The 57,671-nt window shown below is 52.2% G+C and carries 51 protein-coding genes, 1 other RNA gene and 1 riboswitch (1 of these 53 only partly in view); of the genes, 20 read left to right on the top strand and 32 right to left on the bottom strand.

Annotation, left to right across the window (positions count from 1 at the left end; translation table 11 throughout):
• Window positions 1-35: 35 nt before the first annotated feature.
• Genes LJ739_RS10555 through LJ739_RS10535 form a run of 5 tightly spaced genes read right to left on the bottom strand, consistent with a single transcriptional unit; the run spans window position 36 to window position 4,530 of the window.
• Window positions 36-821: a phosphotransferase gene (locus LJ739_RS10555; RefSeq protein WP_229160267.1), complete on the bottom strand. Its 786-nt coding sequence runs from the start codon at window positions 819-821 to the stop codon at window positions 36-38.
• On the bottom strand, window positions 811-1,443 hold the full coding sequence (gene pnuC / locus LJ739_RS10550; protein WP_229160262.1) for a nicotinamide riboside transporter PnuC: 633 nt from the start codon (window positions 1,441-1,443) through the stop codon (window positions 811-813). The genes LJ739_RS10555 and pnuC (LJ739_RS10550) overlap by 11 nt, the downstream gene beginning before the upstream one ends.
• A gap of 13 nt (window positions 1,444-1,456) precedes the next feature.
• Window positions 1,457-2,083 (bottom strand): nicotinamide riboside transporter PnuC, encoded by a 627-nt coding sequence (pnuC, locus tag LJ739_RS10545; protein WP_229160260.1) that lies wholly within the window; start codon window positions 2,081-2,083, stop codon window positions 1,457-1,459.
• Window positions 2,076-2,339, bottom strand: coding sequence for a hypothetical protein (locus tag LJ739_RS10540; RefSeq protein WP_229160258.1), 264 nt, complete (start codon window positions 2,337-2,339; stop codon window positions 2,076-2,078). The genes pnuC (LJ739_RS10545) and LJ739_RS10540 overlap by 8 nt, the downstream gene beginning before the upstream one ends.
• A gap of 52 nt (window positions 2,340-2,391) precedes the next feature.
• Window positions 2,392-4,530 (bottom strand): TonB-dependent receptor, encoded by a 2,139-nt coding sequence (locus LJ739_RS10535; RefSeq protein WP_229160257.1) that lies wholly within the window; start codon window positions 4,528-4,530, stop codon window positions 2,392-2,394.
• 75 nt (window positions 4,531-4,605) lie between these two features.
• Window positions 4,606-4,710, bottom strand: a riboswitch (TPP riboswitch).
• A gap of 134 nt (window positions 4,711-4,844) precedes the next feature.
• Between LJ739_RS10535 and LJ739_RS10530 the strand changes: the two genes are divergently transcribed.
• A complete protein-coding gene (locus tag LJ739_RS10530) occupies window positions 4,845-5,996 on the top strand; it encodes an iron-containing alcohol dehydrogenase (protein ID WP_229160255.1) in 1,152 nt (383 codons plus the stop codon).
• Window positions 5,997-6,035: 39 nt separating this feature from the next.
• Here the strand turns inward: LJ739_RS10530 and LJ739_RS10525 are convergent, their stop codons facing one another.
• Complete coding sequence (locus LJ739_RS10525) at window positions 6,036-6,452, bottom strand: acyl-CoA thioesterase (RefSeq protein ID WP_229160253.1); 417 nt, start codon at window positions 6,450-6,452, stop codon at window positions 6,036-6,038.
• 58 nt (window positions 6,453-6,510) lie between these two features.
• On the opposite strand from LJ739_RS10525, the gene LJ739_RS10520 reads away from it, so the two are divergent.
• Complete coding sequence (locus LJ739_RS10520) at window positions 6,511-8,619, top strand: GNAT family N-acetyltransferase (protein ID WP_229160251.1); 2,109 nt, start codon at window positions 6,511-6,513, stop codon at window positions 8,617-8,619.
• Between the two features lie 51 nt (window positions 8,620-8,670).
• Here the strand turns inward: LJ739_RS10520 and LJ739_RS10515 are convergent, their stop codons facing one another.
• From LJ739_RS10515 to LJ739_RS10475, 9 genes are all read right to left on the bottom strand, one after another.
• Window positions 8,671-9,933, bottom strand: coding sequence for a tetratricopeptide repeat protein (locus tag LJ739_RS10515; protein ID WP_229160248.1), 1,263 nt, complete (start codon window positions 9,931-9,933; stop codon window positions 8,671-8,673).
• Window positions 9,933-10,547, bottom strand: a complete 615-nt coding sequence (locus LJ739_RS10510) for an energy transducer TonB (protein ID WP_229160246.1) — start codon at window positions 10,545-10,547, stop codon at window positions 9,933-9,935. Before LJ739_RS10510 ends, LJ739_RS10515 begins: the two co-directional genes overlap by 1 nt.
• 4 nt (window positions 10,548-10,551) lie before the next feature.
• A complete protein-coding gene (locus tag LJ739_RS10505) occupies window positions 10,552-10,953 on the bottom strand; it encodes an ExbD/TolR family protein (RefSeq protein ID WP_229160244.1) in 402 nt (133 codons plus the stop codon).
• 12 nt (window positions 10,954-10,965) lie between these two features.
• A complete protein-coding gene (locus LJ739_RS10500; protein ID WP_229160242.1) occupies window positions 10,966-11,490 on the bottom strand; it encodes a MotA/TolQ/ExbB proton channel family protein in 525 nt (174 codons plus the stop codon).
• 1 nt (window position 11,491) lies between these two features.
• Window positions 11,492-12,850 (bottom strand): MotA/TolQ/ExbB proton channel family protein, encoded by a 1,359-nt coding sequence (locus LJ739_RS10495; RefSeq protein ID WP_229160240.1) that lies wholly within the window; start codon window positions 12,848-12,850, stop codon window positions 11,492-11,494.
• Between the two features lie 6 nt (window positions 12,851-12,856).
• Complete coding sequence (locus tag LJ739_RS10490) at window positions 12,857-13,618, bottom strand: DUF3450 domain-containing protein (protein WP_229160238.1); 762 nt, start codon at window positions 13,616-13,618, stop codon at window positions 12,857-12,859.
• Between the two features lie 472 nt (window positions 13,619-14,090).
• Window positions 14,091-15,911, bottom strand: a complete 1,821-nt coding sequence (locus LJ739_RS10485; RefSeq protein WP_229160237.1) for a 2OG-Fe(II) oxygenase family protein — start codon at window positions 15,909-15,911, stop codon at window positions 14,091-14,093.
• A gap of 229 nt (window positions 15,912-16,140) precedes the next feature.
• A complete protein-coding gene (locus LJ739_RS10480; RefSeq protein WP_229160235.1) occupies window positions 16,141-17,052 on the bottom strand; it encodes a class I SAM-dependent methyltransferase in 912 nt (303 codons plus the stop codon).
• Window positions 17,053-17,140: 88 nt separating this feature from the next.
• Entirely contained in the window at window positions 17,141-19,759 is a 2,619-nt protein-coding gene (locus LJ739_RS10475) for a TonB-dependent receptor domain-containing protein (RefSeq protein WP_229160233.1), read from the bottom strand.
• A gap of 575 nt (window positions 19,760-20,334) precedes the next feature.
• Between LJ739_RS10475 and LJ739_RS10470 the strand changes: the two genes are divergently transcribed.
• Window positions 20,335-20,604 (top strand): late competence development ComFB family protein, encoded by a 270-nt coding sequence (locus tag LJ739_RS10470; protein ID WP_229160231.1) that lies wholly within the window; start codon window positions 20,335-20,337, stop codon window positions 20,602-20,604.
• A gap of 19 nt (window positions 20,605-20,623) precedes the next feature.
• Here LJ739_RS10470 and ffs read toward each other — a convergent pair.
• Both ffs and LJ739_RS10460 read right to left on the bottom strand, forming a co-directional pair.
• An RNA gene (gene ffs / locus LJ739_RS10465) (signal recognition particle sRNA small type) lies at window positions 20,624-20,720 on the bottom strand.
• A 102-nt stretch (window positions 20,721-20,822) separates the two neighbouring features.
• The gene (locus tag LJ739_RS10460; protein ID WP_229160229.1) at window positions 20,823-21,887 is read right to left on the bottom strand and encodes a Leu/Phe/Val dehydrogenase; all 1,065 of its coding nucleotides are present in this window, start codon (window positions 21,885-21,887) and stop codon (window positions 20,823-20,825) included.
• 211 nt (window positions 21,888-22,098) lie between these two features.
• Between LJ739_RS10460 and LJ739_RS10455 the strand changes: the two genes are divergently transcribed.
• Window positions 22,099-22,566 (top strand): Lrp/AsnC family transcriptional regulator, encoded by a 468-nt coding sequence (locus LJ739_RS10455; protein WP_229160227.1) that lies wholly within the window; start codon window positions 22,099-22,101, stop codon window positions 22,564-22,566.
• A 41-nt stretch (window positions 22,567-22,607) separates the two neighbouring features.
• On the opposite strand, the gene maiA is transcribed toward LJ739_RS10455, so the two are convergent.
• From maiA to pspA, 8 genes are all read right to left on the bottom strand, one after another.
• Window positions 22,608-23,261: a maleylacetoacetate isomerase gene (gene maiA / locus LJ739_RS10450; RefSeq protein ID WP_229160225.1), complete on the bottom strand. Its 654-nt coding sequence runs from the start codon at window positions 23,259-23,261 to the stop codon at window positions 22,608-22,610.
• Between the two features lie 99 nt (window positions 23,262-23,360).
• Complete coding sequence (gene tyrR, locus LJ739_RS10445; protein WP_229160223.1) at window positions 23,361-24,893, bottom strand: transcriptional regulator TyrR; 1,533 nt, start codon at window positions 24,891-24,893, stop codon at window positions 23,361-23,363.
• Between the two features lie 141 nt (window positions 24,894-25,034).
• Window positions 25,035-25,835: a phenylalanine 4-monooxygenase gene (phhA, locus tag LJ739_RS10440; protein ID WP_229160219.1), complete on the bottom strand. Its 801-nt coding sequence runs from the start codon at window positions 25,833-25,835 to the stop codon at window positions 25,035-25,037.
• 161 nt (window positions 25,836-25,996) lie between these two features.
• Window positions 25,997-27,013, bottom strand: a complete 1,017-nt coding sequence (locus LJ739_RS10435; RefSeq protein WP_229160218.1) for a YcjF family protein — start codon at window positions 27,011-27,013, stop codon at window positions 25,997-25,999.
• A 2-nt stretch (window positions 27,014-27,015) separates the two neighbouring features.
• Entirely contained in the window at window positions 27,016-28,422 is a 1,407-nt protein-coding gene (locus tag LJ739_RS10430) for a YcjX family GTP-binding protein (RefSeq protein WP_229160217.1), read from the bottom strand.
• 102 nt (window positions 28,423-28,524) lie between these two features.
• Window positions 28,525-28,980, bottom strand: a complete 456-nt coding sequence (pspC, locus tag LJ739_RS10425; RefSeq protein ID WP_229160215.1) for an envelope stress response membrane protein PspC — start codon at window positions 28,978-28,980, stop codon at window positions 28,525-28,527.
• Window positions 28,977-29,216, bottom strand: coding sequence for an envelope stress response membrane protein PspB (gene pspB / locus LJ739_RS10420; protein ID WP_229160213.1), 240 nt, complete (start codon window positions 29,214-29,216; stop codon window positions 28,977-28,979). The genes pspC and pspB overlap by 4 nt, the downstream gene beginning before the upstream one ends.
• Window positions 29,217-29,244: 28 nt before the next feature.
• Entirely contained in the window at window positions 29,245-29,940 is a 696-nt protein-coding gene (gene pspA / locus LJ739_RS10415; RefSeq protein ID WP_229160211.1) for a phage shock protein PspA, read from the bottom strand.
• Window positions 29,941-30,158: 218 nt separating this feature from the next.
• On the opposite strand from pspA, the gene pspF reads away from it, so the two are divergent.
• The 7 genes from pspF to LJ739_RS10380 all read left to right on the top strand — a co-directional run bounded on the left by pspF (window position 30,159) and on the right by LJ739_RS10380 (window position 38,509).
• Complete coding sequence (gene pspF / locus LJ739_RS10410) at window positions 30,159-31,262, top strand: phage shock protein operon transcriptional activator (RefSeq protein WP_229160209.1); 1,104 nt, start codon at window positions 30,159-30,161, stop codon at window positions 31,260-31,262.
• Between the two features lie 71 nt (window positions 31,263-31,333).
• A complete protein-coding gene (locus LJ739_RS10405) occupies window positions 31,334-32,881 on the top strand; it encodes an ABC transporter substrate-binding protein (RefSeq protein ID WP_229160685.1) in 1,548 nt (515 codons plus the stop codon).
• Window positions 32,881-33,912, top strand: a complete 1,032-nt coding sequence (locus LJ739_RS10400) for an ABC transporter permease (RefSeq protein WP_229160207.1) — start codon at window positions 32,881-32,883, stop codon at window positions 33,910-33,912. The genes LJ739_RS10405 and LJ739_RS10400 overlap by 1 nt, the downstream gene beginning before the upstream one ends.
• Window positions 33,899-34,792: an ABC transporter permease subunit gene (locus LJ739_RS10395; RefSeq protein WP_229160205.1), complete on the top strand. Its 894-nt coding sequence runs from the start codon at window positions 33,899-33,901 to the stop codon at window positions 34,790-34,792. Before LJ739_RS10400 ends, LJ739_RS10395 begins: the two co-directional genes overlap by 14 nt.
• The gene (locus LJ739_RS10390; RefSeq protein WP_229160203.1) at window positions 34,792-35,787 is read left to right on the top strand and encodes a peptide ABC transporter ATP-binding protein; all 996 of its coding nucleotides are present in this window, start codon (window positions 34,792-34,794) and stop codon (window positions 35,785-35,787) included. Before LJ739_RS10395 ends, LJ739_RS10390 begins: the two co-directional genes overlap by 1 nt.
• Window positions 35,784-36,563, top strand: coding sequence for a peptide ABC transporter ATP-binding protein (locus LJ739_RS10385; RefSeq protein ID WP_229160201.1), 780 nt, complete (start codon window positions 35,784-35,786; stop codon window positions 36,561-36,563). The genes LJ739_RS10390 and LJ739_RS10385 overlap by 4 nt, the downstream gene beginning before the upstream one ends.
• A gap of 101 nt (window positions 36,564-36,664) precedes the next feature.
• Window positions 36,665-38,509, top strand: a complete 1,845-nt coding sequence (locus LJ739_RS10380) for a methyl-accepting chemotaxis protein (protein ID WP_229160199.1) — start codon at window positions 36,665-36,667, stop codon at window positions 38,507-38,509.
• 57 nt (window positions 38,510-38,566) lie between these two features.
• Here LJ739_RS10380 and LJ739_RS10375 read toward each other — a convergent pair whose 3' ends face one another.
• The 5 genes from LJ739_RS10375 to LJ739_RS10355 form a co-directional block, all read right to left on the bottom strand.
• Window positions 38,567-39,697 (bottom strand): sodium ion-translocating decarboxylase subunit beta, encoded by a 1,131-nt coding sequence (locus tag LJ739_RS10375; protein ID WP_229160197.1) that lies wholly within the window; start codon window positions 39,695-39,697, stop codon window positions 38,567-38,569.
• A gap of 3 nt (window positions 39,698-39,700) precedes the next feature.
• The gene (gene oadA / locus LJ739_RS10370; RefSeq protein ID WP_229160195.1) at window positions 39,701-41,479 is read right to left on the bottom strand and encodes a sodium-extruding oxaloacetate decarboxylase subunit alpha; all 1,779 of its coding nucleotides are present in this window, start codon (window positions 41,477-41,479) and stop codon (window positions 39,701-39,703) included.
• 25 nt (window positions 41,480-41,504) lie between these two features.
• On the bottom strand, window positions 41,505-41,759 hold the full coding sequence (locus tag LJ739_RS10365; RefSeq protein ID WP_229160193.1) for an OadG family protein: 255 nt from the start codon (window positions 41,757-41,759) through the stop codon (window positions 41,505-41,507).
• Between the two features lie 327 nt (window positions 41,760-42,086).
• On the bottom strand, window positions 42,087-43,121 hold the full coding sequence (gene recA, locus LJ739_RS10360; protein ID WP_229160191.1) for a recombinase RecA: 1,035 nt from the start codon (window positions 43,119-43,121) through the stop codon (window positions 42,087-42,089).
• 143 nt (window positions 43,122-43,264) lie between these two features.
• Entirely contained in the window at window positions 43,265-43,750 is a 486-nt protein-coding gene (locus LJ739_RS10355; RefSeq protein ID WP_229160189.1) for a CinA family protein, read from the bottom strand.
• 36 nt (window positions 43,751-43,786) lie between these two features.
• On the opposite strand from LJ739_RS10355, the gene mutS reads away from it, so the two are divergent.
• The 9 genes from mutS to LJ739_RS10310 all read left to right on the top strand — a co-directional run bounded on the left by mutS (window position 43,787) and on the right by LJ739_RS10310 (window position 56,537).
• Window positions 43,787-46,390 (top strand): DNA mismatch repair protein MutS, encoded by a 2,604-nt coding sequence (mutS, locus tag LJ739_RS10350; RefSeq protein WP_229160187.1) that lies wholly within the window; start codon window positions 43,787-43,789, stop codon window positions 46,388-46,390.
• Window positions 46,391-46,544: 154 nt separating this feature from the next.
• Window positions 46,545-48,176 carry a CTP synthase gene (locus LJ739_RS10345; protein WP_229160185.1) on the top strand — a complete coding sequence of 544 codons (1,632 nt, stop codon included), beginning with the start codon at window positions 46,545-46,547 and terminating at the stop codon, window positions 48,174-48,176.
• A 72-nt stretch (window positions 48,177-48,248) separates the two neighbouring features.
• On the top strand, window positions 48,249-49,541 hold the full coding sequence (gene eno / locus LJ739_RS10340) for a phosphopyruvate hydratase (protein WP_229160183.1): 1,293 nt from the start codon (window positions 48,249-48,251) through the stop codon (window positions 49,539-49,541).
• A 109-nt stretch (window positions 49,542-49,650) separates the two neighbouring features.
• Window positions 49,651-50,283: a hypothetical protein gene (locus tag LJ739_RS10335; RefSeq protein WP_229160181.1), complete on the top strand. Its 633-nt coding sequence runs from the start codon at window positions 49,651-49,653 to the stop codon at window positions 50,281-50,283.
• Between the two features lie 278 nt (window positions 50,284-50,561).
• Window positions 50,562-52,124 (top strand): 2-isopropylmalate synthase, encoded by a 1,563-nt coding sequence (gene leuA / locus LJ739_RS10330; RefSeq protein ID WP_229160179.1) that lies wholly within the window; start codon window positions 50,562-50,564, stop codon window positions 52,122-52,124.
• Entirely contained in the window at window positions 52,125-53,222 is a 1,098-nt protein-coding gene (leuB, locus tag LJ739_RS10325; RefSeq protein WP_229160177.1) for a 3-isopropylmalate dehydrogenase, read from the top strand. It abuts the gene before it with no gap.
• 9 nt (window positions 53,223-53,231) lie between these two features.
• Entirely contained in the window at window positions 53,232-54,632 is a 1,401-nt protein-coding gene (gene leuC / locus LJ739_RS10320) for a 3-isopropylmalate dehydratase large subunit (protein WP_229160175.1), read from the top strand.
• A gap of 3 nt (window positions 54,633-54,635) precedes the next feature.
• Window positions 54,636-55,238 carry a 3-isopropylmalate dehydratase small subunit gene (gene leuD / locus LJ739_RS10315; RefSeq protein ID WP_229160173.1) on the top strand — a complete coding sequence of 201 codons (603 nt, stop codon included), beginning with the start codon at window positions 54,636-54,638 and terminating at the stop codon, window positions 55,236-55,238.
• Window positions 55,239-55,343: 105 nt separating this feature from the next.
• Window positions 55,344-56,537 carry an HD-GYP domain-containing protein gene (locus LJ739_RS10310; protein ID WP_229160171.1) on the top strand — a complete coding sequence of 398 codons (1,194 nt, stop codon included), beginning with the start codon at window positions 55,344-55,346 and terminating at the stop codon, window positions 56,535-56,537.
• On the opposite strand, the gene LJ739_RS10305 is transcribed toward LJ739_RS10310, so the two are convergent.
• Window positions 56,534-57,358, bottom strand: coding sequence for a substrate-binding periplasmic protein (locus LJ739_RS10305; protein ID WP_229160170.1), 825 nt, complete (start codon window positions 57,356-57,358; stop codon window positions 56,534-56,536). The two genes, LJ739_RS10310 and LJ739_RS10305, sit on opposite strands and share 4 nt — an antisense overlap.
• Window positions 57,359-57,363: 5 nt before the next feature.
• Window positions 57,364-57,671: the 3' end of a general secretion pathway protein GspB gene (locus tag LJ739_RS10300; protein WP_229160168.1), read on the bottom strand. The gene runs 742 nt beyond the window's last position; 308 of the gene's 1,050 nt are visible here — the last part of the coding sequence; the start codon falls outside the window, past its right edge; it ends in the stop codon at window positions 57,364-57,366.

Genomic DNA, 57,671 nt, shown 5'->3' with positions numbered 1-57,671 from the left:
TTTTTTGTGTGCTTTTAGATTCAATTGGCGGAGATTTAATCACTCTCGCGCAAGCTATCCGCAGCCGCAAACCACAATTGGTTGGTCAAGGTTACCAACGGCGCTTGCTGCTGGTAACCGCGGGCAACATCATCGCCATGTATGCCACTGGCGTCGGCATAAGCATTCAGCAAGGTTCGCGTCTGAGGCACCGTTAGCTGATTGATCGCAACGCAACTGGCGACATCGAAATACCGGTTGCCGGTGGCCGCGTACTCCCAGTCAAATACGCAGGAAATATCGGCACACACATGCTCAAATTGCAGATCATGATGACACAACACCTGATCAACGCCGTGGCTGTCGTACCACACCGGTGCCAGTTTGGCCATTTGCTGACGCCAGTCACCATTGAGATGCTCGACACGCGCCAGGTAGGCCTCCCAATCAGCCATTAAGTCCAGTGACAGGGCAAACACCGGCAACTGATGGATCCAAGCCAGCCGCTGTGCCAGAGCGAGGATATTGTCTTCCTGACTGCGGTTGGCCTGAGCCAGGGTGCTGTGCGGGACCCAATGCTCAACCTGCACATCATGACGTTGGGACAAAAACACCGGCTCAGGTGCTGCGCCATGTTGCGCCAATTGATGTTGTAAGGAGTATTGAGCCTGTCGATCCACAGACGTCAGGCGGTTGGTTTGAAACCGTTTGACGAAAAAAGCATGTTCCGTCGTTTGCAATTTAAAGCTGTGATTGATCACGCCACCGTCCACCGGGGTCAGGGTGAAATGTTCGCCAAACAAATGGGTGCTGCGCAATGCGTCATACAGATTACTCGACATTCAAGTGCTCCAACTCGCCACGCCAGCCCCGGCGCCAGTAATACGCACCGTAAACACAAATCGGTAAGAAGGCGATAAACAGTGCAGCCGCAAACCACTCGCCATTGGTGCCATAGTGAAAGGCGCTAAGTGCGTTGACGACCAACCAATACCACCAGCTCTCCAAGATGCGGTACACCGTCATGATCGCCGCTACCAGGCTCCCCCACATCAGTAGGCTCTCAGTAAAGGTCAGAAGCCCGGGTTCAATGGCATGAAACAGCGAGGCCAACACCTGGGTCAGTACGACCCAAACCGTAATGACGCTGGCATGCTGACGCCACGTCATTGACCAAAGCCCCTCCGCACTTGGCTGGGAGCTGGATGTGCGCTGTGTCCAGACCGTCCATCCCCATACCGCAACCAACATGTAAATGCTGTTCAAGACCACCTGCAAGGTCAGGTCCATGGCAAAAAACATGATGGTGTAAAGCATCGCGCTGAGAAACCCTGCCAACCAGCACCACATGCTCAGACGGCTGGCCAACACAGCGTGCATCATGGCAGTCAGAATACCGAGTGCATGCACGGTGTCACTGCCAGCAAAATGGAGGAAATAAGCGGGGGTATCTGTCGGCGTCACTGCACAACCCTAGTCATTCGAGGGCTTCACCCTCGACCAAAACGGCGTTTGTATCAGCGTGATCCTTACGCCAGCGCCAATACCCATATATTGCCACTACAGTATAGATGAAGAACAATACGCTGGTCAGGTATAGACCCGTCACGCCATACAGGTACGCCGCAGCGAGATCGATAACCACCCAGTACAGCCAGCTTTCAATCACTTTGTGCGCCACCAACACGGTAGTAAACACACTGAACACAGTAATTGCCGCATCAAGGTGATTGTATTGGCCGTTAAACCAATGAGACGCCAGCTCTCCCAGGCCTAAAGACACACCCGTCAGTACCACACACCACAGCGCATGCCATTGCAGCGGTTTGTGCTTCACATCCTGGCGCTTCGGCGCCTTACGCCAGGCCCGCCAGCCATACACTGCCATGACCAGATAATAGGCGTTCAGCACCACCTGAAACGGTAGGCTCACTTCCCAGAATATCCAGATATACAACGCGGTACTGACAAGGGCTGCAGGCCAACACGCAATATGCTGACGTGTCGCCAGGGCAACATACGCCAGTGCCAGCACAACGGCGATGATTTCCAACAGCGACTGGCTGGCCCATTGGGCCGCCAGCGTGTTAAGCCACTCACTCACCGGCCCGTTTTCCCATTTTGTCACCATTGAGGAATTTGCAGACAAAAATACTCTGACCAATTTCCTCATGGATCCGCTGCATTTCCTGCCCCAGGATCTGCATCACCTCGGCATACTCTCCACTGACATGGGTAGCGGTAGCGTTGGTCGCCACATCCAGCGACGGGTGGCTGTTCAGCCGATCAATAAAGGTCTGAATCGGACCGATGTACGCCTCTTTTAACGGGTACATGGAAATTTCGACAAACAATAGCATTGGACATCTCCTGTCGTAGCCTGGAACGCCAGGCTACGCGCTTAAGCTTAGATCAATATTGGTAACGCACAGTAATACCAACGCGGCGTGGCTCACCCCATTGCTCGTAAAGATGGGTGGTGTAACCGTCGCGTGGATCGTTGCCAAAATAAAATCCGCGGTTGGCCACGTCGCGATCAAACAGGTTGCGGGCATACAGGCTGACTGCCCAACCGTCATGACGATAGGTCACACTGGCATGGGTCAGGGTTTGAATATCGCTGATCTGATCATGGGAATAGGAATAGAAGAACGCGTCTTTGCGATCGACTTCCAGCAAGGCTTCCCAAGCCGGAGAAATTGTCCAGCGTAACCCCACGTTCGCCTGATATTGCGGCGCGTGTGCTTGTTCCCGACCATCGAGGACTTCGCCGCTGTCCTGGCGCGTGATGCCATTAATTTCAGTGCGCAAGTAGCCAAGATTAGCAAACCAGCTCAACGCCTCATTGAGGGTATGGCGAAGCTCAATTTCGACACCATAATTGTGCCCATCTGCAGCGTTGTTATAAAAACCAACAAATGTCTGGTCCTGCAAAATCCAGTTCTTGTACTGAATATCGTCCCGCCACTGGTAAAAAGCGGTTGCGTTAAGTTGCAACGTACCTGAAGGATTTTCACCTTTAACCCCAAATTCCAGGCCACGCATGGATTCACCCTCAAACGTGGCATTGTCCAACAAGATCTCGCGGAATACTGCCAGCTCAGGATCTTCAGCCTTGCCCAGCGCCTCGCCATTGGCACCGCCCATCTTGTAGCTGCGTAACAGGCTCGCATACAACATGGTCGAGTCGGAAGTCTTCAGGTGATAGCTGATCTCTGCGCCCCAGTCGGATTCATCCAGATCGGCTTCAATGCCCCGTACATCGGCATAGTCCAGTTGCTGCCTGGCCAGTCTCAGGCTGGTAGAAATCCAGCTGTTGGCATCCAGATGCCACTGGTATGAGCCGAACACTGCCTGCTCTTTGCGGCGCACATCACTGTTAAAGGTCGCCGGCCCCCAGATATCCCAATCAAAATAATTGCGCAACAGATGCTCGTCCTCATCACTGGCGTAAATCCCCAACGACCAGACTGAATCACTGCCCGGCAGACTGTGCAGCTTCATGCTGAAGGTATGGTCAGTGCGATCCCGAAAGTAATGGTCAGTGGAAGAGTACTCGGCAAAGTAACCGTCAGGATCGTTGATTGGGTCGTAAGGCGCGATGCCGACATAGCTCCAATCCTCGTCATAGCCATAGCCGAGATCCGCATCCAACCGGGTGATGCGCGTTTCCAGTTGCATGTTGTCCCAGCCAGCATAGTGGGCACTTAGCGCGTAGGCATCGCTGTCCTGACGATCGAAGCCCGGCTCGTCAGACAGGGTCGTGCGATCTCTGTCGAGAGAAAAGGCGTCGTAGCCGTTGTCCACATCAATGGCGTGCATCACCGCGTTAAAGGTCCAGTTTTGACTGGCTTGCCAGGCCAGCTTCAATCGAGCGGTGCGCTCATCCACGTTGTTGGTATCGTCGCGCTGTAAAAACGTGTTTTCGATGAAGCCATCACTGGTTTGCTGATGCAGTGACAGGCGGTAATTCAGCCCGTCAGTGACTGCCCCACCAATAGCGGCACCCACATGCCAGCTATCGTAGTTGGCAATACCTGCAGACAGATTTATCCGGGTGTCGTCTGTGGGCGCACGGCTAATGATATTGATCACGCCGGCAAGGCCATCAGTACCAAAGCGGGCGCTGTTCGGTCCTTTAAAGACCTCAACCTGTTCAACGTCAAACAGGCTGGCGCCGGCTGCCATGCCGGAGTAATTGATCCCATCCACCAGATAGCCGACAGAGGGGTTAATCGGATCGACGAACTGGCTGCGCTCACCGATACCGCGAATTTGCATAAAACGCCCGCGTGATGCACCGCTGGCAAAATTCACGTTGGCGGCGCGGTTGAGGATAGTCTCGAGGTGCTGTGCTTGTCGGTCGGCGATGCCTTCACTGCCAATCACCGAAATACTGGTGGCAAGGGTGCGCAAAGGCTGTTCGACGAGGGCACCGTGTACGGTGATTTTTTCAACGCTGTTGTCAGCGTCTTCTGCGTGTGCGCAAAAACCAATCGCTGCACAGGCGAGCGCCACTGCGTTGGCAAGTTTATGTGGAGTATATTTCATGTATGGATCTCTTCTTAATCAATGAAAAGATCCGGTGATACGGCAGGTCAATGGCGAACAATTGTCGAAGACCGAAGTGGTCAACTTACCCATTCCTACGCCGGTATTATCCGGATCAGGTCTAAGGGTTCGCGTGCAGTCACGCATCTCAGCCAATCGATGGCACCCCCTGGATGATGTCTCTCATGTGAAAGACCGGCGCAGTGTAACAGTCTGGTAAGAAACTGCAAGGACCTGCATGACCCCTTGATATCTGCTAAATTGATGGCATATCAAAGGCTTCTTACCCCGTTGTTTAACAAACAAGGTGAACCATGCAAAATTTTGTGTTCCACAATCCAACCAAAGTGGTGTTCGGACGCGGCAGTATCGGCAAACTGTCCGGTTTACTGCCTGAAGGCAAACGCATTATGCTGCTTTACGGCGGTGGCAGTATCAAAAAAAACGGGGTTTATGAACAGGTTGTCGCCCAACTGGATGGACATCAATGGTGCGAATTTTCCGGTATTGAAGCCAATCCGGAGTTCACCACCTTGATGAAAGCGGTAGAACAGGCCCGGGAACAGAATGTCGACTTTCTCCTTGCCGTGGGTGGTGGTTCAGTAGTCGATGGCAGCAAGTTTGTCGCCGCGGCGTTAAAGTTTGATGGTCAACCCTGGGACATTCTTGCCAAAGGCGCAGCGGTCAAAGACGCGGTACCACTGGGTTGCATTCTTACCCTGCCCGCGACGGGCTCTGAGACCAATCCAGCCGCAGTGGTCAACCGCAGCGAAATACAGCAGAAACGCAGCTTTATCAGCGATGCTGTACGTCCACAATTTGCCATTTTAGATCCCGAAGTCACTTACTCACTGCCCAAGCGCCAACTGGCCAACGGCATCGTTGATGCGTTTGTACACGTTATGGAGCAGTACCTGACGTACCCGGTGGGTGCAAGTGTACAAGACCGTTTCGCTGAGGGTATCTTGCAAAACCTGATAGAACTGGGTCCGCAAGTTCTCGACAGCCAGGACTACAACGTACGGGCCAACCTGATGTGGAATGCAACGCAAGCTCTCAATGGGCTGATCGGTGTAGGCGTACCACAGGATTGGTCAACCCACATGATCGGTCACGAGCTCACCGCATTACATGGATTGGATCATGCAGTAACACTGGCTATCGTTTTACCCAGGGTAATGCAGCATCAGCGGGACGCCAAACAAGACAAGTTACTCCAATACGCCGAACGGGTGTGGGGACTCAGCCCCTACGACAAGGACAGCACCATCGATTTGGCGATCGAAAAAACCGAACTGTTTTTCCGCCAGATGGGCATGATGACACGCTTGTCGGAACACAATATCGGTGACGACATCGGTGAAGCAGTGGCCGCAAAGCTGCGCGAAAACGGCCTGGAGAAGCTCGGCGAGCATGGCGCAATCACGCCGGAGCATGCCCGCGAAATCGTTATGGCCAGCTTATAGGCCATTGACAGACAAAAAAGGCGGCCATGGCCGCCTTTTTTAATCCAACATATTAAGCGTTTTTAACTCTTCTTTGGTCTGCGCTTCAAGGATCTCCAATGACTTGCCATGTGGCACCGGCTGACGGGTTTCGGGATCCACTCTCACAAACACAATATCGTCTGCCAGGCAGATGGTTTTCTTGGTGGCTTTGTTGCGCACCAGGCAGGTTACCGTGATGGAGGTCCGCCCCACCGATTTGGTCGCCAAACCAAACTCAACCACATCCCCCTGCATCGCCGGTGACTCAAAACTGATTTCACCAATGTGCTTGGTGACCAGATAATTACTCTCCAATTGACAAATGGCATAAATCGCAGCCTCCTCGTCAATCCACTCCAGCGCGCGACCGCCGAACAATGCATTGGCATAGTTCAAATCATTGGGCATCACCAAACGACGAGATAAAAAGCGCATTCGTATTCCTCATTGCATTTACTTACACTATGGGTCGAATTATACCAAGGTTTTGCCAGTGACCACGAATATCCCTGACAATTGTACAATGACACCCGGCACACACCGACAATTGCTGGTTATCGCCAGCGATGAACCTTGGCACGAGCGCTACCTTTGTCAGCATGTTGTAGTGTCGTCCCGCTGTTGGTGGTTTGGCAGCCATGCGCCACAAGGGTTTGTGCTGATAGAGAGCCATCAACAGTACCGGCATTTTCTGGGCCAGGAATGTGACACCTTGGTCATTGATGCCCGCCAGCAGTTGCCGCTGACGGCGGCATTTGCCCTGAGCGGCTGTGTTAGCAGAGGTGGCAAGATGATCGTGCTGTGCCCTTCTCTGTCGCGCTGGCCAGAATCAGCCAGCGTTAGCGTTAAACACTCCTATGGCATAAATCCACGCAACCCGAGCCTGGTTATCCAGTGGCTTTGCCACTGCATCCAGCAGGATCAGGACATCCAACTGATTACCGCCAGTTCCCAGCCCTGGCCGAAAGCCGTGCCAATCGACTTGCCGACAGATGAGATCAAAGGTCCCTGTGCGAGTAGCGACCAACAGATGGCCGTCGATGCCATCGTACACGTTGCCAAAGGACATCGTCATCGTCCGTTGGTCATTACCGCCGATCGCGGGCGTGGCAAAACGACAGCCCTTGCTATCGCCGCGTTGCAATTAAACGACGCACATGGCACCCAGTGCATCATCACCGCACCGCGACCTGATAATTGTGCCACGGCCATAGACTACTGCCAGCAGCATGGCCAACAACACGCTGCGGCGTTGAGTTTTGTTGCCATGGATAAGCTGATCGCCGACAAACCTGACGCAGGACTGGTGTTGATTGATGAGGCCGCCAGCTTTCCTACTGCACTGTTACAACAGGTCGTAGAACACTATCCCCGGGTGGTGTTTTGCTCCACCACTCATGGCTACGAGGGCAGTGGCAGAGGGTTCGAAATCCGCTTCAAGGGGTTTTTGCATCAACATTATCCGGATTATAAATCCCTGCACCTCAATACCCCTATTCGCTGGTACGAAGGCGACCCTGTGGAAGCCTTCTGGTTCAAAGCGATGGCAATGACCCCTTTCTGTGAACAACCAAAGGTTGAACAACTGAGCGACGGCAATCACCGCCTGAGTGCCAAGCAACTGATACAGTGCCCAACACGCCTGTATGAGGTATTTCAATTGTTATTAGCCGCCCACTATCAGACATCGCCGGATGATCTGATACGCCTGCTAGATGCCCCTGAGCAAAGCCTGTGGGTGAATATCGTTAATAACGGGGTAACCGCTGTTGCCTTATGTGCTGATGAAGGGGATCAGGCGTTGCTGGAAGTCAGCGACGGTATTGCCAGTGGCCAGCGCCGTATTAGCGGACACCTTAGCGCACAACAATTGTGTTTCACCTGTGCAGAACCTGCTTACGCTACTCTACGCTATCGTCGAATAGTCCGTATCGCGGTTGCGCCACAACATCGGCGCCAAGGTATTGCGACGTCGTTACTGGCACATATTCGTTCGCTGTCTGAACAGCACAGTGTCGACTTGCTGACCACCAGTTTTGGTCTGACGGATTCGCTCTATCGTTTCTGGTACAACAGCCAATGGCGGGCGCTGAAACTGGGCCACAAGCTGGATACTGCCAGTGGCGAGCGGAGCATTTTAATGGGCGTGCCGTTGCAGCAAGACGGTAAGCGTGTGTTTGACGATACTCGCACCCTGATGCGTGAAGATAGCCACTATCATCTACCCAGACGTTTCAAACAAATGAGCCCGGTTCTGGTTTGTCTGCTGTCGAATGAGCTATTCAGAGACAGCTCTGCACCAACCGCCAGACAACTCACGGTGGTACAGCAAGTCGTGGCAGGAACGAGGGCGTACCATCACTGTGAGTCTTCCCTTGCCGCCTTGCTGCAACATTGGCTATGTCATCACTTCGATGATAAACAGCACAGCAGTGATCGGGGTTTGCTGGGCTGTATTGCATTGTTGCTGCAAGGGCAACCACCTTCAACGGTGTGCAAGGGCTATGGGTTCAGTGGTAAGAAGGCTTTGAATGATGGGGTACGCAGCACCCTGGAAATGCTGCTGTCGGATTGCCAGACGAGCGATAGAGAGAACGGCTAGCGAATGCCGGTGACAAACAGGCAATAAAAAAGCGCCCGAAGGCGCTTTTTTTTAGATGTTGATACCTCGGTTCTTGGCTTTTTCCTTGATATAAGGTTCCCAAGCTGCCGCATTACGGCGTGTTGAGCTATCTTTCTTCGCTTCACGTGCGTGTACCAGAGCCTGACGGAAATTACCGGTATACAGGTTCGCTTCCATCATCGTAATGTGGATACGACCAACCTGATCAGCACCGGCATCCAGTGCTTTTTGCAAAGCAGCCAATGCACCTTTGTAGTCCTCAGCTGCGTGCAATAAGGTACCCTGTTTACGGTAGTAATCAGCGTTGCCTTTGAACGATGCCGCTTTTGCATACATCGCCGCAGCTTCCTTGTACTCACGAGCCTGGTGCCAGCTGTTGGCCAGCGTCGCATAGTTGCTTTCAGACGCTTCCAGCAGACCCGATTTCAGGTACTTGTCCAGCAGTTTCGCCGCCTTGTACGGGATACCGTTGGTTGCGTACAACTGAGCAAGGGCCTTGATCTCGGATTTCTTCGACAACATGCCTTCACGGTAAGCGATTTCAAACGTCGACAGGGCGCGCTTGTAATCTTCGACCAGCATGTAGAAGAAGCCTAACTGCGTCCACCATTGCTTGGTTTCCGGGAAGGTTTTCACCAACACTTCAGCCACTTTTACGGTTTCAGGATACATCTTACGTTCGTAGTAAGACGTCATCTTCAACACGTAAGGGTTCTTGTTAGGCTTATCGTACAGAGCAATGGCCTTATCAGCCGGCGCAATGATTTTATCCAGTTCTTTGGTTTCGTAGTACGCGTTTGCCATACGTGTGTACACGTCGGCATCTTCTTTACACGTAAACGTCATCCAACGCTGGTAATAATCGATCGCTTGCTGATATTGCTTTTCCTGCATGCTGAGATCAGCAATGAGGCGCAAAATATCAGCGTGCTCACGGTCATTAAGCACCCGCTTGGTCACAGTACCTTTCAGGTAGCGTAAGGCTTCAAGTCCTTTACCGTCCTGGCCTGCCAGTACTTTACCGATAAACTGGTCAACAAACGCTTTGTCGAAGTCCTGGCTGGGATCGATGTCTTTCAACATCACCAGCGCTTCATCGATCAAATCATTGTTGTACGCTTCCAGTGCCTTTTGGAGCTTCTTACCGGCACGTTCACCGATGATCTCTGTCGGACCTTTTTCATAGTTCGGACACAGAACAACAGGTGTCTGCTGGGCCATGGCATAGCTTGATAGCAACGACGTTGCAGTCATTGTTGCGACTGCACAAACATTTTTTACAAACTTACTCATTAGCCTTGATCCAATTTGAAGTCCAACTGTACTTTCATGTTGTACTGCTTAACGGGTTTGCCATCAACGATCTTGGGCTTGTACTTCCACTTGGACAACGCACGCTTGGCCTCACGGTCAAACACGCGGCGTGGATCGGCTTCAATCACGTCAATGTCTTCAACGCCGCCAACTTCGTTAATGGTGAACGACAGGCGAACCCATCCTTCTTTACCATCACGAGCAGCCTGTACAGGGTAACGCGGTTCAATACGAACGATAGGTGTCGCTTCACCGTCACGTTGCATCGCGCCTACGCCACCGATGTCGATAGAGGCACCGCCTACATCAACATTTGGCATATTGAAAGACATACCACTCGCGTCGGCATCCGCTTGATCCGGCTCTACGGGCTGGATTTTAGGCGGCTGCTTGGGCGGCGGCGGTGGAGGTGGTGGCACACGCTGCCGGGTCTGGGTGCTATCGTCTGGGGTATCCATAACGATATCAATCACCGGAGGTGGTTCCACTTCTTCACCTGGGCGGGAAGAGTTTTCAATCAGCTTCGCCATGACCACAAACAGGGTAAAGGCGATAGCAGCACCAATCAGGACAGATAAAATTACTCGTACCATAATCTTATGCTCCCTTCGCTGCTACTGAAATGCGGTTAATGCCAGCGGCTTTAACCTGGTCCATCACTTTCATCACGACGCCATGCTCGGCGTCTTCATCCGCTTGGATGATAACGATGTCAGTGGGCTGTTCTGCCAACAACCGTTCGAGGTTGGCACGAATACTGTCCACTTTGATTTCACGTTTGTCTAACCAAACGTCACCGTCGTCTGTTATGGCGATGAAAATGTTGGCGTTCTTTGGCAAAACAATCTGAGTCGCACCAGGCTTGTTCACCTCAATTCCCGCTTCTTTTACGAATACGGTGGTTACGATGAAGAAAATCAACATGATGAATACGATGTCCAGCATGGGCGTCATATCAATCGTTGCTTCTTCTTCTTCTTCGCGAACTTTACGAGCCATAAACTTCTCTCTTTAATGATGAGGCAAACTGTCGACTAACTTCTCTCGGGCAAACTTCACACGCGCTTCAAGGCGTGAACTGAAGAATACACCCGACAGTGCTGCAACCATTCCCGCCATTGTCGGGATTGTTGCCATCGAGATACCTGCTGCCATCAAACGAGGGTTACCTGTTCCCTGGGTAGCCATGGTCTCAAACACGTTGATCATGCCAGTAACAGTCCCAAGAAGACCTATCAACGGACACATGGCAACCAGAGTTTTAATCAGTAACATTCTGGCACTTAATGCATCCGACGCTTGAGAAATCCATGCGTCACGGATTCTATGCGCATACCAAGACGTAGTGTCTTTCCGTGATTCCCAATCGCTCACGATTTGTGCACGAACTTTGGGAAACACAGCGGTTAAAAACCAGTAACGCTCTATCATCAACACCCACATGAGAAAGAGCGCTAAGGCGACGACGTAAAGCACGTCGCCACCGGTAGCGATAAAGTCCCTGACAGATTCCCATAATCCAATCAGGTATAGCATATTAAGCTTTCTCCGTCTCAGCGTGAGAGGCTACGATACCCGCAGTCTGCTCGTCCAGAATGTGAACGATAGACTTGCTACGGCCCGCAACGATGCTGTGGGTAAGGATCAGAGGCAGAGCCGCGATGATACCCTGAGCAGTGGTTACCAATGCCATGGAGATTGAACCTGCCATGATACGCGGGTCACCAGTACCGAACAGCGTGATTTGCTGGAACGTTGCAATCATACCCAGTACGGTACCCAACAGACCCAGCAGCGGTGCGATTGCCGCAAAGATCTTGATGATGTTGATACCGCTCTCGATACGAGGCAGTTCACGAAGAATGGCTTCGTCCAATTTCAGTTCGAGGTTTTCAGCGTCTGAGCCTTTGTTCTCAGCATAAACTTTCAGAATACGACCCAGAGGGTTGCTGTCAGACGGGTTACCTGTGTTGTTCAGCTGTGCACGGATCTTGCCGCTAACCAACGTCAACGTAATCAGTTTGTACAGACCAATCAACAAGCCTACACCCAGCATGACAGTGATGATGTAACCTACGATACCACCGGCGTGATAACGCTCTTCCCACGTCGCTTTACCTTTCAGCAGGCTAAGAATAGCGCCACGAGAAGGGTCAACGTAGAAAGGATGTACACCAGAAGTTTCGCTACGCAGATCTTCTGCGGAGTCTACCATGTAGTCATCAGGCTGACGGCCCAAGGGTTGAACCTGTTGGTTCTGGTCGTCATACACCAGGTAACCCTGGTCACCGATCAGGTTGAAAGTACCCACACGGACAACTTCCTGAGTCTCAGTACCACCGTTGAGGTTTACTACCTCAGTGGTGAAGCGAGAAACTTTACCAGATTCAGTCATTTCAGTTTGCAGTGCAATCCACATATCTTCCAGCTCACCGATGTTCGGCAGGCCTTTAGATTCTTCAGACATGCGTTGCAGGAACGCTGCACGTCCAGGATATTCTGCGCTTACGATAGAGGTAGAGATACGACCGAAGGCTTCAGAAGCCGCCTGGCGTACAACACCAAACATCTCACCCAGATCACCGGTCGCTTGTTGCAGCTCAGCTTCTTTCTCGGCCAACTTTACTTCGTTGTCCTGGAATTGCTTAGCCAGACGGTCACCACGGGCTTGCTCAGCACGCAGATCAGCTTGTGCTTTGCGCAGCAACGCTTGCTTGTCAGCACGAGCAGATTGGAACTCAGCTTCACGCTGCGCGTCCAGACGCGCTTCGGAAACACGGCTTTTCTTCACTTCGTCCAGCAACTGGTCGAGTGTCTTCGCAGTTTGTGCTTGAGCTGTGGAGGCCAACAAAGAAACCGTCGCTACAGCCAATACAGATTTAAGTACTGTTTTCATCGATGATTACTCCGCAGCTTTGATAGGTAGCTTGATCAGGTCAGCAGGCAAGGTCTTTCTGGCGATACGAACTGCTTTAACAACAGACTCCACATACTCATCGCCCAGCTTCTCCCAAGAGCGGCTTTCGTTGTCCCAACGCCAAGCGTTTTTCTGGTCCAATGACAATGCCAGCAGCAACGTGCGACCCAGGTTGAAGAAATCAACCGTGATGTCAGTGCCGTTGTAGTTCAGGCTACCTTGGTAAGCACGGATGTTTGCACCGTATTCGTTTTCAATCTGGTACGCTTCGATGACCTGACGGAAACGCTCAGATACCGTTACGTTGGAGTTACCCATGATGTCACGAAGGCGTTCAACACGTGCTTTACGCTCTTCATAGTTGATTGGAATATCCAACTCAATGAATTGCTCCAAAGAATCAATCATGCGGAACATCAACGGAACGATACCACGCTTGGTATCTTCGATGCTGTCAATCTGACGCTGCAAGGAATCGATACCTTCTTGTTGGTCAGCGACCAACGTAGCAACGTAGTCGTTATAGACTTTCAGGTTTTCGGTTTCATCAACCACTTGACGATATTGCGCCAACAATTCCTGAGACTGCTCATACAGGCTATTGATCTTTTCTTGGGATTTAGCTGCAGATGCGTGGATCTTGGCCTCTTCCTTATGCAGGTTTTCTAGAGGATCTGCAGAGACAGCGCTACTACCCAGTACGAAGGCACCAATAACGGCAGAAGCAATAAGGGTTCTCTTGCTCATTTTGGACATAGTTCCCAACCAATTTTTTGTTTTGAATCCTCGCCTGACCGCAGCAAATGGGTGGCAAGGGGCTATAAAACGGTATAGTTATAGGAGTCTAGCTTCGAAACATCAAAGTTCAAAGCTCTCAACCGCAAATGGTCACACGGAAATGCCGCCAGAGTCAAGTAACACACTCTTAACAAGGACGAAAATGCAGCCCGGTTGCATAGAAATCAAACGACTGGCGATAAAAACCACCTGCACCACTACATCCAGCCGCTAAAAGCAACCCCATTAACCACACAGTTCCCACCTTTCGCCCCAGCTTAAAAATGCTGACACACAGGCTGTGTCAGCTGGGTGAATGAATTCGCTGAAAGTAGCACTTTTCGCGATAAACGGCTGAGCACAGAACATGGGCGAATATTCGCCAAAGCGGCATACTTATTCGCCCCCAAAAAGTGACGTTTAGTGGTTTGTTATCAATACGTTAGCGTTTTTTCGGTAGCACATCAAAGGCCACCGTTGTGCGAGCTTCATCACTGTGAAACGGTTGTGTCCCGTGCCACACAAAAGACGGAAAAAGGGCCAAGGTGCCCGGTTCGGGTTTGATCCAGCGTTCTGCGGCGAGTGGCTGTTGCAGTGCAAGCCCCGGTTGACCAAGATGCAACCAGCCTGCGTGTGGGTCGTCACCTTCCATGTCCCGGGGCAAGTCCACATAGTATGCGCTACTGTACCAGCCCTTGGTGTGAATGTGGGCATGATGGAAACCGGCACTGTTTAGCCGCACAGACCAGGACGCTGAAAAGTCCAGTGTTGGGCCGACACGCCCCAGGGTGGGATGGGTCTGTTCAAAGGGCAGGTCTCCGAGTGTTTGCTGCATCGTTTGCAATAACGCCTGCCTGAGAGACTGGATAATGGGAATGGGTTTCGCCAGCAACGTACCTGCGGTTTGTGTCCCACCGTCCAGTGATTGTTCCAGCGGATTGCGCTGCATGGTGTGCAGATCAAACAGGGTTTCCCGCAATGCCTGATTGAAACTGGTAAGGTCAGAATAGCCCTTTGGCACAATGATCGGTTGCTGCCTGACCAATCTGTCGTAGTCACATAGCCAGTGGTAGCGCTCATCCCCCCCTTGCCGCCAGGCAACGGATTGCAGCGCCCACACATACTGATCGTGTGGATTTCGATCAATCAACGCCGTGATCAGAGGCTGTGCGCGCGCAAATTCATTCACCGCCAACAATGCACCGATCCATTGTTCCAGCAACGGGTCCGGCACGTCCTGCCACTTTGCCTCTGCTATCGCCAACACTTCTGCGGCTTGTTCAAACTTGTTCTGTGCGGTGAAAAGTCGACTTTGCAGGCTGCGCCACTGGCGCTGATGAGGGGCAATGGACCTGATCTCTTCGATAACCTCAGCGGCTTGTTCAAATTGCTTTTCTTTGATCAATAACGCTGCATGCTCGGTGCGTTGCGGTACGAAAGCCTCGGTCTTGGGCAGGTTATGGTAATGAGACAGATACGCCTCATCTCCGAGTTCAAAGCGTAAAGCGGCATATAGCTTAGCAACACCCGCGTGCTGAGCAAAACGCTGATTGGCCTGCTCTAGCGCCTGCAACGCCTTAGACGTGTCACCGATGTCCAGCGCACTCAACGCAATGCTTTCCCACACATCCGGGTCTTCACGTCGCCGCTCACGCAGCCGTTCAAAATACCCCAGGGCCTGTTGACTTTCCCCACGCTCTTTATACCACCAGGCTAAATCACTCAGCGCCATCACACATGTGGGGTCCTGAGCTAAGGCCTTTTCAAGCCATTGATGCTGTGATGCTTCATCTTGGTTGTGCGCAGCAATTCTTGCCATGCCCGTCATTGCATCGGCGTGGTCTGGCTGATGATTCAACAGGCGCTGAAAACAGGCGTTGGCTTCTTCTGTCAGAGCAGGAGATTGCTGCAAGCAACAAAGACCCAACTGCAGATCCCGTTCTGGCGTCGGCTGGATATCCATCGCCTTACGGTAGTGCGTCAATGCTTTAACATAGTCTTCTTGCCGTTTAGCGAAGCGTGCAATGGCGTTGTGCAGCTCGGCCTGTGCTGGCAACAAAGCCAGTGAACGTTCAAAATACTGCTCAGCTTCGGACCAGCGGTGCAGGCGTTCATAGCTCCCCCCAATCACTTTGAACAGTCGCGCATCCTTGAGACCTAACTGCTCTAATTGCAAAAACAGTGGCAACGCTTTTTCAGGTTGGCCAGCCTGTAGAAATTGCATGCCTTGATTGAGTAAAACTTGTGGGTTGGTGTTTGACATGAACAGGACTCAATGTCTTTTCAGCGCGAAGGTGCCGAACGGTTACAAATCCCCGTAACATACCATTTAATCCGTCGCACCCCAATAGTCGGAGCCAGGAAAGCCAGGGGCCGGAGCGCTATTGCTGTCGATGTAGTACTAGCACCGACACAGGAGGCCCCCCTTCCCTTTATCAACCAGACAGAAAGGGAATAAGTATGCCGTTGTATAAATGATATCACCGCGGGTATTAGCGCTTTACGCCTTCGGCGTAAAAACCTATAAGCTGACCGTGATCGTCCCTCTCTTCACCACTGCTGAGTATTGTCAGTTGCGAGGCCTCACAACTGGCAGCGAACAAGGCCTTCCTTTCTGATGACAATGCGGCCTGTACGAGTTCCTGTAGACGCATCACCAAGCCTGACATTTCCTGCTCAAACAGGTCACACATGGCGTTACGCTTCGCCAGATCATTCCCGGGGTACATCACTGACTGAATAAAGGCAGGGAAATCCGTACCCGCAATCCCCTGCTGATGGTCATTGATCAACGCATCTATCGCGTGATTGAGTGCCAACCGACATTGTTCGCTGTGTGGGTGCTGCTGGCCAAAATCCGCCAAACTTTGGGCCAGACGACGAATCCTGTCCACAACGCCGTCGGGTTTGATCAATGCCTGTGCCGCCGCGAGGATTTGCTGATTGGGCACGACCACCACGGATTGGTCATCATGCATTGAAAACCGAAACCTTCCTCCACGGGTCAAGACCCGTGCTACATCTTTTATTGCACCTTCAAGGTCAGCATACTCGATGCCGTATTGTGACATCACTGCTGAGACGCTGTTGTCCTGTAACGGCATGTTGGCAATATCGGTGCGCTCTAAAAAACGTATGTTGTCCATTGCCGCGAGTCGTTCAGGCACCGTTAATGACGCGGCATCAACACCAACCAATTGTGTATCGGGTTGCACCCAGTCCTTAACCAGATCCAACAATGCACCGTTTCCACAGCCCAGATCGACAACGACCTCAGACTTATCCAAACCGTTGAGCCACGCCTGCCAGGTATTGGCTAAAACGCCGGTGTAATTGCCATGAATGTCTTTACCAAACGAGGTCAGGTGGCCTTGCTGCCAATACTGACTCCAATAATCACTCATTCAGACGTTCCTTTAAAAAACTCAAAAAAAAAGGCCGATAGTCATCGGCCTTTTTGCTTGATTGTAGTCTACAACTTAGACGTATCGCTTAGAAGCTGATTTGATAGCTTACGCGGTAGTCACGACCGAAGTTGTTGTACAGATCCTGGTCGGTCCATTGACCGGCAGAGTTCAGTACTGGATCTTCGTCAGTCAGGTTGTTGATGGTCAGAGTAACTGCACCGTAATCACCTGCGTCGTAAGTGTAAGTCAGGTTGTGAATCAACCAGCTGTCCAGCTTGCCTTCTTGAGTCCAACGGTCATTAACCAGAACTTCGTTTTCAGACGTGCTGTCAGTGTAGGTCATGTTCCACGCCAAAGAGTGGTCTTCGTAGCCCCAAGACAGGGTTGCAACAGACTTGAACTCAGGCTGACCAGAGAAACCAGCAGTGTCAGTGATAACGCCACCCAGCTCTTGCTCATACTTCAGCACGAAGCTGTTTACGTTGTTGAAACGGAAGTCACCGAACTCAGTTTCCATCATTGCGTTGATGGTGAAATCGATACCTTCAACTTCGAAACCACGACCGTTGAAGTAACCAGTACCCGCTTCAATCAGGGTGCCAGAAGCTGCACGAACCAGATAGAAGGTAGAGTTGCTAGTATCAGTACCTGGAGCAACAGCGTTGATCAGACCGTTAGACTCGTCAGTCAGCAGAGACTGCAGGGTCTTGGTTTGGATTACGTTGTCGATAGACAGGTTGAAGTAGTCCAGTTTAACGCCGACTTGGTCGTTGATGTCCCAAGCTACACCCAAGTTGGTGTAGTCAGATTCTTCAGCGCCCAGGTTAGGGTTAGACTTGTAGTAAGTGTCGTACTGCTTCTCAGTTGTCGCACCAGTTGCGTAGTCGATCGCACCTTCAGCAGAGAAAGACGTCGCTGCATTCAGTTCGTCCAGACCTGGAGCACGGAAAGATTCAGAGTAAGAAGCACGCAGTACCAGACCTTCCATCAGTTCCCAACGAGCAGAAACTGCAGGCGCCAGGTTATCACCGAAGTCAGAGTAGTCATCGTAACGAGCCGCTACGTTAATTTCGATAGCGTCGGTGATAGGCAGTACTGATTCGAAGAAGATCGCAGTAATGTCACGCTCACCGGAAGCAGAGTTACCAGCAGAACCACCGATCAGACCAGCTTCTGACTGACCGTCATAAGTGTCTGAGTAAGTTTGTTCCATGTACTCAGCACCGAAGTAGTGAGCAGCAACACCGCCGTCGAATTCAAACGCATCGAAACCGATACCAGCAAAGTACTGGTTGAAGCCAGCGCTTGAGTCTTGCAGGGTAGTTGCCTTCATGTTGGCAGTACCTTGGTCAGAACCCAGATCGATGTCGTTTGCTTGGTTGTGCGCCAGACCGCCGTAAGACAGGTAGTACTCACCTACAGACTTGTTATCAGCCATGTTGTAGTGGTAGTAGACTTCCCAAGACGCATCGTTCCAATCCAGAGTACCACGGAAACCAGTGGTGTAATCTTGGTTGTAATCGTCAACGTTACCGTCACGAGTACCGATACCAACCCAACGGAAGTAACCTACAGGTGTTGCTTCACCGTAAGGGTTGTGAGGGTTATCGGCGGTGATACCACGCCATGGAGCAGCTGGCGGCGCGTAGCGACCGAAAGAATGGTTCTGTACGAACATTGCCTGACCGAACCACTCGATGTCGTTAGTCACTTCATAGTTTGCGTTTACGTACAGCGTGTTACGATCGATAGACGCTGTGTTGTAAGAAACGTTCGCGTAGGCATACATACAGTAAGTAGAGCCAGCAGACCAGTCGTCGTCAGCATTAACCAACGCGAAAGTATCGCTACCGTACTCACTGATCAGGTCGTTACACAGAGGAGAAGCAGTTGCAGTTGAGTAATCAGGTGCTGCAATAGTGGCACCGTAGATTGACCAACCAGAAGTCTCAGTGTAGGCCTGGATTACGCCGTCACCGTTGAAATCGTTGAACTGTGCTTTGGTGTAATCACGAGCACCGTCAGAAATACCTTTACGTTTCTGATGGTCGAATGCAAACGTGATGTTACCTTTGTCGTTAGACAGACCGCCAACAACAGAGAATTCGTTTGAAGTTGTGCCTTCGTCGTTGTCACGGTGACCAGCACCGATGTTGAACGTCAGGCCTTCGAAGTTTTCTTTCAGGATGATGTTAACAACACCAGCCATTGCGTCAGAACCGTATACCGCAGAAGCGCCATCGGTCATGATGTCGATACGTTCAACGGCAGCCATAGGAATGGCGTTCAAGTTAGCAGAAGCACCACCCAGAGTAGGAGAACCTGGGAAACGACGACCGTCCAACAGAACCAAGGTACGACGAGAACCAGCACCACGCAGGTTGATGGTTGCCTGTGACTGTGCAGAACTACCAGAACGCTCTGAGAATGAACCGAAAGAGTTCAAAGAAGAGCTACGCAGCGCATCAGCAACAGTGAAGTCACCTTCCATCTTGATGTCAGCAGCGGTGATAGAGATAACTGGAGAAGCGCCTTCCAGGTCAGTACGCTTGATGCGTGAACCTGTTACGGAGATTTTCTCAACAACTTCGGACGCTTCAGCTTCTTGAGCGATAGCAGCGTTAGAAGCACCCAAAGCAATTGACGTAGCGCCAAATGCCATAGCCAGGCGAACAGAATTCGCCAACTTAGAATTAGTAAACATGTATTGTCTCCCTGGACCACTAATGTGTGAAATTAGTGCGTTTGTTTTACCGCTATACGCGGTTTTTTATTAGTAAGGTAGTGAACCTCGCTAAGGATAATAAACACAACATTGAGCCACGGTCAACTGGTTGTATCGCGGCTTTAATGAAAAGTTCTAAATTATTTTTTGAAACTTCTGTGACACACAGTAAGAAAATGTTTACACCGGGTTAATAAACCCCGCCCGATTTTCACACAAAATTTACATCGCAAGGTATTCTGTACGATTCATGGCGTACCCTTTACGTAATCGTTAACTTGCAAGCAAGACATCAACCCACACCACTCTACAACCGCAGCCAGAGTAACTCCCGCTTCAACGCGCCACCATAAACACAATTTTTGTACGGTTGCTTCCTGTGTCTCAATTGGCCGTGGCAAACCCACAAACCTAAGCTAAGCTAGAGTTGTTACGAACAAAATGCGCTCAATGAAAGTGCTATTCGGGACTGTTAAAAATGCCCGATACCTGCAACAGGTCGGCGCTACGTTCATAAGCCTGTTTTTTTAACCTATGTTTTTTGAGGAACGCCCGTGAAGTTGGATGACGACATTCATAATTATTATGAACATTTGGTACTGGAACGTATCGAGCAGTTGGGGCTCAACCAAAGCAAAGACGCAAACTATCTGGCCGATTTGTGCTGCCTGGCGCTCAATCAGGTACCCCCGCGCTACATTCGTTATGAAGTTGACATGGCTTTCTACCTGCCACAGAACGAACGTCAACAGATGGAAATGAACGTGGTCAATGCGGTACGCAAGGCAATGGAATATCTGGACGACAAAAGCGGTAAGGAATAACCGATAGGATTGGGTGGCGGCCCTCCAGCCACATTCCGGCACATGAGTCGTCTGCTGCGGCTGCTCCCTTCCAGGCCTGACCGGGTTCACAGAGTATCATTGCGAAAGGACCAAAAGGCCACCATTGAAAATGTTTCCTTGAGCGTTCAAGGAAACGGCGCGCATTATGACCAAAGCCCTCGCAACATGCAAGGGCACCGGTCTTGGTCGCGCTTTTTTTAACCGTTTACAGACGTTCCTTTGAAACGTTCTTCGGCCATCAGGTTTGCCACCACGTTGGTCGGCCGCCCTTCTTCATCTGCTCGCACAAAAATTTCACTGAGTGTTTCACCAATCTTCTCGATGTGGGCACGCAGTGCGGTCGGTGTGCTTAGCATACGCTGATGGTAGATGTCGATCACGCCACCGGCATTGATCACATAATCCGGCGCATACAACAATCCTTTCTCGCGTACTGCTTTGCCGATCGATTCATTGGCCAACTGATTATTGGCAGCACCAGCAATCACCCGCGCCTTCAATTGAACCAATGAGGACTCATTAATGGCCGCGCCCAGTGCACAGGGCGCAAACACATCAACATCCAGACCAAAGATATCGGCAGGCTCTACGACAATGGCGCCCAGCTCTTCTTTCGCGCGAGCTAAGTTGTCCGGGAATATATCGGTAACGTACAAAATCGCGCCTTCGCGATGCAGATGCTCGGCCAACCGGTAACCGACATGTCCCAGTCCCTGGATGGCCACTTTAACACCTTTCAGGTCACTGCCCAGTTTATGTTGAACAGCCGCCTTTAAACCAACAAACACACCGTACGCCGTTGATGGGGCCGGGTTACCGTCTGCTTCGCCACCATCATAACGGTACTTGGCCTCGACGCCGCCCACATAAGCCGTGTGTTTGGACATTTCCTTGATGTCCGCCACGGCAATACCTGAGTCTTCGGCAGTGATGTAGCGTCCACCCAGGCTATCCACAAAGCGTCCCATTGCCTGCATCATTTCTGGGGTCTTGTGCTTGCGAGGATCTCCGATGATCACAGACTTCCCCCCGCCCAGCTTCAAATCCGCCATGGCTGATTTATAGGTCATTCCTCTCGACAGGCGCAGAACATCATTCAAGGCCTCAGCAGAGTCCTGATATGTCCACATCCGGCATCCGCCTAGTGCGGGTCCAAGGTTGGTATTATGTACAGCAATGATGGCTTTTAAGCCGGTCGCTTCATCTTGATGAAAGGCAACATGTTCGTGGCCTTCAAATTCGGGGTGTTCAAATACTGACATCGGTCTTTCTGCCTATTTTCTGTCATCGGGTTGCAACATAGTAGCGCATGGCCACGAGGACAAGCGTTGCGATGTTTCAGACGGAATCAGGCATTCCGGTATAGCGTAACAAAAACCTTCCATTACTTAGGATATACATCCTATTTTTTTGTATTGAAAAAGATAGAATTTTTAAGCATGCTATCGCGCAAATCGACCTTATTAGCACACTATGAAGCTGGACAAATTTGATCGCGAAATTCTTCGTGTTCTGCAAAAAGACGCCACGGTATCCATGGCCGAGCTCAGTCAACGGGTGGGACTGTCACACACCCCCTGCTGGCGTCGGGTTAAGCGAATGGAAGCCGACGGTATTATCAAGCAAAAAGTCACCCTGCTGGACAACAAGAAACTCAATCTGGGTGTTTCGGTATTTATCTACGTTACGCTGAAGAACCATGATGGTCATTCGTTGAATGACTTTGAAGCGGCGGTACAAAGCATTGATGAAATTGTTGAGTGTCACACGACCAGTGGCGAGAAAGACTATCTGCTTAAAGTGATCGTAGAAAGCATAGAGGAATATGAGCATTTACTGAAAACGCAACTCACTCACCTTCCTCTGGTTGATCACCTGAGTTCAACCTTTGCCCTCAAGCAAGTCAAAAATACCACAGAGCTGCCGATCAAGCGGCAATAAAAAAAGCGGCTTATTCAGCCGCTTTTTTGTGTTGATTCATTTTACTGCGCATCAGGCTGATTTTCCGGTGCAGCCAGCTTAAATGGCGTCAGCGCCGAGCAATTCTGATAGACCTTGTCGATCAGTGGGTACTTCGACATATCAACGCCAAAACGCAATGCGTTATACACCTGCGGAACCAAGGCAACATCCGCCAGCGTCACATCAAAACCAAAGCAATAGTCACCGGCTGTATTCTTCAAGCGCGTTTCCAGCGCTTCAAAGCCCAGCGTTATCCAATGCCGAGCCCAAGCAGCTTTACCTTCTTGATCAACGGCAAAATCGTCAGCCAATTTGTTCAACACCCGCAGGTTGGCCAACGGCTGAATGTCACAGGCCAGATCCAGTGCAACCGTTCGGACCCGGGCGCGATCCAAAGTGTGGCTGGGCAACAATCGCGGCGTTTGGGGATAGCGCTCGTCGAGATATTCAATAATCGCCATGGACTGATTGAGAATGATGTCGCGATCTTCATCAACCAGCGTAGGGACAAGATGGGCAGGGTTGAGTTGTGAATAGGCATCTTGGTGCTGCTCTCCCCCCTCTTTGACCAGGTGCACTGGTACATACTCATAATCCAGCCCTTTAATGTTCAGGGCAATCCTTACACGATACGTCGCCGAAGAGCGCCAGTATCCGTATAGTTTCAGGCTCATTTGTTACCTCAGTCATTCGAATGTTTAAATCTTGCCGCCAACCTTTATATAAGCTGTCAAAAGCATTTGAACAGCATTTCATCCAATCAAGGCTGATACTCAGAGTTTTACAGTTTTCTTGTTGATATCGTATTCACGCAACTTATTGGCGATCGCCGTATGGCTCAAACCCAGTTTTTTGGCCAGCTGTCGAGTACTCGGATAATACGGATAAAGCCGTTTCAGCAAGTCCTTTTCAAATCGCTTCACTTCATCTTCCAGTGAACCTTCAAAATCTTCCGGTACAATGCTGACACTGGTCGCCGCACTGGGCAGTTGGATGTGCTCTTTGCTGAGTTCATTGCCCTGCAATAAGGAAAGTGCTCTGTACAATGCATTTTCCAATTGTCGTACGTTGCCAGGCCATGGATACGCCATCAGGTAATCCACACAAGACTTACTCAACTTGGGCGGTCTGCGTCCTAGCTTCACACTGTGCTGTTTCAAACAACGCTCTGCTAACGGCACGATGTCTGATTTTCGATCCCGCAGCGGCGGAACCACCAGACTGAGGGCATTCAAGCGATAGTACACATCTTCCCTGAAGGCGCCTTCCTGTACTTTCTGGCCAAGATCGTGTTGTGTGGCACACACAATACGCACATCCAGTGGTTGGGTTTCACCGCTACTTGATTCGGTGTACCCCCCTTGTTGCAACACCCGTTGTAAAACGGCCTGAGCCAATGGCGACATTTCCGCAACGTCATCGATGAACAAGGTGCCGCCCTGAGCCTGTTCCAACAATCCTGGCTCATCTGCAGTGCCAAGCAACGATTGTTCAAACAGCGGATCGGGTAACGCGCTGCACTGCAAGGTCACAAACCGGCCGCTGGCACGGCGGCTGGCCTCGTGGCAAGCCCTGGCCAGCAATGCCTTACCGGTTCCGGTTTCGCCGAAAATCATCAGCGCATCGTCGAGTTCAGACATGCGCATGGCCTCACGCACCACTTTTTTCATCGCCGCGCTGTTGGCCAATACCGATGAAAAACTGTCACTGGTTGCCTGATGAAACACGGTCAATTGTTGTCCCAGGCGAAATTCCGACTTCAGCATTAACAACGCACCGGCCAGAATAGTGCTGCCTTCTGCGTCGGGTATCACTACCGGCAAAATGTCAGCCAGAAAATCCTGTTCAATAAACTTCACTTTCTGGGTTTGTGGTTTGGGTTGCTTGCTGTCTAACCAACGAGTAACGTTGAAACCGCGAACAAATTCGGCAATGTCATTACCTAACAACGTCTTCACTGGCATCTCCAAAGACGCAGTCACCGCTTCGTTGACCAGCAAGATACGACCCCGGGTGTCCAGAGAAAACACCGGATCAGGCAAGGTTTGCAGTAAGGCCCGAAGTTGGTTCTGTTCTCGCTCCAGCGGCATAAATGGCGTGGTTTTTACATCGGTGATCCCTTCAATCCGACGTATTTCAGGCATCAGGTGCTGAAAATCAGCAAATTCAATATTGGGAAAATTGAGGAAGATTTTACCTGACTCGTCGATTTCAATCCCGCGCAAGTCAATCTCGTAGTTCACCAGGATATCCAGCACATCCTGGGTGATACCCAGTCGGTCCTGACAGGTAATTTCCAATCGCATCGGTGTAGGGACCCGGTTGTTGTTTTATGTAAAGATATTATTACACCTGACCAACAAGACCAAGGGGTATTTACGGTAATTGGTCTGAACAGACCAGCAACCGGACGCAGACGCGCCCGGCCAGGATGATAGGGCTAGCGGTTAGCTTGCCATCTTTTCCTTGGGTGGAAATTTCGGTGCATGCAAACCCAACGCTTTGGCTTTCTCAACCAAAGACATGATGTCCATGTCCGCCAACTCAAACAATTTATCCATGCCATCGATGACGTAGTAAATCGGTTGCATGATGTCGATACGGTAAGGGGTACGCAATACTTCTACCGGATCCAGCGCAACACGTTCAGGTTGCTCGCTTTCCAACGCATACAGGGTTTCACCCGGTGATGACAAAATGCCACCGCCATAGATACGCAATCCATCGGTGGTATTCATCAACCCAAACTCAACGGTAAACCAGTACAAACGCGCCAGGTAAACACGATCTTCTTTGCTCGCCGCCAGTCCCAGCTTGCCATAGGTCTGGGTGAAATGGGCAAACGCAGGATTGGTCAATAGCGGGCAGTGACCGAAAATTTCATGGAAAATATCCGGTTCCTGCAAGTAATCAAACTCTTCACGGGTGCGGATAAACGTGGCGACCGGAAAGCGTTTGTTGGCCAGCAGACGGAAAAATTCATCAAAGTTGATCAACGCAGGTACCTGGGCAACTTCCCAACCCGTTTCTCGACGCAGTACGGCATTTATTTCTTCCAACTGCGGAATGCGGTCTTTCGGCAGGTCCAACAGTTCCAGCCCTTCCATGTATGCATCGCAGGCTCTGCCAGGCAACAGCTTGAGCTGACGCTCAACCAATTCCTGCCAGATCTGGTTTTCTTCTGCAGGCCAGTCGATGTTGCCATCCGGCCCCATAGGACGAGAGGTATAGTTACTGCTTTTTGCCATTGTCTTCTCTTTGCGTTCGTTGCCGTGGACAGCGCCACGAAGAATGCTAAGGAGTCTACTCAAATGACAGCAAAGCGAAAGAGAGGTTCACCGAATAAGCAACCCAAATTATGTAACATTTAATTTACAAAAATTACATTTAAACGTTATAAATCAATATATTACAAACCCTTTGAAGTCAGCGTTTTTAGCACTGTCCTGGCCACATCTGACAATTTGGGCGAGGGCAACGCGTCGAAAGGCAAGGGACGGCAAACCGACATGCCCCGGACGCCAATACGGGCGGTCAACAAGCCGGCACTCATACCCTGGGCAACCCTGCCGGAAAGTTTCGCGGTGACACTGGATCCCAGCGCCAGCGTCGCTGCATCACTGACAATCTCGCCGGCGCCGGCAATGACCATGTGCTTGAGTACCTGACGCACCAGGGCAATCCGCCCCCAATAACTGAGTTCTACACCGTACGCAGCGGCGATCTGGCGTAACATGCGCAGGTTGCGCCATAACACGATGGCCATATCCAGTGTGGCATAGGGACTAACCGCAATCAGTGCGGCTGAAGCAGAAGCTTGCTGAAGAATAATTTTTCGCGCCTGCTCATCCGCCCTCCCCAGAACTTGCCGCTCAAACAGCGCGATGACCTCACCATCGCTGTGGTGCGGTTTAAGGTGCTGTTGCCACGCGACAACATCCTTTTCCAATCCACTGGGCATTCGCTGCGCAATGCCTTCGCAAAACGGTTGCGCCACACCAATGCTGGGACTGCGCAAAAGGGTCCGAGCCAGCTCCTGTTCCCGGGATTGTCGGCGCAGAGCACGTAATCCACGCCACTCCTGCACCAATTGCTGACCCGACAACCACAACACAGCGACCAGAACCACCAGCCACAATCCTGCCAACCAATCCGCGCTTTGCCACGCGGCAAGCCCCGCCAACACCACTTCAACCGCACTCAGGCCCACTACGGCCAAGCCCAAACGCCACCACCATTTGGCCCGCCGGGGAGACGGTAATGGCTCAGACTCAACACTGTCCAGTGCCTCGGGCGCGATAATGTCGCAATTATCAACCTCACTGGCAGGTTTGAGTGGAGACACTTCCTGTACCGGAGCCGTCAGCGTTTGCTGCTCGGATGAAAACTCTTTGGCCGGCCTTAGCGGCGCAGATTTGTCAGTCATGATTACCTCATTTTATCGGCAAGCACATCGTGAACAATGCTGTCCATGCGCATGTGTGGCAGAGGCTGCCCGGCATCAAAGACCGGGGGCGAAAACGCCGGGAATGAAAACCCCTGCTGTTTGAAAAAGTCCGTCGACGGACACGCCGTGGGGACGTCTCCGGGGTAAAGTGTGCGCACCGAGCCATCAGGACTATGCCCTTGCAGCGCTGCTTGTTCAGTATTGTCGATATTTAACGTCACGGGATGGGAAGCCTGTATTGCAGCCAACGCCGTCACTTCACTCGACACACCGTCAAACTTAAGGTGCTGGCGCGCTTCACTGACCATTGTATCCAGTAACTTGACCAGGTTTTGTTGTTGATCAGCCGTGATGTGATCGGCTTTACTGGCGGCAAACACCAAACGATCGATATTGGGTGAAAAAAGACGCTTGATCAGACTGCCCTGACCATAATGAAAGCTGCCCATTATCCATTGAATCGAGCGCCGTAAATCGTGAAAACTGTGTAAGCCCTGATTCAGTGCAGACAAGCAGTCAACCAAAATGATTTGGCGATCAAAGCGTTTGAAATGTTGCTGATAAAACGGCTTTACCACCTGGCGTTGATACGCTTTATATCGGCCTTCAAGCAGCCCGAAAATCGGATCGTCTTTGAGTTGGTGAAACAAAGATTCCGGCAGCGGGAAAAACTGTAGGACTGGCGCCCCCTCCAGTTCACCGGGTAATACAAACCTCCCCGGCTGTACCAGCTGATAACCTTTCTCTTTGTAGCGAAGTAACAGGCCACGATAATCCTCGGCCAGGGTCGCCACAGTGACTTCATTGCGCTGTGCCGGATCCAACAAAACGTCACAATGGCTGACATAACCACGGCTCAACTCACGCTTATTGTCATCATCCTGAGCCAGCCAGAACTGTTGGCACCATTGCTCATAGTCCATCGATAACAGCGGTAAATCGAGTAACCATTCACCAGGATAGTCAGTGATATCAAGGGTTAATGTACGTGTTTCGGACATCAGCTGGGACAATGCCCGATTTGAGCGATAGCGCAATTGCAAGCGCACCTGACTGATACCGCGAGTGGATGCTGGCCATTGAGCGGGTGACGTCGTTAATCCCTGCATGGCCGCTTCGTAAGCAAATCGCCCTACGGTCAGATCCGGTTGGATGTCGCGACGGACACCGATCAGGCGGCCATCTCGCTGCGGCTCAAAAAATGGCAAGTTTTGCTGCCCTGGGGCGTGCAACAACTGATTGATCAACGACGTAATAAACGCCGTTTTTCCGCTGCCGCTGAGGCCGGTGACGGCAAGGCTGACATGCTGATCCGTCAACCGTTGTGCGGCAGTTTTGATGCGCGACACTACCCGGCTGCTAACATCCCCTTCACTGCGCGTACTCATAGTTCTCCCGCAAAAAAGCAAAGCGGCACTAGGCCGCTTTTATCTGTTGCTCCGAATCTCGAAGCACCGTTTCAACCTCCACGCTATTGGTTGTTGAATCGTTTACAACTTGTTGATTTCTCGATTTAACTGATACTCCGACGAGGTAACATACCCTTCCATTTTACGTAGCCGGGTTTCAATTTTTTCAAACTGGTGTTTGATGTCAAAAAACGCTTGTCTGGGCGGCTCACCTGCCTGCCATACCCGTGACTTCACCTCAACTTTACGCTCTTCGTCATCCACATTGTGCCATCCCTTGCCACCGTGATGAGCGAATACCGTTTGATGAGCTGGCGTTTTGCCTTTGCCTTTACCGGTACCGGGCTTTTTGTCGAGGATAAACCAAGCTGCCACATAAGCGACCAACATAAACGGCCCCGCCAGCAAAACAAAGCCTGTCACCACCAGAATCCGTACTAACCAGATTTCCAGTCCGAAGTACTCTGCAATACCCGCACATACACCTGCAATGCGGCCGCGCTCGGGATCCCGGTAAAGTGACTTGTTGATGGTCATACCTTATTCCTCCACTGTGGAGCCTCGGCATCCAGTATTGCTTCCAGTGTCTGGATGCGATCCGACATTTTTTCTGCTTTGTCTGCCAGTTCCTGCAAAGTCCGATATTCGTCCTCAGTCAAGCCCTGGCTGACCTGTTTTTTACTGCGATAATGCAGTATCAGCCAGATGGGGGCGACGATCACCATGAAGATGATAGTAGGTACCCCAACGGTTACGATTAATATATCTTCCACAACACTACTCCATCACTGTTTAGGGACGTTACTTTTTCGCTTTGGCTTTGCTGGCCCCTGACTTGGTACTACCTTGCACTTTTTTCTTCAGTGCAGCCAGTTCGTCGTCAATTTTGTCATCCGTTTCCAATTCAGCGAATTCGTCAGCCAGGGTCTTTTTACCCAGGTCATAGGCATCTACCTGCGACTCAAGGTCATCAATCTTACGCTCGTACTGCTCAAAGCGCCCCATCGCGGACTCGACTTTGGTGCTGTCCAGCGTACGTTTGACGTCAAGCCGTGAGCTGACCGTCTTCTGACGCATAATAATGGTCTTCTGACGGGCTTTGGCATCAGCCAGTTTTTCCTGCAATTGACCAATCTCACCCTGCAGTTTGGCAATTTGCTCATCCACAATCGCCAGTTCTTTTTGCAGTGCTTCTGCATGCTCACTGCATTTTTTCTTTTCCTGCAGTGCGGCACGGGCCAAATCTTCACGATCCTTGCTAATGGCAAGCTCCGCTTTGGCACCCCAATCGGCACTTTCAGCTTCAAGCTTACTGATTTGCGCAGTGATATCCTTTTTGTTTGCCAGCGTCTTTGCTGAGGTAGAGCGCACTTCTACCAATGTGTCTTCCATTTCCTGGATGATCAGGCGAACCATCTTTTCCGGATCTTCGGCCTTATCCAGCAATGAATTGATATTTGAGTTCACTATGTCAGTGAAACGCGAGAAGATACCCATAGTTTTTTCCTCTTGCTCGTGTTGGCTACAGTCTAAATGCACAACCACAGTGGTAAACGCATTCTCTGCATTAACTATTCAATTACCAGGCCAATCGAGCAAACTTGGTAAATCACTGATTTTAAAGAAATAAAATTTTACTTGGTGTCGGCCGCCATCTACAATATTATTTAACCAAGCCAACAATTGGTGGATTAGACCACTTTTTAAGGAAATACATGAGCCGTTTTCGCCAACAGGACAATTTGCTCGGCCAATCCAACAGTTTTCTTGAGGTACTGGAGCAAATATCCCAAATCGCGCCCCTCAACAAGCCAGTGTTGATCATCGGCGAACGAGGAACCGGTAAAGAGCTGGTTGCTGCCCGTCTGCACTATTTGTCCAAGCGATGGGAACAAACCTACCTCAAATTAAATTGTGCGGCGCTGAGTGAAAACTTGTTGGAAAGTGAATTGTTTGGCTACGAAGCGGGCGCATTTACCGGCGCACAGAAACGCCGCGAAGGCCGCTTCGAAGTCGCGCACAATGGCACCCTGTTCCTTGACGAACTGGCCAATACGTCGGGCCTGATCCAGGAAAAATTGTTACGTGTTATCGAATACGGTGAATTTGAACGTGTCGGTGGCTCACGTACCGTGAAAGTCGATGTCCGTCTGGTTGCGGCCACCAATGAAGATTTACCGTCCCTTGCCGACGCAGGGGAATTCAGAGCAGACCTGCTTGACCGTCTGGCATTTGACGTCATCACCCTTCCCCCATTGAGAGAACGGATAGAAGACATCCTCATGTTGGCCGAACATTTTGCCATCAATATGGCCCGTGAACTGGAAATGGAACTGTTCAGTGGTTTCACCGAAAAGGCCAAGCGAACGTTGCTCGAATATGACTGGCCTGGCAACATTCGTGAATTGAAAAACGTGGTGGAAAGAGCCGTGTATCGCTGCAACAATCCACACGTCCCGGTACATCAGATTGTACTCGACCCGTTTGAATCAGAGTACCGGCCAACCACCCGGATCAAAACGCGAGACCGCGCCCCGGCGCCGGTCTCGACACCGCAACCCGTCGCGCAAAACAACGACGTTTCACCTGCCGAGGACAGCGCGACTTTTACGGCAACACAACCTCAGCATGCTTTTCCGGTCGATTTGAAGCAATTGTCTCAGGATTATGAAATCGACCTTATAAAGCAGGCCTTGGCCGATAGTCAGTTTAATCAGAAGAAAACCGCAGAAAAACTGTCACTGACCTATCACCAATTACGCGGCTACCTAAAGAAATACAACCTGCTGGACAGTACCAATGAGGATGCACAGGCGTGACGTTTTCAGCCAGCGGCAATCGGTGTGGGGGACTCCCAGGACTCGCGTTGCTGCTCCTGCTGGCGGGATGTATGGGCAATCCGGACGATTTACCCGACGGTGTAGTGTATTGCTCGGAGGGGAACCCCAACGGGTTTAATCCGCAATTGGATGCCTCGGGAACAACCTCAGACGCATCCTCACACCAGATTTACGATCGCCTGATGGACTTCGACCCTCAAAGTGGTCGTGTCGTACCGGCACTGGCGAGCAGTTGGCTGGTCTCCGAAGATGGTCTCACCTATACCTTTCAGTTGCGAAAAGGGGTGGCATTTCACCAAACGCCTTACTTTACCCCAACCCGCTCGTTTAATGCTGATGATGTGTTATTCAGCATTAACCGCTGGCGTCAGGCAGATCATCCGTATCACAATGTGTCTGGTGGCACCTATCCTTACTTCACCAGTCTGGGATTAAATAACATCATCACCGATGTGCGACGGGTCAATGGCTACCGCGTAGAGCTCACACTGTCGCGCCCGGACAGCTCGTTTCTGGCCAACCTGGCCACCGATTTTTCCGTTATCTTGTCAGCTGAATATGCCAACCAACTGGCGCAGCAAGGTGAAAAATCCCGTCTGGACACGTTCCCCATCGGAACCGGCCCCTTCAAGTTTGTTGATTACAAAAAAGATCGCTTTATTCGGTATGCCAAGCATCCTGAGTACTGGCGACACGATCGTGCGCCACAAAATCTGATCTATGACATCACCACCTCCAGTTCACTGCGGGTCGCCAAGCTAATGACCGGCGAGTGTGATGCCATGGCGTTGCCCGCGCACAGTGAATTACCCACTATCGAGCAGCGGGAATACCTGGTGCTGGATGAAAAGCCGGGGCTGAATGTCGGTTTCTGGGCATTCAATACCGCCCGCCCGCCGTTCGACAATCCAAAAGTCCGACAAGCGCTGGCACTGGCAATTGATAAAAACACCTTACTCGAAGCGGTGTATTTCGGCAGTGCAGTGAATGCCAAAAGCCTGCTGCCACCGTCATCATGGGCCTATCAGGAAGGCTTAACTGACACCAGTTATAACCCTGTCTTGGCACGCAGATTACTGGAGGAAAACGGCATAGAACCAGGCTTCTCGATGAACATCTGGGCCATGCCGGTAGAGCGCGCTTATAACCCCAACGCCCGCAAAATGGCCGAACTGATCCAGGGCTATCTGCGCCAGGTTGGTATCGAGGCAAACATTGTCAGCTACGAGTGGTCGACGTTCCGACAGCGGCTGAAGCAGGGTCTGCACGATTCTGTTTTGATCGGTTGGTCCGCTGATAATGGGGACCCGGACAATTTTTATCGACCGCTCCTCAGTTGCAACGCGATCAACAGCGGGACCAACCGAGCCATGTGGTGCTCACAGCAGTACGATGCATTGATCAACGATGCACTGCAGCACACCGACCCTGACCAACGTCGGGCCATCTACTGGCAGGCGAATGCGTTGCTGAAACAAGAGATGCCGCTGGTACCGCTGGCCCATGCGTTTCGTTATCAGGCCTATCATCGCTCATTGCAGGGTTTGGTGATTAATCCGTTTGGCGCCATTCGGTTCGGTGAGGTTGAGAAAGACTGATGTTCAGATTTGTGCTGCGCCACTTCAATCTCTATGTACTGACCTTACTGGTACTGTGTATTTTCTCGTTCTGGCTGGCTTACCTTTTCCCCGGCGACCCCTTGGTGAACCTGACCGGGCTGACACTGAACGATCCTGCCGACTATCAGGCCATGGCACAAAAATACCACATGGACAGTGGCATTTTGGTGCAATTCTGGCACTACCTGGTGCTGCTTTGGGACGGTGATTGGGGATTCAGCTTTTCGTCCGGACTGCCCTTATACCAGGAAATCTTCGACTCGTTGCCCGCCACCGTTGAACTGAGTACATACGCCCTGTTGTTATCACTGTTGATCGGCATACCGTTGGGCTTCCTGGCAGGCCTGCGCCATCACAGAACCACCGACAATGCGTTGCTGGCAGCCAGTGTGGTCGGGTATTCAACACCGGTGTTCTGGCTGGCGCTATTGATGATTTTGCTGTTTTCCCTGCAATTGGGCTGGTTTCCTCTGTCAGGTCGCATCAGCCTGCTGTTTGACGTGCCTCACGACACCGGATTCATTCTGGTCGATATCTGGTTATCAGACATGCCCAACAAAGGCGCGGCAATGATCAATGCCGTCCAACACATGGTGATGCCCGTCTTGTCGATCACCATTGTAACGACCGCCATTGTGTTGCGATTGACTCGCCGGGCGGTGGTCGAAGTGATGCCCAAAGAATATGTCCAGGCCGCATATGCCCGCGGATTAAGCAAGCATCAGGTTATTCTGCGTCATGTTGTGCGTAATGCGATGCTGCCGATCCTGCCGTTGCTGGCCATGCAATCGACAATCCTGCTGACCAATGCCATGATCGTAGAAGTGATCTATTCATGGCCGGGCATTGGTAACTGGCTGATCCAAGCCATCTATCAGCGGGACTATCCCGCCATTCGAGCTGGCATGCTGGCGGTTTCAACCCTGGTCGTATCGCTGACCATATTTATCGACCTGCTGGCCAGAATCATCGACCCGACCCGGGAGAGAGGTGCGCGTGCCAAGATTTAGCCTGTATCAGGAAGAGTATCACCCCTCGCCACTGCAACATACGTGGCTGGCCTTCCGTCAAAGCCATGTTGCCGTTATCGGGTTATGGATCCTGGGTTTTTTCGCCACACTGGTGGTGTTTGCGCCCCTTATTGCGCCATTTGACCCTGTCCAGCAGCACACCGATACCTTGCTGATACCCCCGGCCTGGGAGCCCAACGGCAGTATCGAGCATCTGTTTGGCACCGACAGTGTTGGACGGGATGTGTTGTCACGGCTGGTTTATGGTTGCCGCATGACATTGGGGATCAGTCTGATCCTGGTATTGCTGGCGATGCTCGTCGGCGTTGCTATCGGCGCGCTGGCCGGTATGACACGAGGGGTGCGCTCCAGTGTGTTGAACCACTTGCTGGATTCCTTGCTGGCTATCCCGACGTTATTGATTGCGATCATCATTGTGGCCATACTCGGCGTCGGTTTGGTCAACAGCATGTGGGCCATTTCATTGGCCCTTATCCCGCAATTTGTTCACAATACCCGTGACTTCGTGCGCAATGAAATGAAAAAAGACTACGTCACGGCGGCGCGCCTGGACGGTGCCAACAAAGTGCATCTTTTCTTCATCACAATCTTGCCCAACATGGTCGAAATGTTGGTTGTTCAAGGCACCATGGCGCTGTCCATTGCCATTCTGGACATCAGCGCGCTGGGTTTCCTCGGTCTGGGAGCCCAAGCGCCGTCACCGGAACTCGGCACCATGCTATCCGAAGGCCTCAAGATCGCGTATATGAGCCCCAGTAGCATCGCCCTACCCGGTTCGGCGATTTTTGTGATGGTGTTATCCGTCAACTTGGTTGGCGACGGCCTGCGTTCGGCGCTCCGCAACAGGATGAGACAGTAATGCCACTACTCGATATCAAGAACCTGACCCTGGAGATTGAGTCGACTCAAGGCTGGATCAAGGCACTCGACAAAGTCTCTTTGCAACTGGAGGGTGGTGAAGTCCGTGCTTTGGTCGGCGAATCGGGATCCGGAAAGAGCCTGATTGTTAAGTCTATCGTCGGTGCGATACCGGAGCACTGGCGCATCACGGCAGACCGTATGAGCTGGAAAGGACAGGACTTGATCAGCATGAGCAGTGATGCGCGACGACGCATCATGCGTGAAGACATTGCGGTGATTTTCCAAAATCCGGTCAACTCCCTTGACCCGTCAGCCAGTCTGGGCGAGCAATTGATGGAAAGCATCCCTGATCATTTGCTGGACAAGGGCTGGTTCTGGCAACGAGCTGCACAGCGCAAACAAATTGCCGTTAAACTGTTGCACAAAGTCGGCATCAAAGAGCACTCGAAGTACCTGCAGGCATATCCCAGTGCATTGCCCGACGATATCTGTCAGAAGTTTATGATCGCCAGCGCATTGGCAGCGTCACCGAAACTGTTGATTGCCGATGACCCGACCCGTGGTATGGAAGTCACCACCAAAGTCCAGATCCTCAAACTGCTGACCCGGCTGAACAAGATCCGCGGGTTGAGTATTCTGTTCGTGAGTCATGATTTGCTGGCAATATCGAACATGGCCAACACCATGACAGTGCTGTATTGCGGGCAAACCGTCGAGAGCGGGAAAATGCATCAACTGCGTCGCAGACCGCTGCATCCTTACACCCATGCATTGATGGAAAGTGCTCCGAGTTTCCGCAAGGACTTACCGCCGAAAAGTCCTCTTGCAACACTGGATGGCACCATACCAACGCTGCAACACCTTCCGATTGGGTGTCGTCTGGGTCCCCGCTGCCCTCGTGCGCAAAGAGAGTGTGTTAAGGTGCCGGAAGAACGCCGCATCCACAATCATTTCTACAGTTGTCACTTTCCCTTGCACAGGAGCCTGAAATGACGGCACTGCTCTCGGTCCAGGATTTGACCTACACCATTCGTAAGCGACAAGGTTGGTTGGGCAGTGAGGAGCGCTTTACCCTCAGCCCGGTCAGCTTTGAAATCAACGCGGGTGAAACCCTTGCCATCATCGGCGACAACGGCTCTGGGAAATCATTGCTGGCGCGTTTATTGGTAGGGGCCGAACGACCAAGTGGAGGACATATTTTCCTCAATGGTCAGAAACTCGATCCGTTCAATATTAAACAGCGCTGCCTGAACATCCGAATGATTTTCCAGCACAGCAATGAATCGCTCAACCCTGGCCTGTCAGTGGGGCGAATCCTGGAAGAACCGTTAAAGCTAAATACCCAACTGGACGCCAGAGCCCGTCAGGAAAAAGTGGTTAATACCCTTAAACTCGTTGGGTTGTTACCGGATCATCAGTTCTTTTATCGACACATGCTGTCAGACGGCCAACGTCAGCGTGTCGGCCTCGCCCGTGCTTTAGTATTGGATCCCCAGGTCATCGTTGCGGATGAACCTTTTGCGGCTCTGGATCCGTCGGTTCGCTCACAGACCGTTAACCTGATCATGGCACTGCAACGTGAACTGGGCCTCGGCTTTGTGTTTATATCGCACAACCTTGGCATTGTGCGCCACATCAGCGACCGATTACTGGTGATGCAGAAAGGCCTGGTGGTCGAATCCGGCAAAACCGAAACCGTGTTTAATTGGCCCAAAAGTGAATACACCGAAAAACTGGTCATGGCGCACCAATCTTTGATCAACCGATAGCGGGTAGTTACGCAAAAATTCATTTTACGTCCTAGACTTAACTAACGTTTCAAACGTCGATTCCGATACAGAAGTCTCAGTGTTAGGTACAGGGTGTAGCTATGCAAATTCGAACGTTAACAATCAAATTCCGACTGGTTTTAATTGGCATTATTGCCCTTACCGCCATGGCGGTAATGCTGGTACTGCAGTTATATCAAGCCAGTACTACCGGTTCACTGTCTGAAGCCAAAGGACAGGTAGACAGTCTGACCGTCGACATGCTGATGTTGCGGCGGCATGAAAAAGACTTCCTGATGCGCAAACAGGAAAAATACCCTGAACGTCACAAAAAAGTGGTCGCAAAGTTGCAGGCCACAGCCACTGCCCTGAGCAAAAACCTTGACGATTTGGGTATTGATACCCGCCAGGTGGGACAATTCCGTAGTCTGGTCAACGACTACTCCAGTACTTTTGAAGATCTGGTCAGCATTGAACGTAACATTGGCTTTAGTGAAGAAGATGGCTTGCAAGGCCAGCTTCGAGCCGCCGCTCGGCAGGTAGAACAAGGGCTGGTGAGTAACGATAGAGCACTGACCACCTTGCTACAAATGCGACGCCATGAGAAAGACTTTATTCTGCGACGGACCGTTGAGGATGTCGCAGAATTCAATGACCTGTCGCGCCAGTTAAACCAGCAGATACCGGGGGCCCTGGCATCCCAGGCTCAACAATACACCGACAGTTTTAACGCGCTGGTTGACGGTACAAAGGCGAGAGGCCTGACCCCTGGCGAAGGCGCTGAAGGCTCTATGCGAAAAGCGATTCAGGCTACCGAAGACATTCTTGACGCCATGTCCGAACAACTGAATGACGAAATCAACGCGTCACTGTCACAATTGCAAGCGGTTGGGCTGACCGTATTTGTGGTCGTTCTGGCGCTGGTATCGGGCATGATTCTGGTGTTAGCACGCTCAATCAATCAACCACTACAACAGGCCTCCTCGCAAATCGCCCGGGTACAAAGAGAGCATGATTTCAGCTTACGTCTTGATGAGGAAGGCAACGACGAGATCACCCAATTCAGTAAAGACATCAATTCACTGCTGAATGACGTGCAGGATTTGATCAAATCGATCAATGTCGCCCTTGAAAACCTCGATACGGCCACCGCGCAACTCGCTACCGCCACCAACGATACCGCCGAGGGTATGAAAACCCAACAAGACGAAACCGAAATGGTCGCTACTGCCATCACCCAAATGGGCGCGACTATCCAGGAAATTGCCACCAACACCGAGAACACGGCGGACAAAGCCCGTTCCACCAATGACAATGCGCAACACGGCCGCAACCAGGTCGGCGATACGGTGACCTCAATACGTAACCTGGTTAAACGGCTTGAAAGTGCTGCCGGTGCAGTGGGAGAACTGGAGAAAGACAGCCACACCATCGGCACGGTGCTGGAGGTCATACGCGGTATCGCAGAACAAACCAACCTGCTGGCATTGAACGCGGCCATTGAAGCTGCCCGGGCTGGTGAGCAAGGCAGAGGCTTCGCCGTTGTGGCGGATGAAGTCAGAACCCTTGCTATGCGCACGCAGGAATCGACCAGCCAGATTGAATCTATCATTACGGCGCTGCAAGAACGTACGCAGCAAATTGTCACCGAGATGAAAGCCTGTCAGCAAGAAGGAGCAAGCAGTGATGAGCAAGCCGATAAGGCCATGGAACGCCTGAATGAAATCAGCGACGAAGTGAATACCATTCTCGATATGACAACCCAAATTGCCACTGCAATTGAACAACAAAGCCACGTTGCTTCTGAGGTGAATCAGAATGTGGTTAACATTCGCGACTTGTCAGAAGACACGATGCGCAACGTTAGCGTTAACGAGCAAGCCAGTGAGGAAGTCGCCAGTCAGGCCTCCAACCTGCGCAAAAATATCGCCCAGTTCAAAGCGTAGTGACTACGTTGTGCAATAAAAAAAGGGCGCCTGGCGCCCTTTTTTGTGTGCTGAAACCTAACCAACCAGTGCCAACAGGATCCCGGCTGCCACCGCCGATCCCAATACGCCGGCGACGTTTGGTCCCATCGCATGCATCAACAGGAAGTTATGTGGGTTGGCTTGTAGCCCGACCTTATTGACCACCCTGGCTGCCATCGGCACGGCGGATACACCTGCCGCACCAATCAGCGGGTTAATTGGATTACTGCTGAACCTGGCCATCAATTTCGCCATCAATACGCCAGCCGCTGTACCAATCGCAAAGGCAACGGCACCCAAGCCCAGAATGCCGAGGGTTTCCAGGGTCAGGAACTTGTCAGCCGATAGCTTTGACCCCACTGCCAAGCCCAGGAATATGGTCACAATGTTGATGAGCTCATTTTGCGCCGTGTTGCTGAGGCGATCCACAACGCCACTTTCGCGCATCAGATTGCCCAAACAAAACATCCCAACCAAAGGGGTCGCCGTGGGCAGAAACAGAATGGTTAACAGCAGTACTGCCAGGGGGAAAATGATCTTCTCTCGCCGCGACACTTCCCGAAGCTGTAACATCTCAATTTCACGTTCCTGTTGAGTGGTCAGGGCCTTCATGATCGGCGGCTGGATGATCGGCACCAATGCCATGTAAGAATACGCAGCAACGGCAATCGCGCCCAACAGCTCCGGAGCCAGCTTCGATGCCAGGAAGATGGCGGTTGGTCCATCCGCTCCACCGATAATGGCAATCGCGGAGGCATCTTTTAGGGTGAATTCGAAGCCTGGAATATAGTTGAGCGCAATAGCACCGAACAGGGTGGCGAAAATGCCGAACTGGGCGGCCGCCCCCAGCAATAACATCCGAGGATTTGCAATCAACGCCCCAAAGTCGGTCAAGGCGCCGACCCCCATGAAGATCAACAGAGGGAAAACACCGGTGTCGATACCGACTTTATAGACGTAGTACAGCAGCCCTCCTGCTTCACTGAAACCTGCCAACGGGATATTGGTCAACAACGCACCAAAGCCAATCGGCAGCAACAACAAGGGCTCGAACTTCCGCACGATCGCCAGGTAGAGCAGCAAAAAGCCCACCAGCATCATTACAATCTGGCCGGTCTCAAAGTGGGCCAGTGCCGTGCTGTCCCATAAAATAGCGAGCTTCTCCATGGCTTACCCCATCGCCAGTAATGGCTGACCGGACTGCACACTGTCGCCGGTTTTAACCATTACATTGCTGATCGTACCGTCGAACTGTGCGCGCACCTCCGTCTCCATCTTCATCGCTTCCATGACGATTACCACATCACCTTTTGCGACGGTATCACCGGGTTGCACCAGTACCTTGAAAATATTGCCGGATAGCGGGGCATTCTGAACTTGTCCCGCAGGTGCAGAGGCAGCAGGCGCTGGCGCTGAAGCGGAACTGGCTGTCACTGAAGACAAAGCCCCGCTGGGTGCCACTTCCACTTCATACACTTTTCCGTCCACACGCACAGAGTACGCTTCAGCTCCACCACTGGCGGGCTGGGCATTAGCAGTCGGCACATCGGCAGGTGCTTCAGTACCTGGTGCGGGTTCAAACGCATCCGGATTGCCGCGATTTTGCAGGAATTTAAGCCCAATTTGCGGAAATAACGCGTAGGTAAGAACATCATCAATTTTATCGGTGGCCAACGTGATGCCATTGCTCTGGGCCAGTTCACCCAGTTCCACGTCAAGGGAGTCCAATTCCGGTGCAATGCGATCAGCAGGTCGACAGGTGATGGCCTCTTCGCCATCCAGCACGCGCTGTTGCAGTTCGGCATTTACCGGTGCAGCGGTGGCACCATACTCGCCTTTCAGTACACCGGCGGTTTCTTTGGTAATCGACTTATAGCGTTCACCGGTCAGCACATTGAGCACAGCCTGGGTACCGACGATCTGCGACGTTGGTGTTACCAGCGGGATGAACCCGAGATCTTCGCGAACTCGCGGGATCTCTTTAAGCACCTCGTCCAATTTATCTGCAGCCTGTTGCTCTTTAAGCTGACTTTCCATGTTCGTTAACATACCACCGGGCACCTGGGCCGTCAGGATCCGTCCATCAACGCCTTTCAGGGAACCTTCAAACTGTGCGTACTTTTTGCGCACATCACGGAAGTAAGCGGCAATGTCCTCCAGCGCTTCAAGATCAAGGCCAGTGTCCCGCTCTGTTCCTTCGACAATAGCGGCAATGGTTTCCGTTGCGGTGTGACCATAGGTCATACTCATAGAAGAAATCGCCGTATCGAGCATATCGATGCCTGCATCAATGGCTTTCTGGTAGGTTGCTGTGCTAAGACCAGTGGTGGCATGGCATTGCATGGCAATGGGCACAGACACAGCCTCTTTCAAACCACCAATCAGCGCTTCACAATCATAAGGTTTAAGCAGTCCCGCCATGTCTTTAATGCAGATAGAGTGCACGCCAAGATCTTCCAGCTGCTTCGCCATGTCCAACCACAACTGGTTGTTATGTACCGGACTGACGGTATAGGAAATTGTCCCCTGCGCATGGGCACCACAATTTACCGCAGCATGAATCGCGGTTTTCAGGTTACGAACATCGTTCATCGCATCGAATATCCGGAACACATCGACACCGTTGGTGTGTGCCCGTTCGACGAACTTTTCCACCACGTCGTCAGCATAGTGCCGGTAGCCCAACAAATTCTGTCCTCGCAGCAACATCTGCTGACGGGTATTTGGCATGGCCTGTTTCAGGGCTCGAATGCGCTCCCACGGGTCTTCACCCAGATAACGGATACAGGCGTCAAAGGTTGCACCGCCCCAGGACTCCACAGACCAATAGCCCATTTTGTCGAGCTTTTCAGCAATCGGAAGCATATCTTCCAAGCGCAAACGGGTTGCCAGCAGTGACTGATGCGCATCACGCAGGACCAATTCAGTAATGGCCAACGGCTTAGACATAGTGTTTCTCCCTGTGGATGGCTTATTAACGGTGTTGTTTTCGGTATTGATGAACAGCCGCGCTAATCGCACTGATCACCCCTTGAGATGGCTCGGTGGGATTTGCCGCGGGAGCCGCAACGGCGTGCTCGATAGTCGGTTCTGCCCCTAATCGTTGATTTATCCATGCGATCACGTGAATGGCACCGATGAGCAAGGTTAAAAACAAAAAGACAAATGTCATACCAGCCACTAGCAAAGTCGCTGCCTCAATCAGTAGTTGGCCTATGTCCTGTTGCATAGCATCTCTCGGATTGGAAAAGGTCGAAAATAAGTATCATGCTGTCTGGCAAAAAACAACCAATCAGATGGGCCATTTATGCATATGAAATGCCCTTTTATGGCGGATTTTGGCCAATAAGTGCATTTTTACCCATCAAAACCGCATATTTTTACATTTTAGTAACCTTTACTTCAGCGTATTTATTTGTACCATACTCGGCATCACTGGAACTAATGTGGCACTCACATCGCATAATAGCCAGGGTTCAACGGACATTCTTTCAGGCACAAAAAACCCCGCCACATTGGGCGGGGTAAAAGGCTCGACTCGGGAGTCGTTCAGCGCTTACAAAACTTCTTCACTTTCCGGCTTTTCTTCTTCTTTCACTGTTTTTGGCAACAGTAGTTCAGCACGGATTTTCTGCTCAATGTCGTTAGCAATCTGCGGATTCTCTTTCAGGAAGCGAACAACATTGGCTTTGCCCTGACCAATACGGTCGCCGTTATAGCTGTACCAAGCACCCGCTTTCTCAACCAGTTTCTGCTTCACGCCCAAATCAATCAGTTCGGCTTCTTTACTGATCCCTTCACCGTACATGATTTGGAATTCCGCCTGCTTAAACGGAGGGGCGACTTTATTTTTCACCACTTTCACGCGGGTTTCGTTACCCACCACTTCATCGCCGTCTTTAATCGCACCAATACGACGGATATCGAGACGCACAGAGGAGTAGAACTTCAACGCGTTACCACCTGTGGTGGTTTCAGGGTTACCAAACATCACGCCGATTTTCATCCGGATCTGGTTGATGAAAATACACAAGGTGTTCGAGCGTTTAATGTTGGCGGTAAGCTTACGCAATGCCTGAGACATCAGTCGAGCTTGCAGGCCAACGTGGCTGTCACCCATCTCACCTTCGATCTCAGCTTTAGGGGTCAAGGCAGCAACGGAGTCGACGATAACCACGTCAACGGCACCGGAACGGACCAACATGTCACAGATTTCCAGCGCTTGTTCACCAGTGTCCGGTTGAGAAACCAGCAAATCGTCGATGTTAACGCCCAGCTTCTCCGCATAAACAGGATCCAATGCATGCTCCGCATCGACAAACGCACAGGTTTTCCCTTTCTTTTGCGCTTCCGCAATCACCTGAAGCGTCAGGGTTGTCTTACCACTGGATTCAGGACCGTAAATCTCAACCACACGTCCGCAAGGCAGACCGCCAATACCCAAGGCAATATCGATGCTCAAAGAGCCAGTAGAGATGGATTCAATGTCCATGGCCTGGTTGTCACCCAGACGCATGATGGTGCCTTTACCGAATTGCTTTTCAATCTGCCCGAGCGCGGCTGACAATGCGCGAGATTTGTTATCATCCATTTGGAAAACCCTTATTATTCTGTTGCCTGTTCGACGTAACCTCTCGCTAACAGACAGGTGAATGAAGTGTCGCTAAGTTGATCAGGAGTATACTGTATAGTTATACAGTTACAAGTCCTGTTTTAGATTTTTTTTGCGATCGCTCAATCTGTAATCAACTGCAGTAATTTTTGCAGGCTGTACTCTATGGCACTGTCCCTGACCTGTGCCCGATCACCGAAAAAGCGCCGCTCCTCGGTACGCACCACGCCGTCCACCAAAAAGCCGAACCATACCGTGCCCACCGGCTTGGTTTCAGAACCGCCATCAGGGCCAGCAATGCCGCTGACCACAACATTGGCCTGAGCGCCAGTGCGTTGGGCCAGCCCCTGGACCATTTTCTCCACCGTCTGACGGGACACTGCCCCGTGTTCTTCCAGGGTCTTTTGTGGAACCCCCAACAACGCCATTTTGGCGTCATTTGAATAGGTCACAAAACCCTCATTGAACCAGCCAGAGCTTCCCGCCGTGCTGGTAATCGCGTATGCTATACCGCCTCCGGTGCACGATTCGGCAGTACTGACATGCCAATCGCGGGCAACAAGCTGTTCGCCCAACTGGGCAGCCAAGGACAGGATTGAATCCCTCATAACCAAAACCAAAAAATAAGTGTGAATTCACCCATTATGCCGTTGAACAAAATTGCAGAGCAAGCGTCCGACAAGACTTTCGAACAACACACACCGATGATGCAGCAGTACCTGAAAATCAAAGCTGATCATCCGGACATCCTGTTGTTCTACCGTATGGGCGATTTTTACGAATTGTTTTACGACGATGCCAAGCGCGCTGCTGAATTACTCGATATTTCCCTGACTGCACGGGGAAAATCCGGTGGCAATGCTATCCCGATGGCCGGTGTACCTTATCACGCGGTGGAAAATTACCTCGCGCGGCTGGTAAAAATGGGCGAATCGGTGGCGATCTGCGAACAAGTCGGTGACCCTGCCACCAGCAAAGGCCCGGTAGAAAGACGGGTACAACGTATCGTTACGCCGGGAACCGTGTCTGACGAAGCCCTGCTCAACGACCGCCAGGACAACATCCTGGCTGCAGTATACGGTCATGACAATCGTTTTGGTTATGCCACCCTGGACATCACCAGCGGACGGTTTGCGTTATCTGAGTTGAATGACGAAGAAGCCCTGCTGGCAGAATTGCAGCGCACCGATCCCGCCGAACTGTTATACCCGGAGGATTTCAGTCACAGTCATCTGATTGCCGACCGCAAAGGCACCCGCCGCCGCGCACCGTGGGACTTTGATCTCGATACCGCCATTACTCAGTTGAATCAGCAATTCGGCACTCGCGAGCTGCGTGGGTTTGGTGTTCAAGACGCGACGCTGGGATTGTGTGCAGCCGGCTGTGTGATGCAGTATGTGAAAGACACCCAACGTAATGCCTTGCCCCATATTCGCGCCATCCGGCTGGAATCGCACCACGATGCGGTGATCCTGGATGCAGCAACCCGCCGCAACCTGGAACTGACCCAGAACCTGTCAGGCGGTACCGAAAATACCCTGGCCTGGGTACTCGATCGCACCGCCACAGCAATGGGCAGTCGCTTGTTGCAGCGATGGTTACACCGCCCACTGACCGACATCGACACATTAAACGGCCGCCAGGATGCGATTGCAGCCCTGCTGGAGGGCGACATGGACAGCATCCAGACAGACCTCAAGCAAGTCGGCGATCTGGAACGGGTACTGGCCCGACTGGCAATGCGCTCCGCACGGCCAAGGGATTTCACCCGCATGCGCCAGGCATTTGCAATTTTGCCGTCTCTGCGCACTACCCTGGCGTCACTGAACAGCAGTGCCAAACGCCTGGCGTCGCTGTACAACGACATGCCAACCTTTGATGAGCTTCACGCATTGTTAAACCAGGCCATCGTGGATAATCCCCCCGTATTGATCCGTGATGGTGGCGTCATTGCCGAAGGCTACAACGAGGAGCTGGATGAGTTGCGCAACCTGGCCAAAGGAGCAACAGACTATCTGCACGCCCTCGAAACCCGGGAAAAAGAGCGCACCGGCATTGCCAGCCTGAAAGTGGCCTATAACAAAGTGCACGGGTATTACATTGAGATCGGCAAGAGCCAGGCCCATCTGGTGCCTGAAGAGTATGTGCGCCGTCAGACCCTAAAAAACAACGAACGCTACATCATTGCGGAGCTCAAAGCCCACGAAGACAAAGTGCTGACCAGTCAGAGCCGCGCACTGGCACTGGAAAAGCGCCTGTACGAGGAACTGTTTGACCGATGCCTGCCGCACCTGGATGCCCTGATCCACTGCGCCATGGCACTGGCAGAGCTGGATGTACTGAATACCCTGGCGGAACGGGCACAAAGCCTTAACTACCATCGCCCAACCTTGCAGACATCGCCCGGGATCCACTTTGATCAGGGTCGACACCCGGTGGTCGAAGAAGTCATGAACGATCCCTTCATCGCTAACCCACTGGCGATGGACATGACCCGGCGCATGCTGATCATTACCGGCCCCAACATGGGCGGTAAGTCCACTTACATGCGTCAAACGGCGCTGATCGTATTGCTCGCTTATGTCGGCAGCTTTGTGCCGGCTGAAAATGCCCGTATTGGTCCTATTGATCGCATTTTTACCCGCATCGGTGCTTCGGACGATCTGGCATCAGGCCGCTCAACCTTCATGGTAGAGATGACGGAAACCGCCAATATACTCAACAACGCCACCGCCAATAGCCTGGTGTTAATGGATGAGATTGGTCGTGGCACCAGTACCTACGATGGTTTGTCACTGGCCTGGGCATGTGCTGAGTACCTGGCCCAGCAAATCTCCGCCTACACCCTGTTTGCCACCCACTACTTCGAACTGACCGCCCTGGCCGAACAGCGTGATGCACTGGCCAATGTCCATCTGGATGCACTGGAGCACGATGATCAGATCCGCTTTATGCACGCGGTTCAGGAAGGACCAGCCAGCCGCAGCTATGGCCTGCAGGTCGCCCAACTGGCCGGCGTGCCGCGGGCAGTCATCGCGGTGGCCAAGCATAAACTTCAGGAACTGGAGCAAAGTCCGTCGGCGGCAATCAGTACCACGCCGGTGGAACCTGAGCCACAACAACTGGGGTTTAGTGCACCGGATCCGGTGCTCGACAAATTAGACAGCATCAATCCCGACGATCTGACGCCGCGCGAGGCGCTGACACTGCTGTACGAACTGAAGCAATTGAACCGCCAGACCCGCTAATTGATTGGACCAGCGTAAAAAACGCCGTTTCCCTGTGATTGCAGATTGAGGGAACGGCACTTTTCGCGTATACTGTCACGCCGTCCGGTAGCCAATTCGATTTGGCGTTTGGACCGTATATCAGTCTTTTCAATTCCAACGCCTTAGGTTACGCATGACAAATTATATTTTCGTCACGGGTGGTGTCGTTTCATCGCTGGGTAAAGGTATCGCAGCAGCGTCCCTTGCCGCCGTCCTGGAAGCCCGCGGTCTCAATGTGACCATGTTGAAACTCGACCCCTACATTAACGTCGACCCCGGTACCATGAGCCCGATTCAGCACGGTGAAGTGTTCGTCACCGATGACGGTGCCGAAACCGACCTCGACCTGGGCCATTATGAGCGCTTTATCCGTACCCGGATGACCAAGCGCAATAACTTCACCACCGGTCGTGTGTATGAAGAAGTCCTCAAACGCGAACGTCGCGGTGACTATCTGGGTGCCACCATTCAGGTGATCCCGCACATTACCAATGAAATTAAGCGCCGGGTGATTGAAGGCGCCGAAGGTTCCGACATTGCCATCGTCGAAATTGGTGGCACTGTGGGTGACATTGAGTCACAACCGTTTCTGGAAGCCATTCGCCAGTTAGGCACCGAGCTTGGCCGCGATCACGCCATGTACATGCACCTGACACTGGTGCCTTACATGGCCGCCTCAGGCGAAGTCAAAACCAAGCCAACTCAGCATTCGGTTAAAGAATTACGTTCTATCGGTATCCAACCGGATATTCTGGTGTGCCGTTCTGAAAGTGCATTGCCCACTAACGAGCGTTCCAAAATTGCCCTGTTCACCAATGTGCAGGACAAAGCCGTTATCGGTCTGAAAGACGTCGACAGCATTTACCGTGTGCCTGCGTCTCTCAAGTCTCAGGGTCTGGATGATCTGGTGATCAGCCGTTTCGGTCTGACCTGCCCCGAAGCCGACCTGAGTGAGTGGGAACAAGTCTTGTACGCAGAATCCAACCCAACCGGTGAAGTGAATATCGGTATGGTGGGCAAATACGTGGAATTACCGGATGCGTACAAGTCGGTGAATGAAGCCCTTAAACACGCCGGTCTGAAAAACCGCCTGGCGGTGAACATCCGTTACATCGATAGTCAGGACATCGAAAGCAAAGGCACCCAGTTGCTCAAAGATCTGGACGCCATCCTGGTTCCGGGTGGCTTTGGTGAGCGTGGTATCGAAGGTAAAATCCAGGCCGCCCAGTACGCCCGTGAAAACCAGGTACCTTACCTGGGGATCTGTCTGGGTATGCAGGTTGCACTGATTGAGTTTGCGCGCAATGTGGCAGGCATGGAAGGCGCAAACAGTACCGAATTTGACCCCGAAACGCCGTATCCTGTGGTGGGTTTGATCACCGAGTGGCTGGATGCCGATGGCAGTACCGAGACCCGTGACGAGCAATCTGACCTTGGCGGCACCATGCGTTTGGGTAGCCAGTTGTGTCACCTGATCCCAGGCAGCAAAGTGCACGATCTGTACGGCAGTGACGAAATTTATGAACGTCACCGTCACCGCTATGAAGTGAACAACAACCTGCGCGACAAGATTGAAGCCGCCGGGTTAACCGTCTCCGGCTTGTCCACCGACAAGCGCCTGGTGGAAGTGATTGAGCTGAAAGACCATCCATGGTTTATCGCCGGTCAGTTCCACCCGGAATTTAACTCTACGCCCCGCGATGGTCACCCTTTGTTTGAAGGGTTTGTCCGCGCTGCGGGGGAATACCATAAGCATAATAACTAATCTGCACAGGATGCCCGGCTTGTTGCCGGGCATCACGTATCTGGCATTCAACCTTTTAGGAAGGCTATTACAATGGCAAAAATCAGCAAGATCATTGGCCGCGAGATCATGGATTCACGGGGCAACCCCACCGTAGAGGCTGACGTGTACCTGGAATCAGGCGCATGGGGCCGCGCAGCGGCACCTTCAGGCGCGTCGACCGGCTCCCGGGAAGCACTGGAACTGCGTGATGGTGACAAAAAACGTTATCTGGGTAAGGGCGTGCTCAAAGCAGTGGCCGCTATCAATGATAAAATTCAGCCCGCGTTGCTGGGCCGTGATGCCGACAACCAAAAGCAAATCGATCAGCTGATGATCGATTTGGACGGCACAGAAAACAAGGAAAACCTGGGCGCCAATGCGATCCTGGCCGTGTCCCTGGCCACTGCCAAGGCAGCAGCCAATGAAAAAGGTATTCCTCTGTACCAACATATTTCTGAACTGAACGGCACCCCCGGAGAGTACTCCATGCCTGTGCCGATGATGAACATCATCAACGGCGGTGAGCACGCTGACAATAACGTCGATATTCAGGAGTTCATGGTTCAGCCAGTCGGCGCCAAGAGCTTCCGTGAAGCCCTGCGCATGGGTGCAGAGATTTTCCACAGCCTGAAGAAAGTCCTCAGTGCCAAAGGTCTGAACACTGCCGTGGGTGATGAAGGTGGTTTTGCCCCTAACCTGGCATCAAACGAAGAAGCCCTGGCGGTTATCGTTGAAGCGGTTGAGCAAGCCGGCTATCGCATGGGCGATGACGTGACCCTGGCTCTGGACTGTGCATCGTCTGAATTCTACCACGATGGTAAATACGACCTGAAAGGCGAAGGCCAGGTGTTTGATGCAGCCGGTTTTGCCGATTACCTGGCAATGCTGAGTGACAAATACCCCATCGTATCGATTGAAGATGGCATGGATGAAAGTGATTGGGACGGTTGGGCCGATCTGACCAACAAGATCGGTTCACGGGTTCAATTGGTCGGTGATGATCTGTTCGTTACCAATACCAAAATCCTTAAGCGCGGTATCGACAATGGCGTGGGTAACTCCATCCTGATCAAATTCAACCAGATCGGTTCATTGAGCGAAACCCTGGAAGCCATTCAAATGGCCAAGGACGCCGGCTTTACCGCAGTGATTTCACACCGCAGTGGTGAAACCGAAGACGCGACCATTGCCGACCTGGCCGTTGGTACTGCTGCCGGACAAATCAAAACCGGTTCATTGTGCCGTTCTGACCGGGTTGCCAAATACAACCAGTTGCTGCGCATTGAAGAGCAATTGGCGGGAAAAGTGGTCTACCGCGGCCGTCAGGAAATTAAAGGTCAGTAAGCACTGACATCTGCTAATAACCCACCGTCGAGCAAAAGGAATTTTGAGCGACGGTGGGTTTTGTTTTAGCATGACATCACAGCAGTCTTAACAGCGCCCACCACCAGCTATGGATCCGCACCAGCAAGTCGACATTTTTGCCGATGATCAGCGACAACAACAATTCGCTGAGTTATGTAATGCCTTGTATGAACGAGAGCTGGCGGCATTGGCGGCACTGACATCCCCGAACCTCAGCTTGCTGCAACGACGCATCGGTGGTCTGAGTCATCATATCAAGCGTGCCGCAGAACAATTGTTGTGCAGTAAAGCCCCGATTGCGGTTGATGTCCACAATGGTAGCTGGCAGGCCAAGCAAGCGGCCAAATGCCCGGCCGATCGATACCCTGAAGACAAAACACAAGCCTGGCTACACCAATATGTTCGACCCGGACTGGTGATCCCGGTGTGTGTGTCGGATCTTGGCCATCAGCACATTGAACTGGACTCGGTGGATCGTATCGATACCGAGCAGCGCCGCGTTCACGTCAACAAACATGGCTGGTTTCATTTCGACGGCAGCCCGTTGTCACCTGACACCCATCAATACCGCCATAAACGCCTGTTGCCGGCCAATAAGGTCACCTGTACTGCCGCCTGTTGTGGCCACAGCTGGAGCCACCGTGGCAGATCCCAGCCCCGCCCGTTAAGTTTACGTGAATTACTGCTGTCAACCGACATTGATTGGAAGACCTTTCATTGACCTTTCGGTCAAAAATGCTCAATCTACAGCGGTTATAACTATCTGATATATGGGAAAGTGTCCTGCGTGGTTGACGCCCCCGTCCATACGGGGTACTAATAGTAACCAGACAACGCGAGAGCAAAACAACATGCAACACCTGCTTCTATCTACCCTACTCCTTATGGCAGCAAGACTGCACGGGTAGACTGTAAGCGTTGTAAGCAAGATCTACAAAAACCCGTGCCCTGCACGGGTTTTTTCGTTTATGGCAAGGCAATCAAGGTGAGGAACCGACTATGTCCAACCAGGTAAAAATATTTGATACCACACTGCGTGACGGCGAACAGGCGCTGCCTGCCAGCCTGACCGTCAAAGAAAAGTTACAAATAGCCCTGGCCCTGGAACGTCTCGGTGTCGACATCATCGAAGCCGGTTTTCCGGTATCTTCTCCGGGAGACTTTGATTCGGTTCAACGGATTGCCAGAGAAGTAAAGAACGCCACGGTGTGCGGGTTATCGCGGGCCCTGGAAAAGGACATTGATGCCTGCGGCGAGGCACTGCGGGTGGCGGATCAGTTTCGCATTCACACCTTCATTGCAACCTCAGATATCCACGTTAACGCCAAACTGCGCAAGTCACAGGACGATGTGGTGGAAATGGCGGTAGCCGCGATTAAACATGCCCGGCGTTACACCGATGACGTCGAGTTTTCCTGTGAAGACGCCGGCCGCACTAACATCGATTACCTGTGTCGGATGGTTGAAGCAGCAATTCACGCTGGTGCCAGCACCGTCAATATTCCCGACACGGTCGGCTACACCACGCCGACGGAATTTGGCGGCATCATTCAAACCTTGTTTAACCGGGTACCCAACATTGATAAAGCCACCATCTCAGTGCACTGTCACAACGATTTGGGTCTGGCGGTGGCCAATTCATTGGCTGCTGTTGAACAAGGTGCCCGCCAGATCGAATGCACCATCAACGGTATTGGCGAGCGGGCCGGTAATTGCTCGCTGGAAGAAATTGCGATGATTTTACAGACCCGACAACAATTGCTGGGTCTGAGCACCAACATCCACAGTCAGGAAATTTCCCGCACCTCCAAACTGGTCAGTCAGTTGTGCAACATGCCGGTACAGGCCAACAAAGCGATTGTCGGTGCCAACGCCTTCAGTCACAGCTCCGGCATTCACCAGGATGGTGTTCTTAAAGCCCAGAATACCTACGAGATCATGACCCCGGAAAGTGTCGGGATTAACAAAAATCACCTCAACCTGACCTCACGTTCAGGCCGACACGTGATCAAGCACCGCCTGAATGAACTGGGTTATCAGGACAGTGATTATGATCTGGATGAAGTCTATGCTGCCTTCCTGCAACTGGCCGACAAGAAAGGTCAGGTGTTTGACTATGATCTGGAAGCGCTGTTGTTCTTCAACCAGCAAAAACACGATCACGCCCACTACCAGTTATTGTATTTGCAAGCCAATTCCGGCCGCGAAATCATTCCCAGCGCCACCGTCAAGCTGCGTATCGGTGACAAAGAGACCACCTCGGCAGCGATTGGTAACGGTCCGGTGGATGCCGCCTACAATGCCATCACCAAGGCGCTGGGCCATGAACGCATCGACATCGTCGACTTCAAGCTGGACTCCAAGGGTGAAGGGGCCGATGCACTGGCTCAGGTGAGCGTGGTGGCAGAATATAACGGCCGTCGTTTTAACGGCATTGGTCTTGCCACCGACATCGTCGAAGCCGGCGTAAAAGCCTTTATCTATGTCCTTAACAACACACACCTGGCCGATCAGATTGACCAGCAGAAAAAACAACAGAACGTAAAAATAGCAGGGGTATAAATGTCTACTTATAACATCGCGGTATTGCCCGGAGACGGCATCGGTCCCGAAGTCATGGCCGAGGCGCACAAAGTGCTGGATGCCATCGCCACCCGATTCGGCCTGACGCTGACGCTGAACACCTTTGACGTGGGCGGTTGCGCCATCGACAAACACGGCCACGCTCTGCCCCCTGCCACACTGGCAGGCTGTGAGCAGGCCGACGCGATTCTGTTTGGCTCTATTGGCGGGCCCAAATGGGACAGTCTGCCACTGGAGCAGCGCCCGGAGCGCGCCGCTCTGCTGACCCTGCGTAGCCACTTTGACCTGTTCAGCAACCTGCGTCCGGCGCGGATCTATCCGGATCTGGCCCACTTATCCCCGCTGCGCGAAGATATCGCCCGACGGGGCATGGATGTGGTCGTGGTCAGAGAGCTGACATCAGGCATCTACTTCGGCCAGCCCAAAGGGCTTGAGGGTGAAGGCGAGCAGCAGTATGCCTTTGACACCATGCGTTACAGCCGCGCGGAGATCCGCCGTATTGCCATCAGCGCCTTTGAGGCCGCCCGTAAGCGTCGTGGCAAGGTCACTTCGGTCGACAAAGCCAACGTGCTGGTGTGCAGCCGTTTGTGGCGGGAAGTCACCGAAGAGGTCGCCAAAGACTATCCGGATGTGACGCTGGAACACATCTACATCGACAATGCCACCATGCAACTGTTGAAATCACCCACCGACTTCGACGTGTTGTTATGCTCGAACCTGTTTGGGGACATCATCTCGGACGAGTGTGCCATGATCACCGGCTCGATGGGGCTCCTGCCGTCGGCGAGTATCAATGGCAGTGGCTTCGGCCTGTTTGAACCTGCCGGTGGTTCGGCCCCCGACATTGCCGGTCAGGGCATTGCCAATCCCATCGCGCAGATCCTGTCAGCGTCGATGCTGCTGCGCTACAGCCTGAATGAAGTGGACGCGGCCGATGCGATTGACAAAGCCGTGGTACAAACCCTGTCCGATGGCGTGCTGACCGGCGAACTGCTCAGCCAGGAACAACGCCATCATGCCCACTCCACCGCGCAGGTGGGTGATTACATCTGTCAATTGATCCGCCAGGCACAGTGAGGAGTTTCCATGCCTAAAACCTTGTATGACAAAATCTGGCAAGCCCATAGTGTCAGCCACCTGGAAGGCGATACGTTACTGTACATCGATCGCCACCTTATCCATGAAGTTACCTCACCACAGGCCTTTGCCGGCCTGGCAGAAAAGCAGCGCAAGGTGCGTCGCCCGGACAAGACGTTTGCCACCATGGACCACAGTATTTCTACCCGTTCCCTGGCACTGGATGCCTGTGGCCCTGCCAACCGTCTGCAACTGCAAACCCTGGCCGACAACTGTGAGCAACACGGTATCACCCTGTATCCCGTCGGCCACCAGAAACAAGGTATCGTGCATGTGATGGGCCCCGAACTGGGGCTGATCCAGCCGGGCATGACCGTGGTGTGTGGTGACTCCCATACCGCAACACATGGCGCGTTCGGCGCACTGGCATTTGGTATTGGCACCTCCCAGGTGGAGCATGTGCTGGCGACCCAAACCCTCAAACAAAGCAAGGCCCGCAGCATGCTGGTTGATGTGCAGGGTACACTGCCTCAGGGTGTAACCGCCAAAGACATCGTGCTGGCCATCATTGGCGAAATCGGTCATGCCGGTGCCACCGGTCATGTGATTGAATATGCCGGCGAAGCGATTCGCAACCTGTCGATGGAAGAGCGCATGACCATCTGCAACATGAGCATTGAAGCCGGCGCTAAAGCAGGTCTGATTGCGCCGGATCAAACCACGTTTGACTACCTCAAAGGTCGCGAATATGCCCCCACTGAGTCGCAATGGGATGCAGCGGTAGCGTACTGGAAAACATTGTACAGCGATGCCGACGCCGAATTTGATACCGTTGTCACACTCAACGCCGCCGATATTGCCCCCCAGGTGACCTGGGGCACCAATCCGGGTCAGGTGACCGGGATCAACCAGCCGGTGCCCGACCCCGCCTCGATGCAGGATGCCATTGAGCGCGACTCCGCCATCAAAGCACTCAAGTACATGGATCTGCAACCGGGTCAGGCCCTCACCGACATTGCGGTAAACCATGTGTTCATTGGATCCTGCACCAACAGCCGAATAGAAGACTTGCGTGCCGCCGCCAAAATCGCCCGACAGGGTAAAGTGGCCAGCGGTGTGACGGCAATTGTGGTGCCTGGCTCTGCGGCGGTAAAGCAGCAGGCCGAAGCCGAAGCGCTGGACAAAATTTTTATCGACGCTGGATTCGAATGGCGCCTGCCAGGCTGCTCCATGTGCCTGGGCATGAACGATGACCTGCTCGGTCCTGGCGATCGTTGTGCTTCCACCAGTAACCGCAATTTTGAAGGCCGTCAGGGGCGTGGTGCCCGCACCCACCTGGTCAGCCCGGCAATGGCGGCAGCCGCTGCATTGACCGGCCACTTCACCGATGTAAGAACATTTCAAGGATAACCCATGGGCGGATTTAACCAACATTCAGGCACAGCGCTGCCATTAAACCAGGCCAACGTTGATACTGACCAAATCATTCCTAAGCAGTTTCTGACCGGCGTGACCCGCGCTGGATACGGCAAACATCTGTTTCATGATTGGCGATATCTGGACTTGCATGAACAGGAGCCTAACCCTGACTTTGTGCTCAATCAGCCCCAGTATCAGGGCGCCAGTATTCTGTTAGCCCGGGAAAACTTCGGTTGTGGTTCAAGCCGTGAGCACGCCCCTTGGGCGCTGGCCGACTTCGGTTTTCGTGTGATTATCGCGACCAGCTTTGCCGATATCTTTTACGGCAATTGCATCAATAATCAGTTGCTGCCGGTCAGTTTGGATCCGGTCGCCATGGATGCGTTGTTTGCCGAGGTCGAAAAGGCACCGGATACGGTGATTGAAGTGGACTTGCCACAACAGTGTGTGCGAATTGGCAGTACCGAGTATGCGTTTGAGATTGCAGCGCATCACAAACATAACCTGCTCAAAGGGCTGGATGCTATCGGTCAGACGCTGGAGCATGAAGCGACCATTGCCGCTTTTGAATCAGCACAACCCGCGTGGTTAAAATAGCACCGATATTCACCTGACAACTGCATGATAAGGCGTTGTTGCTTGACGAATGACGCTTCATCATGAATATTCAGTACAAACAATGACAAAGGTATTCAACGGGGTATGCTACGCATAATCGCCATCGATGAGTTGCAGCCTGGCATGTATGTCAACGCTGTGACCGAGCAAACGGGCTCTTTACGTATCCGCAGTCGCGGCGTCGTCAAGACGGAAAAGGCCATTGAGGCATTGCGCCTCAAAGGTGTACTGAAACTGGAAGTTGATGAGACCAAAGGAATTTCCACTGCTCCAGTGGAAGCTGCCCCGGCACCTAAACCAGCCCCCAAGCCTGCCCCCAAACCGGCGCAAAAGCCAGTTAAAGAGCAGTTGGAACAGGCGACCAAGTTGTATGAACAGGCCAAAGGAATTCACCGAGGCTTTCTGAAACGTATCCAGAAAGATCAAAAAATCGACCTGGACCGGGTGAACACACTCAGTCACGACATTATCGACAACGTGTTCGACACGCCCAATGCCTTGTCTTGTTTGTCGTTGATGCAAAAATCCGACGAGTACCTGCTGGAACACTCACTCAACTGTTCCATTCTGATGGCCATGTTTGCCCGCCATCTGGACCTCGACACCCAGGAGATTGCCGACCTCGCCATGGGCGCGTTACTGATGGACATCGGTATGGCCAATGTGCCTCGGGATATTATCGATAAGAAAGGCCCGCTGACCGCCACCGAACGTGACATTATTTCAACCCATGTGGATGTTGGCCTGGACATAGTGGAGCGTTGTGGTGATGCACCCGCAATCGTCCGTGACCTGATTTACAATCACCACGAGCGCATTGATGGTTCGGGCTACCCGGACAAAAAAGAAGGTGACAAGGTCAGCTTCCATGCCCGCATGGCGGGTATCGTGGACAGCTACGATGCCATGGTCAGCCCCCGCTCCCACCAAAACCCGATCCCCGCGACGGCAGCCCTAAAGAGCCTGCTGAAAAATCCCGGTTATGATCAGGATCTGGTACAGAAATTTGTCCAGTGTCTGGGTGTACATCCGGTTGGCTCACTGGTCAAACTGACCAATGAACGTCTCGCCATTGTGATCCGTGCCAATGCCAAAAAGCCGTTACAACCGATTGTGGCGACGTTTTACCACCTAAAATCCGGCCATTACGCTGAAACAAAAATGCTGGATTTGAGCAAAGTCAGTGAAGAAATCGAGCGCAGTGTGCGCCCGGAAGAGTTTGGCCTGAACCTGACCAAGTTTTTCCGTGAAGTGTTTCTGGATACCCTGCCCGACTAAGGCTGCGGTGGCGCCGTCAGCCAGTCAGTATAACGCTGGTTAATGGCGTCGATGCTGCCATCCTGTTGCAGGCTGTCCAGAGCCCGGTTAAAACGCGCCATCCACGCCTTTGCCTCGGGGTAATCTTTGGCAATGATAAAATACAAGGGTACTTTTTCGTGCCTTACCGGAACGACCCGGATCCCCTGCTCAATATGGTAGATGTTGCGAAGATGCTGGGGATGGAAATGCCGGTTTATGACCCCCACGTCGGCCCAGCCCTTCTCAACCTGCGCGAAGCATCCCTGAGTGTCGGCAGCGCGAGTGAGAACCAGTTGGTAACGTTCAACCAACGACCCCACCGCACTGGTAACCGAATACCCCATTGGCATACACAGTCGCAAGCCGTGAATATCGCCCTCACTGTGGATTGCACTGTCGGCAGCTACAAACAGCTCGACACTGATAAAGTTAATCGGATCTGAATAGAGAAATTGCTCGCCCCGTTCCTGGTTGTACACATAGGGAAAGGTACCAAGGTATTTGTGATCCAATGACCACTTAAATCCCCTTGCCCACGGCAGCACATCGATGTTCAATGGTGTATGCATTCGCGCAAACACTGCCCGAACGATGGCCAAGGACCATCCGCCGTCCAGAACATCAGCACTGGCATAGGGAAAATAATTGTCGCCCGTGGCCACATTGACCCGCACATCATCGGGTTGCAGCAAAGCATCCTGTTTCGGTATTGCAGCCAGAGCATGACAACTTCCCTGCAGCAACATCAGCACAGCAAGACACCGCGCCAGTGTTCGTCCTTTTAGCAACACTGCGGTCACTGTGTTCACCAGTCGGTCAGTGCCGCCATGCTGAATTCCTGCCCACGGAAGGCGAGGATGACTTCCTGCGGTTCAATACGCAACAGTTGTAACTCCCTTTCAATCATCTCTCCTTCATGATAGCGCTTTCCATTGATTCGTACCCAACGATCGTCTGCATCGGACGCGTACATGTGCGCGGTAAATGCCATCGACGGCAACTGGGTCAGCACTTGTGCAGGGAGTTCATGAACCCGGGGGCGGTCGGTGATGCGCTTCACTTCAGGTTCGTATGACGGCGGCGCGTCATTGTCTAGAGACTGCACCGCGGCTT

The sequence above is a fragment of the Fluctibacter halophilus genome (assembly GCF_020687825.1).
Lineage (GTDB): Bacteria > Pseudomonadota > Gammaproteobacteria > Enterobacterales > Alteromonadaceae > Fluctibacter > Fluctibacter halophilus.
The sequence above is the reverse complement of the archived record's forward strand: the minus strand, read 5'-3'. Positions and strand labels throughout refer to the sequence as shown.

Excerpts from the sequence above, each read along its gene's own strand:
- LJ739_RS10555 (WP_229160267.1), bottom strand. The coding sequence starts at position 821 with ATGTCGAGTAATCTGTATGACGCATTGCGCAGCACCCATTTGTTTGGC.
- LJ739_RS10540 (WP_229160258.1), bottom strand. The coding sequence starts at position 2,339 with ATGCTATTGTTTGTCGAAATTTCCATGTACCCGTTAAAAGAGGCGTAC.
- LJ739_RS10535 (WP_229160257.1), bottom strand. The coding sequence starts at position 4,530 with ATGAAATATACTCCACATAAACTTGCCAACGCAGTGGCGCTCGCCTGT.
- LJ739_RS10530 (WP_229160255.1), top strand. The coding sequence starts at position 4,845 with ATGCAAAATTTTGTGTTCCACAATCCAACCAAAGTGGTGTTCGGACGC.
- LJ739_RS10525 (WP_229160253.1), bottom strand. The coding sequence starts at position 6,452 with ATGCGCTTTTTATCTCGTCGTTTGGTGATGCCCAATGATTTGAACTAT.
- LJ739_RS10515 (WP_229160248.1), bottom strand. The coding sequence starts at position 9,933 with ATGAGTAAGTTTGTAAAAAATGTTTGTGCAGTCGCAACAATGACTGCA.
- LJ739_RS10510 (WP_229160246.1), bottom strand. The coding sequence starts at position 10,547 with ATGGTACGAGTAATTTTATCTGTCCTGATTGGTGCTGCTATCGCCTTT.
- LJ739_RS10505 (WP_229160244.1), bottom strand. The coding sequence starts at position 10,953 with ATGGCTCGTAAAGTTCGCGAAGAAGAAGAAGAAGCAACGATTGATATG.
- LJ739_RS10500 (WP_229160242.1), bottom strand. The coding sequence starts at position 11,490 with ATGCTATACCTGATTGGATTATGGGAATCTGTCAGGGACTTTATCGCT.
- LJ739_RS10495 (WP_229160240.1), bottom strand. The coding sequence starts at position 12,850 with ATGAAAACAGTACTTAAATCTGTATTGGCTGTAGCGACGGTTTCTTTG.
- LJ739_RS10490 (WP_229160238.1), bottom strand. The coding sequence starts at position 13,618 with ATGAGCAAGAGAACCCTTATTGCTTCTGCCGTTATTGGTGCCTTCGTA.
- LJ739_RS10485 (WP_229160237.1), bottom strand. The coding sequence starts at position 15,911 with ATGTCAAACACCAACCCACAAGTTTTACTCAATCAAGGCATGCAATTT.
- LJ739_RS10480 (WP_229160235.1), bottom strand. The coding sequence starts at position 17,052 with ATGAGTGATTATTGGAGTCAGTATTGGCAGCAAGGCCACCTGACCTCG.
- LJ739_RS10475 (WP_229160233.1), bottom strand. The coding sequence starts at position 19,759 with ATGTTTACTAATTCTAAGTTGGCGAATTCTGTTCGCCTGGCTATGGCA.
- LJ739_RS10460 (WP_229160229.1), bottom strand. The coding sequence starts at position 21,887 with ATGTCAGTATTTGAACACCCCGAATTTGAAGGCCACGAACATGTTGCC.
- LJ739_RS10455 (WP_229160227.1), top strand. The coding sequence starts at position 22,099 with ATGAAGCTGGACAAATTTGATCGCGAAATTCTTCGTGTTCTGCAAAAA.
- maiA (WP_229160225.1), bottom strand. The coding sequence starts at position 23,261 with ATGAGCCTGAAACTATACGGATACTGGCGCTCTTCGGCGACGTATCGT.
- tyrR (WP_229160223.1), bottom strand. The coding sequence starts at position 24,893 with ATGCGATTGGAAATTACCTGTCAGGACCGACTGGGTATCACCCAGGAT.
- phhA (WP_229160219.1), bottom strand. The coding sequence starts at position 25,835 with ATGGCAAAAAGCAGTAACTATACCTCTCGTCCTATGGGGCCGGATGGC.
- LJ739_RS10435 (WP_229160218.1), bottom strand. The coding sequence starts at position 27,013 with ATGACTGACAAATCTGCGCCGCTAAGGCCGGCCAAAGAGTTTTCATCC.
- LJ739_RS10430 (WP_229160217.1), bottom strand. The coding sequence starts at position 28,422 with ATGAGTACGCGCAGTGAAGGGGATGTTAGCAGCCGGGTAGTGTCGCGC.
- pspC (WP_229160215.1), bottom strand. The coding sequence starts at position 28,980 with ATGACCATCAACAAGTCACTTTACCGGGATCCCGAGCGCGGCCGCATT.
- pspA (WP_229160211.1), bottom strand. The coding sequence starts at position 29,940 with ATGGGTATCTTCTCGCGTTTCACTGACATAGTGAACTCAAATATCAAT.
- pspF (WP_229160209.1), top strand. The coding sequence starts at position 30,159 with ATGAGCCGTTTTCGCCAACAGGACAATTTGCTCGGCCAATCCAACAGT.
- LJ739_RS10405 (WP_229160685.1), top strand. The coding sequence starts at position 31,334 with ATGGGCAATCCGGACGATTTACCCGACGGTGTAGTGTATTGCTCGGAG.
- LJ739_RS10400 (WP_229160207.1), top strand. The coding sequence starts at position 32,881 with ATGTTCAGATTTGTGCTGCGCCACTTCAATCTCTATGTACTGACCTTA.
- LJ739_RS10390 (WP_229160203.1), top strand. The coding sequence starts at position 34,792 with ATGCCACTACTCGATATCAAGAACCTGACCCTGGAGATTGAGTCGACT.
- LJ739_RS10385 (WP_229160201.1), top strand. The coding sequence starts at position 35,784 with ATGACGGCACTGCTCTCGGTCCAGGATTTGACCTACACCATTCGTAAG.
- LJ739_RS10380 (WP_229160199.1), top strand. The coding sequence starts at position 36,665 with ATGCAAATTCGAACGTTAACAATCAAATTCCGACTGGTTTTAATTGGC.
- LJ739_RS10375 (WP_229160197.1), bottom strand. The coding sequence starts at position 39,697 with ATGGAGAAGCTCGCTATTTTATGGGACAGCACGGCACTGGCCCACTTT.
- oadA (WP_229160195.1), bottom strand. The coding sequence starts at position 41,479 with ATGTCTAAGCCGTTGGCCATTACTGAATTGGTCCTGCGTGATGCGCAT.
- LJ739_RS10365 (WP_229160193.1), bottom strand. The coding sequence starts at position 41,759 with ATGCAACAGGACATAGGCCAACTACTGATTGAGGCAGCGACTTTGCTA.
- recA (WP_229160191.1), bottom strand. The coding sequence starts at position 43,121 with ATGGATGATAACAAATCTCGCGCATTGTCAGCCGCGCTCGGGCAGATT.
- LJ739_RS10355 (WP_229160189.1), bottom strand. The coding sequence starts at position 43,750 with ATGAGGGATTCAATCCTGTCCTTGGCTGCCCAGTTGGGCGAACAGCTT.
- mutS (WP_229160187.1), top strand. The coding sequence starts at position 43,787 with ATGCCGTTGAACAAAATTGCAGAGCAAGCGTCCGACAAGACTTTCGAA.
- LJ739_RS10345 (WP_229160185.1), top strand. The coding sequence starts at position 46,545 with ATGACAAATTATATTTTCGTCACGGGTGGTGTCGTTTCATCGCTGGGT.
- eno (WP_229160183.1), top strand. The coding sequence starts at position 48,249 with ATGGCAAAAATCAGCAAGATCATTGGCCGCGAGATCATGGATTCACGG.
- LJ739_RS10335 (WP_229160181.1), top strand. The coding sequence starts at position 49,651 with ATGGATCCGCACCAGCAAGTCGACATTTTTGCCGATGATCAGCGACAA.
- leuA (WP_229160179.1), top strand. The coding sequence starts at position 50,562 with ATGTCCAACCAGGTAAAAATATTTGATACCACACTGCGTGACGGCGAA.
- leuB (WP_229160177.1), top strand. The coding sequence starts at position 52,125 with ATGTCTACTTATAACATCGCGGTATTGCCCGGAGACGGCATCGGTCCC.
- leuC (WP_229160175.1), top strand. The coding sequence starts at position 53,232 with ATGCCTAAAACCTTGTATGACAAAATCTGGCAAGCCCATAGTGTCAGC.
- leuD (WP_229160173.1), top strand. The coding sequence starts at position 54,636 with ATGGGCGGATTTAACCAACATTCAGGCACAGCGCTGCCATTAAACCAG.
- LJ739_RS10310 (WP_229160171.1), top strand. The coding sequence starts at position 55,344 with ATGCTACGCATAATCGCCATCGATGAGTTGCAGCCTGGCATGTATGTC.